We start from the raw sequence: 57,671 nt of genomic DNA on the forward strand, positions 1-57,671 counted from the left end.
ATCAAAGAGTTACAGCGTCCTTTGTGCGTCCTAAAGGACGCACGGCGCTATAGTGCATGGCCCCCAAAAATGCGCAGCGGTTTTGGGATAACGACATGCATAAGGAGGAAGGTTCGGAACTGAACGCCCGACAGAAATAGACCGGGCGTCGGGCCCGGTCGAGTGTTCCGTGTACTCCGTGATGGGAATGGATTCTTGACCTTGTTGCGTTGTCGCTGGGAAAGGAGACAACGCCTCCCGAAATACCGTTCAGAATTAGTGTGTCGAGGAACGGAGTCTTTCGATTTCGTCCTTGATGCGCAGCTTCCGCCGCTTGAGTTCGCTAATCAACTCGTCCTCGCAGGACGGTGAGTTGAGAGCAGCGTGGAGCTCCTGTTCCAGGGCGCCATGTTTTTTCTCAAGCGTTGCAAGATGAGCCTCAATGGTCATTTGGCAGTCCCTTCCTTTTGCTTGCATCCGGCAGGTAAATGCCGGATGTTCCATGGTGGTAACCTTACTACTCTGCCACGCCATTTTTCATTTGTCGAAGGCGAAATGATGACGTCGGATAACTTCCCGTTACCGCCCAAGATGTGGTAGAGCGGCGCATGAAAATTCCGGATCGCAGTTCGAATGCGATCGGGCTTATGGGGATCGTTTTGCATGCCGGACCAGGACCAGGCCGAACTCAGACTGACCATCGCGCGCCTGAGGCAGGAACATGAAGACTACGACGTCGCCATCAACGCCATGATCGAGACCGGCTGCGACGCCTTGCGCATTCAGCGCATGAAGAAGAAGAAGCTGGCCATCAAGGACAAGATCAGCAAGATCGAAGACCAGATCATCCCCGATATCATCGCCTGAAACGGATCAAGACAGACGTGACAGACACGACCACCCCGCCCGTCGCCATCATCATGGGAAGCCAGTCGGACTGGGAGACGATGAAGAACGCCGCCGACACGCTCGAAGCGCTCGACATCGCCTACGAGGCCCGCATCGTTTCGGCTCACCGCACGCCGGACCGGCTGGTGAGCTTCGCCAAGGGCGCACGTGACGAGGGCTTCAAGGTGATCATCGCCGGCGCCGGCGGCGCCGCGCACCTGCCGGGCATGTGCGCATCGATGACACCGCTGCCGGTCTTCGGCGTGCCGGTGCAGTCGAAGGCGCTTTCCGGTCAGGACAGCCTGCTTTCGATCGTGCAGATGCCGGCCGGCATTCCCGTCGGCACGCTGGCGATCGGAAAGGCGGGGGCTATTAATGCGGCGCTGCTCGCCGCCGCCGTCCTCGCCCTTGGCGACGACGATCTCGCCGACCGCCTCGACGACTGGCGCGAACAGCAGACCGTCTCGGTAGCCGAGTACCCGGTGGACCAGGCATGAAGACCATCGGCATTATTGGCGGCGGCCAGCTCGGCCGCATGCTGGCGATGGCGGCTGCCCGCCTGAATTACCGCACCGTCATTCTCGAACCGCAGCCGGACTGTCCCGCCGCCCAGGTCGCCAATGCCCAGATCGTTGCGCCTTACGACGACGCGCACGGGCTTGACGAACTCGCCGCGGTCTCCGATCTCATCACCTATGAGTTCGAAAACGTACCGGTCTCAGCAGCCATAAGATTGGCGGCCTCGCGCCCGGTTTTCCCCCCGCCGAAGGCGCTGGAAGTGGCGCAGGACCGGCTCGTGGAAAAGCGGTTCATCAATGACTGCGGCATTGCCACTGCGCGCTTCCACGCCGTCGACAGCCAGGTGGATCTTGAACTGGCACTCGCCGACTTCGGCGGCGCAGGCGTGCTCAAGACCCGGCAGCTCGGCTATGACGGCAAGGGCCAGCGCGTGTTCCGCTCGACTGCGGACGACCCCGCCGGCGCCTTCGCGGCCCTCGGCCAGGTCCCCCTCATCCTGGAAAGCTTCGTACCGTTCGAGCGCGAGATCTCGATCATCGCTGCGCGCAGCCCTGACGGCACGAGCGCCTGTTTCGATCCGGCAGAGAACGTGCATCGGAACGGCATCCTCCACACCTCGACCGTGCCAGCGTCCGTGGGCTCCGCGACGGCAGACGCCGCACGGGCAGCGGCAACTGCCATACTCGACGCGCTCGGCTATGTCGGCGTGATCGGAGTCGAGTTCTTCGTGCTGGCCGATGGCAGCGTCGTCGCCAACGAGATCGCGCCGCGCGTCCACAATTCCGGCCACTGGACGGAAGCGGCCTGCGTCGTCTCGCAGTTCGAGCAGCATATCCGCGCCATTGCCGGCCTGCCGCTGGGCGACCCCTCACGCCATTCGGACTGCGTGATGCAGAATCTTATCGGCGACGATATTGCCGAGGTCCCTGGCTTGCTTGCCGAACGCAACGTGCTCGTTCATCTCTACGGCAAGGCGGAGGCGCGCGTCGGCCGCAAGATGGGCCATTTCACCCGCCTGCGCTGAGAGAACGCCCACAGATTTGCACTGTGCGGAAGGAAAACCCCAGTCGTGCGGTTGACACAATAGGGGCGACACGGTATGTGCCTGCCTACTTGGAGCGCGCTGAATGGCGCGCTTTTGATTGTTAGAGATTACCGGGCGAATTTTCGTTCCCCGAAACCTGCGGATCAGGAAAATGAAGATCAAGAATTCGCTCAAGTCGCTGAAGGCCCGTCACCGCGAAAACCGTCTGGTTCGTCGCAAAGGCCGCGTCTACATCATCAACAAGCAGAACCCGCGCTTCAAGGCACGTCAGGGCTGACGTACCCGGGGCAGCGATCGGGTTGCCCTGCCGGATTGGCGGTTCGCTCCTGGTGATCCCCCATATTTGATTTGATCTTGTTCCATGGCGGGCTACGATGTCCGCCATGCGTATTTTTGTGACCTTGATTCTGGCATCGCTTGCCGTCCTCACCGTCTCAACCGGCAATCCGCTCCGGGCGGCGGAGCCAGCGCCGCAAACGGAAACGGCAACCCTCACCACACCGAAACAGCGTCTTGATTCCCTGTTCGCCGACCTGAAGAAGGAACGCGACGAGGCGAAGGCGCGGCAACTCGCCGACCGCATCCGGCTGGAATGGCAGGATTCCGGCAGCGCCACCGTGAACCTCCTGATGCAATGGGCCGACAAGGCAATCGCCGACGACAAGAAACCCGTTGCGCTCGACATCCTCGATCAGGTGATCGCGCTTGCTCCTAACTACGTGGAAGGCTGGAACCGCCGCGCCACCTTGCACTATCAAATGGGCAACTACCGCAAGTCAATGTCCGACATAAATCGCGTGCTCGCGATCGAACCACGGCATTTCGGCGCCATTGCAGGCATGGCCACCATGCTCGGTGCCGCCGGCAAGGACGAGCTGGCCATGCGCGCCTGGGAACAGTTCCTCGATATCTATCCATCGGATAGAAAGGCGCAGGAGCAGCTTGGCGAGCTGGCGGAGAAGCTGGCGGGCAGCCGGACCTGAGCTGGTGCGACAGGGGCAGCTTCGCCGAAGCGACGCCGACGGCGGAAGCCTGCCAGGATTGCTTCCGGAGGCACATGCGGTAGAGCCTGCACCCTTCTCAAGCGCAAATTGGGGAAGACCAGTCCGATCATGCTCGCGGCGTTGCTGCTTCTCGCCATCCTAACGATCGCCAGCATCGGCTACAGTGTCTGGCAGGCACGACGCATATCCGCCCGCTTCCCCAACCTGGGCGACCTTGTCGATGTCGGCGGCTTCCGTATGAACTGCGTCCAGGTCTCCGCGCCCGGAAGCCCCGATCTGCCGCCGATCGTCTTCATCCACGGTGCCGGCGGGAACCTGCTCGATCAGATGCATGCCTTCAGGCCGGCGCTCGAAGGCCGGGCGGAGCTGCTTTTCGTCGACCGGCCGGGCCACGGTTACTCGGAGCGCGGCGGATCCTTCAATGGCTGGCCAGACGGCCAGGCAGAGGCGATCGCCAGACTGATGGAAAGGCGCGGCATCGATCGCGCCATCGTCGTCGGCCACTCCTTCGGCGCTGCAATTGCCGCAAGCTTTGCGCTCCATCACCCGGAACGAACCGCGGGTGTCGTGCTTCTCGCACCGGCGACGCATCCCTGGCCCGGCGGAATCGACTGGTACTTCACCTTGGCGAAGCTGCCTTGCCTCGGCTGGCTCTTCGCCCATACGGTCGCCACCCCGCTCGGCCTCCGGCGCATCGACAGCGCGACACGCTCGATCTTCTCTCCCAATGAGCGCCCGCTGGATTACATCGGCAAGACCGCTCCGCATCTGGTGCTGCGGCCGGCAACCTTTCTCAACAATGCGATCGACGTTGCCAACCTGCACGCCTATGTGACGCGTGTCTCTCCGCGCTATGCCGAGATCGCGGCACCGACGGTCATCATCACCGGCGACAGCGACGCCATTGTCCTAGCCGATATCCATGCGCGCGGCCTTGCGCGCGACATTGTCGGATCGGAGCTGTTGTGGATCGCCAATCTCGGCCACAAACCGGATTACGTGGTGACCGAAGTCGTCGTTGCCGCGATCGAGAAACTGGCGGGCAAACCGTGCGACCTCCAGGAGGCCGCACGGCGGGCCGGAGCCCGCCTCGCGGTCAAGGACGCTTCAATGCCGGAGAAGTCCTATACGCCGGTAAGCCCATCCGAGCCGATATAGGCGATGCGCAGCATATTGGTGGCACCCGGCGTTCCGAGCGGGACACCGGCGGAGATGATGATGCGGTCGCCCGGCTTTCCAAAACCCTCCGCCGCGACGATGCGGCAGGCGCGGTTGACCATGTCATCGAGATCTTTCGCATCCTCGGTGACCACGCAGTGCAGGCCCCAGACGACCGAAAGGCGTCTTGCGGTCTCGACGATCGGCGAAAGCGCGATGACCGGCACCTGCGGCCGCTCACGTGCAGCGCGCAGGCCCGTTGCGCCGGACGACGTGTAGGTGACGATCGCCGCGAGCTTCAGCGTCTCGGCGATCTGGTGAGCGGCGAGAGAAATAGCGTCGGCGCCGGTCGCCTCGGGCGGCGTGCGCTGCGCATAGATAATGCCCGGATAATGCGGATCGCGCTCGACGTTGCTCGCGATCGAGGCCATGGTCGAAACCGCCTCGACCGGATACTCGCCGGAGGCGGATTCGGCCGAAAGCATTACGGCGTCGGCGCCTTCGAACACAGCCGTGGCCACGTCGGACACTTCCGCGCGCGTCGGAACCGGCGAGGAAATCATCGACTCCAGCATCTGGGTGGCGACGACCACCGGCTTGCCGGCACGCCGACAGGCACGCGTCAGTTGCTTCTGCAGGCCAGGGACGGATTCAAGCGGCATCTCGACGCCGAGATCGCCGCGCGCCACCATCAGCGCGTCCGAAAGCTCGATGATCTCGTCGATGCGCTCGATCGCCTGTGGCTTTTCGATCTTCGACATCAGGCCGACACGGCCGCGGGCAACCTTGCGGACCTCGGCAAGATCTTCCGGCCGCTGGATGAAGGAGAGCGCCACCCAGTCGACCTGCCCTGTCGCCAGAACGGCGTCGAGGTCGACGCGGTCCTTCTCGGTCAGCGCGCCGACGCCAAGCAGCGTGTCGGGCAGGCTCACGCCCTTGCGGTCCGATATCCTCGTGCCGGAGACAACGGTCGTGACGATGCTCTTGCCGTCCGTCTTCTCGGCCCTGAGGTGCAGCTTGCCATCGTCGATCAGCAGGCGATCGCCGGGCTTCACCGCCTCGAGGATTTCCGGATGGGGAAGGTAGACGCGGGTGTTGTCGCCGGGGGTCTCCTTGTTGTCGAGCGTGAAAGTCTGCCCGATTTTGAGCTCGACCTTGCCCTCGGCAAACTTGCCGACGCGCAGCTTGGGACCCTGCAGATCGGCCAGAATGCCGATCGGTCGGCCGCAACGGGCTTCGACACTACGGATCTTCTCGATCAGCGAGCGCATGACGTCATGGCTCGCATGGCTCATGTTGATACGGAACAGATCGGCTCCCGCCTCATGCAGCCTCTGGATCATCTGCTCGTCGGACGACGCCGGTCCGAGCGTGGCGAGGATTTTGACTTTTCTGTTCCGCTTCATCAATTCTGGCTTTCCTGCGTGCCGGGCGTGTCGGAAAGCTGAACCATCCAGCTGCCCTGCCGCCCCGTGTCGTATTCCTTGAATCCCATGCGCTGGAAACCGCGCGCGAAGCAGTCCTGCACGCCGGTGATCTTGAATTCGTTCTCGGCGACGCACATGTTGACCTCGCCGGTCCAGCGGCCGCCACGAGCCGCATCTTCCGCGTAGAGATAATAATATCTGGATTGAAGTTCGCCCTCGATCAGCGTCGCGCAGGTCGTTGCCGGCACCTGCCACCAGCCTTCCGTCACCCAGCCCTCCTTGGCGCGGTAGCCGATGGCCACACCTACCAGGGTTTGCGTGCCATTGCAGACACGAAAGTCGGCACGCGCCTCGTCAGCGAAGAGAAACGAACCAGAGATTGCCGTTAAAAACAGGAGGGTAGCCCAGAACGTTCCCAGGCCCGGTTTCGCTTTGGAAAAAGGATATCTAGACACGGCTTCCAACGGAACTCCGTTTTGATTTGCGTGGCACTTTCTTGCGATGCCCAGCCCCGAAAGTCAACGCAACACTAATCGATTACAATTGGCATTCTGGTGACAAAAGGCACAAGAGTTTCGCCTTTTTCTTGCGAATGGCCGTTGCGCGTGCGATCACGGACCGGCGTTGGCAGATCAAGCAGGAGCGGCATGCAGCACTATTCCCCTTACGAGATCATTGAAGGCAATTCAGCGAATGGTCTCGTTCTTTTGGCCGACCACGCCATGAATCGTCTGCCGCCGGAATACGGCAAGCTTGGCCTTCCCGACAGTGCCTTCACCCGGCACATCGCCTATGACATCGGCGTCGAGCCGCTCACGCGGGAACTGGCCTCGGCACTCAATGCGCCGGCCGTGCTCGGTTGCTTCTCGCGGCTGTTGATCGATCCGAACCGCGGCGAGGACGATCCGACGCTGATCATGAAGATCTCCGACGGCGCGATCATCCCGGGCAATCACCCGATTACCGACGAGGAATGGGAGAACAGGCTCAACCGCTTCCATCGCCCCTATCACCGCGCCGTTTCCCAAACGATCGCGCAAGCTGCGGCGGCAGGCGGCAAGGCGCCGCTGGTCATCTCGCTTCATTCCTTCACGCCGTCGTGGAAGGGTATCGCCCGGCCGTGGCATGCCGCGGTGCTCTGGGATAACGATCCGCGTGCTGTGTTTCCGTTGATCGAACGGCTCGAAGCGGCGGGCGATATCGTCGTCGGTAACAACGAGCCCTATGACGGGGCACTGCGCGGCGACACCATGTATCGCCATTGCATGGCGCCGGGTATCGCCCATGCGCTGATCGAGATCCGCCAGGACCTGATCGCCGACACGGCCGGCGTCGCTGCCTGGGCCCGGCGCCTCGCCCCCCTCCTTGCGGAACTCAACGGCCTGCCGACGCTGCATGACTATCAGCGCCACCCCTCGCGGACGGGTGCTTACGACGACTAACCCTGCATGTTTCCTTGGACCGCACCTATTTAAGAACAAGACCCGGCAGCAATTCAAAGTGCTGCAGCATCCTTTGCGCCTCTCATCCGGCGCGGGCGCTGCAGGAGGAGACCATCATGACAGAACTCAGCCAGGACCAGCAGACCGCCCTCGAAGCCGCGGCCTTCCGGCGGCTCGTTGCGCATCTGCGCGAACGCAGCGACGTCCAGAATATCGACCTGATGAACCTTGCCGGCTTCTGCCGCAATTGTCTTTCCAACTGGTATCGCGAGGCTGCCGAGGCCTCCGGCATAGAGATGAGCAAGGAGGAATCGCGCGAGATCATCTACGGCATGCCGTATGACGAATGGCGTGCGCGGCACCAGTCGGACGCATCCGCCGAGCAGAAGGCCGCCTTCGAGCGCAACCGCCCGAAAGAATAGCAATCCTCGCGATGCCGCTCGCGCGGGAAACGCGATGGCAATGTAAGGTCGCATCGCCCTTTTTCGGGGATCCTGCTCCGGGAAATAGCGCCGTTGTTGCGCAATCGCCCTTGACCTCGGCGGCTGTTCGCGGCAGGTCACAGCACCCACGAAATTCAATTCCCCATAAAAGGAGAAGACCATGTCGGATGCTCACGGCGTCGCACGCGACCAGCTTCGTGCTTTCATCGAACGGATCGAACGGCTGGAAGAGGAAAAGAAGACTATCGCGGACGATATCAAGGATGTCTACGGCGAGGCCAAGGCAATGGGCTTCGATACCAAGATCCTGCGCAAGGTCATTTCCATCCGCAAGCAGGATCATGACGAGCGCATGGAACAGGAAGCAATCCTCGACACCTACCTGCAGGCGCTGGGCATGGTTCCGGCAGCCGAAGACGCCGCATAAGCTCCTCTGACGGATCCCCAACGAAAAACCCGCCGACGCGTCGGCGGGTTTTTCCGTTTTCTCGAGTATAGTGGCGATCAGTTGGTGCTGAACTTCTTTACTTCCATGAAGTTCACTGCGTTGCCACTGAAGCGTGCCGTATCGACAGTGCGTACACCACTCGTGAAGCCGGCAGCATAGACCGTCGTCGGCGCGGCACGAAGCGTCTTGCTGACAAAGCGCGGCGCCTTGACCGGCTTCGAAAGAGTGGCGACGCGACCGGTCGAGAGCGCCCATTCCGAAATGATCTTCTGCGTGAGCTTCGGCTCGGTGCGGACAGACGAGCGGCTGGCCGCCTCGGCATCCTGCTTCTTCGGCCGGCTGCCCTTTGCCGATACCTCGCCCTCAGTGTCGAAGGCGCTGTCGAAGATCAATTCCTTCGAGCTCGTGTCCGACCGGGGCGCATAGGCTGCCATTTCGATCGGCTGAGCGGCTGGTTCAGGTTCCGTCGTCGGCGCCGCAAGCGCCACACGCGTCTCCGCCTGGGCAGCCGTGTCACGCGGCGCCTCGGCGGAGGCGACGACCGGACGATCCGCGAAAGCCGGGATGGCAACCTCTGCCTCGGCAACGGCCGCAAGCGCAGCCTCTCCGGCTGGGCGCATCGCCGGGACCGGCACGAAACCGAGCGCCTGAGCATCCCCTGTTGCGGCATCAGTGGACGCCACCAGCGTTCCGTTGGCAATCATCTCGTTCATATCACGGCGGTCGAGCATCTGCGGAACCGGCACCTTCAACGTGCTGAGATCCGCAAATTCCGATGGCACGGCCGGCGTCTGCTGCATGGCCGCGGCCAACGCCTCCTGGGCGTTGTTTTGCGCAGGCGCGACGAGTGCGACCGCGACGCCGCCATTGGCCGGCGCATCCTTGAAGGCCGGGCGAACGGTCGGAACCGGTGCGTTGATGTTCTGCTGTTCCTCCGAGGTCTGGCCGGCGACCGAGCCTGCGACACCCGGAAGCGCTTCCTGCCCAGCCGGAGCAGATGCGGTCTGAGCCGTGGCCGGAGCCTCGCCCTCGCCGTCGTCAGCCGCGCCGGCCGCGATTGCTTCTGGTTCTTCATCCTCGTCGCCGCCACCGCCGAAGAGCATGGCGAAGAGATTGCCGCTACGCTTGCCACTGGCAGCGTCGCCCGGTCCCTTGGCGCCGCCGCCGGCAACCTCGATAGCCGTCGCGCCGACGCGCCGCTTGTAATCTGCGACCGCCTGCTGATAGCCCGGCAACGGCTTGCCGTCAGACGGCACGTGCATGGTCTTGCCGTCCGGGAAGAGACGAGCGAGCTCGTTGCGGGTCATGCGCGGCCAGGCGCGCACGCCGCCGACGTCCATATGGACGAAGGGAGAGCCGGAGGTCGGATAATAGCCGACGCCACCCACCTGGAACTTCATGCCGATTTCGCGGAGTGTCTTGAGCTTCACGTCGGGCAGGTAGAAGTCCATCGCCTTGCCGAGCATGTGCTGGCTCTTCTTGGCGACACCCTTGGAGCGGGACCGAAGCATGCTGTTGGTGGCCGGAGAGCGATAAGCGGAAACGACGTGAATATAGTCGCGCGAACCGCTCCTTTGGTAGACCTCCCAGACGAGATCAAGAAGCCGCGGATCCATCCTGGTTGGCTCGTTGCGCCGCCAGTCGCGCAGGAAACGGTTTATCTCCTGCAATCCCCTCGAATCGTAGCGGCCGTTGCGCTTGAAGGTGATCTGCGCCTTTTCCTTGGTATGAATGAAATAAAGCTTCAAGGTCCGGGTCTGGCCGGCCGCTTCGACGGGAGGTGCCATGCCGGGTGTGACGAGGGACGATGCCAATGCGATCGAGGCAAGAACTTGTGGTCCCTTGCGGGCAATCGCCGAGCAGACTCTGCGCGCCAAGAAGCCGAGTGGCTTCTTCAAACCGAACAAATTTGGCATTCAATCCCCGCCTGCCGGACAACCGTGCTTCGCTGTCTCACTTGACTGTCAAATAAGGTGACAGCATGGCAATTATGCCACAGTAGTCACCGCCCCTTATAATATAGTGAACAGTTGACTAACAAGGTCTAAACGGCGGTGACGCAATTGTGCGGGCAATGAGTTGGGAATGCGTCGAAATTATGCGGCCTCACGCAGCGGATCGTCGGGGTCGATGCCGTAATCCTTGAGTTTTCGATAGAGCGTCGAGCGTCCGATACCGAGTTTTCGCGCGACTTGGCTCATCTGCCCACGGTAGAACTTCAAGGCAAAACGAATCAGTTCCTCCTCGACCTCGGCCAGCTTGCGTACATCGCCACCCTCATCGACGCTGGCGATGGCGTTCTCCAGGCGGTTGTCCGTTGCAGCCTCCCGGGAGGCCGGTTGCTCCGCAACCTTCAAATCGGCACGCGCGCCGGAAGCGTATTCGCCAACCATCGGAGCACGTTCCGGCCCGGCCTCGCCCCAGGAGAAGCCGGAACGGTCCGCGACGACGTAGCCGGGGATCTGGGTCGCGATCTGCGGAAAATCCTTGACCGTGAGCTCGTTGCCCTCCGCAAGCACCACCGCGCGGAAAATGGCGTTCTCGAGCTGGCGGATATTGCCCGGCCAATCGTAGGCCGTCAGCAGCGCCATTGCACCGTTCGACACGGTCAGCGGCTGGTTGAGCCTCTGCTCGGCGGCAAAGCGCTCGACGAAGGCGCGCACCAGCACCGGAATGTCTTCCTTGCGCCGGCGCAGGGCCGGAATGGTGATCGGGAAGACATTGAGGCGATAATAAAGATCTTCCCGGAACCGCCCTTCGCGCACCTCGTTGATGAGGTCCTTGTTGGTGGCCGAGATCAGCCGGACGTTGACCTTCTGCGGATGACGTGCGCCGACAGTCTCTATCTCGCCCTGCTGAACGGCGCGCAGGAGCTTGACCTGAACGTCAAGCGGTAGATCGCCGATCTCGTCGAGGAAGAGCGTCCCCCCATCCGCGTCGACGAATTTGCCGGTGTGCTTTTCGGTTGCGCCGGTGAAGGCGCCCTTCTCGTGGCCGAACAGGATGCTTTCGACGAGATTGTGCGGTATCGCGCCGCAATTGACGGTGACGAACGGCTTGCCGGCCCGGTCGCTCGCCGATTGGATCGCGCGCGCCACCATCTCCTTGCCGACGCCGGATTCGCCTTCAAGCACGATCGGAATATTGGACTGCGCGGCACGGCGGGCAAGATCGATGACCCGGATCATCGCCGGGCTCGCCGAAACGATGTCGGCAAACCCGACCGCGCCCCCGCGCGACCGGCGCGACGTCTTCACCTTGCCATCGCGGTGCGCCATTTTCAGCGCATTGCCGATCGCGACCGCGAGCCGCTCCGGCGACACCGGCTTGACGAGGAAGTCGAAGGCACCGGCCTGCATCGCATGGACGACCGTTTCGATGCCGCCTTGCCCGGTCTGGACGATCACGGGCGTATCGACGCCGCGTTCGGCAAGCGCTTCGAGGAAGCCATGGCCGTTCATCTCGGGCATCAGGAGGTCGAGCAGGATGACATCGATGATACCGCCCTTGCGCACCAGCAGTTCGAGGCCACTGCGCCCGTTGTCGGCGAGATGCGCGACGTGGCCCAGCCGTTCGATCATGTTCGTCAGCAACCGACGCTGGACCGGATCATCATCGATGACAAGAATATGTGATGTCACGAAAGCCTCCTGCTTAGGACACGCGGTACTCTTTGGCCAACCTCATGTGCCAAATCATGCCAGCTATTCGTGCCATAAAGGGCTGAACATCATGTTTTGAGAAAAGCTTGCATTTTATCCATCGGCGGCGATAGCAATGGGGCCCATATCGCCTGCTGCTTCCGCCACGAACACGGGAAATCCGAAGATGCCTCGATCCGCTCGAAACCCCGCCTTTTCTGCTGCTCAATCCGCGCTTCGTGCGACGGCCGGTCAGGCGCATGGTGCTGCCGCCGACCTCGGCGACCTGCCGTCCTGGCGGCTGGAAGATCTTTACGCCTCCGCCACGTCGGAGGCATTCCGCGCCGACATGGCGAAGGCGGAAGCCGACGCGATCGCCTTCGAAAACAAATGGAAAGGCAAGCTGACGGAGGCCGCCGGCAAAACCGGCGACGAGGGGATCGGCGCGGCGGTGAAGGAGTTCGAGGCGCTCGAGGAGTTGATGGGACGGATCGCCTCCTTTGCGGGCCTCACCTATTTCTCCGACACGTCCAATCCGGCGAACGGCAAGCTTTACGGCGACGTCCAGTCGAAGCTCACCGACATGTCGGCACATCTCCTGTTCTTCTCGCTGGAGCTCAATCGCATCGATGACGGTATCATCGATGCGGCGCTGACAAAGGACAGCCTCGCGGCACACTACAAGCCCTGGATCCTCGACCTGCGCAAGGACAAGCCCTTTCAGCTTGAAGACAAGCTGGAGCAGCTTTTCCTCGAAAAGTCGATGACCGGCGCGGCAGCCTTCAACAGGCTGTTCGACGAAACAGTCGCGGCACTCACCTTCAACGTTGATGGCGAGGCACTGCCGCTCGAGGTTACGTTGAATCTCCTGCAGGACCCCTCAGCGGAAACGCGCAGGAAAGCGGCAATGGCGCTCGCCGAAACCTTCAAGGCGAACATCCGCACCTTCACGCTGGTTACCAATACGCTTGCCAAGGACAAGGAAATCTCCGACCGCTGGCGCGGCTTCGCGGATATCGCCGACAGCCGCCATCTCGCCAATCGTGTCGAACGCGAGGTGGTGGACGCGCTGGCCGCCGCGGTGAAGGCAGCCTATCCGCGCCTCTCGCATCGCTACTACGCCATGAAGGCGAAATGGCTCGGCATGGAGCAGATGGACTTCTGGGATCGCAACGCTCCGCTCCCTGAGACGCCCAACGCCGTCATTCCCTGGGACGAGGCAAAGGACACGGTGCTCTCGGCCTATCACGCCTTCGCTCCGGAAATGGCGACGATCGCCCGCCGCTTCTTCGATGACCGCTGGATCGACGCACCCGTCAGGCGCGGCAAGGCGCCTGGCGCCTTCGCCCATCCGACGGTTCCCTCCGTCCATCCCTACGTGCTCGTCAACTATATGGGCAAGCCGCGGGACGTGATGACGCTCGCCCACGAGCTCGGCCACGGCGTGCATCAGGTGCTCGCCGGCGCTCAGGGTGCGCTGATGGCTTCGACGCCGCTGACGCTTGCCGAAACCGCCTCCGTCTTCGGCGAGATGCTGACCTTCCGCGCGCTCCTCGACCGGACCAAGGACAAGCGCGAGCGCAAGGCGATGCTCGCGCAGAAGGTGGAGGATATGATCAACACGGTCGTGCGTCAGATCGCCTTCTACGAATTCGAGCGCAAGGTCCACACTGCCCGCAAGGACGGCGAACTGACCGCCGACGACCTCGGCGACATGTGGCTTTCGGTTCAGACGGAAAGTCTCGGTCCCGCGATCCGGATTTCCGAAGGCTACGAGACCTATTGGGCCTATATCCCGCACTTCATCCACTCGCCCTTCTATGTCTATGCCTACGCCTTCGGCGATTGCCTCGTGAACTCGCTCTACGCCGTCTACCAAAAGGCCGAAAAGGGCTTCCAGGAGAAGTATTTCGAGCTCCTGAAGGCCGGTGGAACCAAGCATCATTCCGAACTGCTGGCGCCCTTCGGCCTCAATGCCACCGATCCGTCGTTCTGGGCGCAGGGACTGTCGATGATTGAGGGGCTGATCGACGAGTTGGAGGCGCTTGATAAGGCAGCCTGAGCCGGCGGGCGTATGCCCCAGCGGCTGATGTTGAACGGACGACGACCAGCTTGATGATCGAGAATGCGCCCTATGTCCTTTTCCGGGACGACAGCGAGAACCGGACGACGGTTTTCGCGGAGCCCTTGCGCGTCGTCACGGCGCGCACGCGAGCGGAATTCCGGCGCGGCCTCGCGGAAATCGAGAGCGCTCATCGGGCCGGAAAGTGGCTCGCCGGCTACATGGCCTATGAGGCCGGCCACCTCTTCGAAGAGAAGCTCACCCTCTTTGCCGAGGAGAACCGGGAAACGCCGCTGATGTCCTTCGGCATCTTCGACGCGCCGGCGGAGGATCATCCACTCGGCGAACCGCAGCGACGAACGGAAAACGAGCCCTTCCTCCTGGAGCCTCGCGCCGGCTGGGACTTTCCCGCCTACCGCGCGCGGTTCGAACGCCTGCACCAGCACCTGCGCCAGGGAGACTGCTATCAGGCAAACCTGACGATGCCGATCCATGCACGCTGGTCAGGCGACCCGCGCGCAGCCTTCTGGTCGCTAATCGAGCGCCAGCCGGTGAAATACGGGGCGCTGGTAGCGCTTGACGGCCCGGTTCTTCTCTCGCGCTCACCGGAACTGTTCTTTTACGTCGACGCCGACGGCTGGATCGAAACGCATCCGATGAAGGGCACGGCGCCGCGCGGCGCGACGGCCGAAGAGGACGCGGCGATTGTCGCCGCGATGCGGGCAGACGAAAAGACCCAGGCCGAAAACCGGATGATCGTCGACCTCTTGCGCAACGACATCTCCCGCGTGACCACGGTCGGAACGTTGGACGTCCCAAAACTCTTCGATATCGAAACCTATCCGACCGTTCATCAGATGGTGAGCCACGTCAGGGCCAAGCTCCGGCCCGACACCGGCATTGCCGACATTTTTGCTGCTCTCTTTCCGTGCGGTTCCATCACCGGTGCCCCCAAGATCCGGGCGATGGAAATCCTGCATGAGCTGGAAAGCGGGCCGCGCGACGCCTATTGCGGCGCCATCGGCTTCATCGCCCCGAACGGGGTCATGCGGTTCAACGTGGCGATCCGGACAATTTCTTTGTTTTCGGATGGCCTAGCAGTTTTCAATGTCGGCGGCGGCATCGTCTTCGATTCAAGGGCCGAGGCCGAATATGACGAATGCCTGTTGAAGGCGCGATTCGCCGTCGGCGACGCCGAGATCGTCCGATGACGGATTTTTCGCTGATCGAGACGCTGCGCTTCGAGCCGGAGACCGGCTTCGTCCGGCTGCCGCTGCATCTCGCGCGGTTGACGCGCTCGGCGCGGCGGCTTGGCTTTGCCGGCGCAGATGCTGCGGACGCCCATCTGAACGAAGCCGTGCGCGGTGCGGCAGGTCCGCTGCGGGTCCGCCTGACGCTTGACCGCCAGGGTACCATCGCCGTCACCACCGCTCCCTTTACCCCCATTCCCGACGATACCGTCTGGCGCGCGCGGATTGCTGCCGCAAGGCTCGATTCCGGCAACCGGCTGCTTCGGTTCAAGACGACACGGCGCGAAATCTTCGAGGCTGCGCGCAGCGAGTTCTCGCCGGCGGAGGCCGACGAGATCATCCTGCTCAATGAGAAGGGCGAGGTTTGCGAAGGCACGATAACCTCCGTCTTCCTCGATGACGGAAGCGGCATCCTCAAAACGCCGCCGATCGCCTGCGGCCTGCTTGCCGGGGTGCTGCGCACCGAACTCATCTGCCAGCGCCGCGCGCGCGTTTCTCGTCTCTCGCCTGCCGATCTTGAAGGTGGGAACCTCTATCTCGGCAATTCGCTACGAGGTCTGGTCCGGGCGACACTCGGGGTCTGAGCCTGCGAGCGTATAACGCTTCACGCGGTCGCGCCCCTCGCGCTTGGCAAGATAGAGGGCCTCGTCCGCGCGGGCATAGATGTCGTTGACGGTGTCGCCGTCGCGGTATTCCGCAAGCCCCACCGAGCAGGTGTAGTAGAACTCCGGGATGTTCGAAAGCGGGCGGGCAGTGCGCACCTTGTCCAGCACCCGGTCGAGGATGAGATGGCTCTCGCTGACCGTCGTGTCGGGCAGGATCAGCATGAACTCCTCGCCGCCGATCCGGCCGAAACAATCTGAACGGCGTACGATCCCCTGCATCTGGCGAGCGAAATCCAGCAGCACTTCGTCGCCGCGCTGGTGGCCATAGCGATCGTTGATCGCCTTGAAATAGTCGATGTCGATGATCGCCACGCAACCCCACATGTCCGGATTGCCGGTGCAGTTCACGATGAAGTCGTTAAGTCTGTCCATCGTGTAGCGCCGGTTCGGCACGCTGGTGAGCTCGTCCACCTGCGACGCACGCACCGCAAAATCGCGGTCCTGCCGTAGCTCGCGTTCCTCGGCGCGAATCGAGGTGATATCGACGGCGATGCAGAGCATGCAGCCGGTGGCATCGACCGTCTCGGTCATCCACAGCCAGCGGCCATCATGAAGGTCGGTTTCGAGCGCACGAAACGGTACCTTTCCCCGCCGATGGACCGTGGCCGCGATCCAGGCCTCGATGTCGTCCGTCTTCACCACCGTTCCCTTGCCGCAGGCATAGTTGCGCCGCATCAGATCGGACCAGGTCGGAAAGTCGTCGGGTGCGAGATTGTAGGCGGCGCGAAAGGCATCATTGGCAAAACACAAACGGTCATGCTGATCATAAAGCGCGATCAATACGGGTGATCGAGCCTGCAATGCCATCAAGGTCTGGAGATGGTCGCCAGTCACGGTCAATCTCAATCCCTCCGGGCAGACGTATTACAGCACCGCGCGTCCGATCGGACGCGCAAAGATCGCTGTAGCACTTTGATTTGCTGCATGATTTTGTCCTTAAATCGATTCCGATTTAAGCAATCATGCAGTAGGAAATGCAATTACAACAAGAATATTCAAGTGCAAGAGCTATAACACGAATCGCTTGTGGCCGAATGCCCGCCATGCCAATGGAAGGAAAATATGGTTAAGCGGCGAAGTCTTCCGGTTCCTCTGCATGAAACACACCCCCTACGACGGTTCGTCAAAACCCTTCACGATCGGCCTCGTCCAGCTCGATCCCGACCGGTGGATTGAACCGGACGATGCGCTTGAATTCTATCTCGACGAAAAGGCGCGACTGCTCGCCTCCATGCGCGAGGGCATTTTCATCGCCGAGCCGGGGACGGAGCCTGCGCAGGACGAACTCCTGAACGTGCTCACCGAATACCTGCCCAACCGATATCCGGCACTCTACCGGCGCGAGGGCGATGCCATGGTCGTCGGTGGCCGCCGGGTGGTGCTTGCCGGCGATGCCGCTCTCGTCACCGCCGGCTCTCTGGTCCAGGACGACCTTGCGATCATGGAGCGCAAGGATGGTGATTGGCGACTTGCCGCGGGTTATGTCGCCTTTCCGTCCTCCTGGTCGCTCGCGGAGAAATTCGGCAAGGCGATGCACGCGATTCATGCGCCTGTTCCCGGCTTCGGCGAAGGCACGCGCAATGCCGAACTCATCACCCGCATGTTCGACAATCTTTCGCCCGGACGTTTCGTCGAACGCTTCAACTGGGCGATCAACGTCGATGGCGCGCTGCATCTGCCGAAGTCGAAATCCGAAGGAGTCGATGCCAAGGCGGTGTCGCTTTCCGAAGACGACACCTTCATCCGGATCGAGCGCCAGACGCTTCGCAAACTGCCGGAGACCGGCACGATCGTCTTCACGATCCGCATCTATTCCGACCCGCTCGCCGCCCTCAGACGCCGACCGGATGCGGCAGCGCTTGCCCGGTCCTTTGTTGCCCAACTGCGCGAATTGACGCTGCCGCAGGCAGCCTACAAGGGTCTTGTGAGCAAGCGGGAGGCCCTGATCGCGGCGTTGCTGGCGATTGCCGGTTAAGTAAAGTCGCACGGCGCGGTTGACGCGACCGCCCTTTATTGTGACAGGAAACTATGCTCTAGAGCATCCGCTTTCAGCGATTTCCCCTGAAAGCGGGCAAGAAGCTCTCGAACTGCAGTGCTTCAGCGCCTCGGCGCCTTCATCGGACGCGCGGGCGCTTTTGGCTTGAACAGAGAGTCAAACGCCCGTTTTCCGCGCATTTCAACCAACCTCACAGGGATGTATCCTCAGGAGAAGACCAAAATGGCAGATACCAATTATCCGGTTTATGGCGAGATTACCGGCCCGATCGTCATGATCGGCTTCGGTTCGATCGGCCACGGCACCTTGCCGCTGATCGAACGCCACTTCAAATACGACAAGAACCGGTTGATTGTGGTCGAACCGCGCGAAGACGCCAAGGACACGGAGATTTTCGAGCGCCACGGCGTGCGTCACGTCAAGGCTTACGTGACCAAGGACAACTACAAGGAACTCTTGAAGCCGCTGCTGACCGAGGGCGGCGGACAGGGCTTCTGCGTCAACCTCTCCGTCGACACGTCCTCGCTCGATCTCATGAAGCTCTGCCGCAAGCTCGATGTCCTCTACATCGACACGGTCGTGGAGCCCTGGCTCGGCTTCTACTTCAACCCCGAAATGGACAACGCCGCACGCACCAACTATGCGCTGCGCGAGACGGTTCGTAAGGAAAAGCAGAAGAATCCGGGCGGCACCACGGCGGTTTCGACCTGCGGCGCCAACCCGGGCATGGTCTCCTGGTTCGTCAAGAAGGCGCTCCTCAACCTCGCCGACGACCTCGGCCTGAAATATGAGGAGCCGCATCAGGACGACCGCGAAGGCTGGGCGAAGCTGATGAAGAAGGCGGGCGTCAAGGGCATCCATATCGCCGAGCGCGACACGCAGCGCAGCAAGAATCCCAAGCCGCTCGACGTCTTCTGGAACACCTGGTCGGTCGAAGGCTTCATTTCCGAAGGCCTGCAGCCGGCGGAACTCGGCTGGGGCACGCACGAAAACTGGATGCCGAAGAACGCCAGGAAGCACAAGAAGGGCTGCCAGGCGGCGATCTATCTGGAGCAGCCGGGCGCAAACACGCGCGTGCGCACCTGGTGCCCGACGCCCGGCCCGCAGTACGGCTTCCTCGTCACCCACAACGAGTCGATCTCGATTGCCGACTTCTTCACCGTTCGTGACAAGGACGGCGAAGTCACCTACCGCCCGACCTGCCACTATGCCTACCATCCCAACAACGACGCCGTGCTCTCGCTGCACGAGATGTTCGGCAATGGCGGCAACGCGCAGCCGGTGCACCACGTTCTCGACGAGAACGAACTCGTTGATGGCATCGATGAACTCGGCGTCCTGCTCTACGGTCACGACAAGAACGCCTATTGGTACGGTTCGCGCCTGTCGCTGGAAGAAACCCGACGCATCGCGCCCTATCAGAATGCCACCGGCCTGCAGGTGACGAGCGCCGTTCTGGCCGGCATGGTCTGGGCCCTCGAGAACCCGAAGGTCGGCATCGTCGAAGCCGACGAGATGGACTACAAGCGCTGCCTGGAAGTGCAGCTTCCCTATCTCGGCCCGGTCGAAGGCCACTACACCGACTGGACGCCGCTTGAGGGTCGTCCGGGCCTGTTCCCGGAAGACCTCGACACCAAGGATCCGTGGCAGTTCCGGAACATCCTGTTCCGCTAAGACTCGCGGCATATAAGCTGCAGAATCCGGCCCGGAGCAGCACCGCTTCGGGCCTTTTCATTTGAGTGACAAGGTTGCACGAGAGGCGCGAAACCAACCGTCCCGGAAGAGGGAACAGCGCTCTAAGATCTTAGAATCGATCAGGTTTACGACCTGGTGCGAGGGCTACCAAAATCGCCGGGATTTCGGTGACGGTCTTGCTTTCAACTCATGATCGCGGCATGGTTTCGCGCACCGAACGAAACCGCCAAAGCAAGACGCGGGAGAAAACGCCAATGAAGCCTTTCGCCATTCCGACCCTTCTGGCCGCCGCGGCAACGCTGGCATCATGCCAGTCGTCGCCACGGGAATTGGGCGGGCCACCGCCGCGCCAGGCGGCCGGCGTCGAGGGCGCCTGGGTCGATCCGAACGGCATCGTTTCCACTTTCGCCGGCGGGACGTTCTCGACACGCACCACCGACACCAACCAGCTGCTTGCTTCCGGCAACTACGTGAATGTCAGCCCGACGCTCGTCGAAATCAGCATGACGTCGCTGGTGCGCAACACCCAGTCGAAGGTCAACTGCGCGCTCGTTACGCAGACACAGCTGAACTGCACCACCGATTCCGGCGCCCAATTCTCTCTTACGCGCCGCGGCTGAAGCGGATGAGCGAGGCGACAAACACCCCTGCCGACATCCTGGCGATATGACGAGGGCCCGCTCAAACGCGGGCCTTTTGTGATGTCGGAGAATGAAAACCTTCGTTCCATTTCGAGAGGACGATGCTGAAATCCTACACAGGAAGCTGCCATTGCGGTGCGGTTCGCTTCGAAGCCGATCTGGACATCAGTGCCGGCACCGGAAAGTGCAATTGCTCGATTTGCACCAAGATGCGCCTGTGGTCTGTTCGCGTGAGGCCGGAAGCCTTTCGTCTCATCGAAGGCGAGAGCGAACTGACGGATTTCCAGGGGAAGAACAAGGTCGCCCATCACCTCTTCTGCAAGCATTGCGGCATGCACCCTTTTGAGCGCATCGGTCTCCCGAACATGACGGGCGCTCCGTACCTCAACATCAATGTCGCATGTCTCGACGGCGTCGACGTCGACGAGCTGATGGCGGCACCGGTCACCTATTACGATGGCCGCAACGACAATTGGGGAGAGGCGCCCGCCGAAGTCCGGCATCTGTAGACCGGGGCGATCGGCTTCATAACCCCTGGATCCGCTCACTCGGCAGCCGGCTTAACCCTAGTTGGAATCCGGCGAAGGAAGGTCGGCTTTAGCGCTTGAAGTCGGCGGCAACTGATGAAAACATCCGGCACGCCACCTCGGTCAGGGGATCGAGCATTTCCGCGCGGTTTGCAATTGATCGGAAATCGACAGGCAGAACGGGAGAGCCTCATGATCAGACATATACGGACCGGCCTCATGACCGCGTCTATTCTCGCCCTTTCTTCGGGCGCCGCCTTCGCCGATTATGAATTGAACATCCTGCACATCAACGATCTTCACTCCCGCATCGAGTCGATCAACAAGTTCGAGTCGACCTGCTCGGCGGAAGAAGAAGGCAAGAACGAGTGCTTTGGTGGCGTCGCCCGCCTGAAGACGCTGATCGACCAGAAACGCCAGGAGCTGACGGGCAAGAACCTGCTTCTTCTCAATGCCGGCGACAATTTCCAGGGCTCGCTCTTCTTCACCACCTACAAGGGCGCGGCAGAAGCGGAATTCCTGAACCTGATGAAGTTCGATGCGATGACCGTCGGCAACCACGAATTCGACGAAAGCGAAGACGGGCTCGCGAGCTTCCTCGACAAGGTCACCTTCCCGGTCGTAACCGCCAACGTGCTGCCGAGCTACAAGTCGAAGATCGGCGACCGGATCAAGCCGTCGATCGTGCTCGATGTCGGCGGACAGAAGATCGGCATCGTCGGCGCGGTCGCCAACGACACGCCCGAGCTTTCTTCTCCCGGGCCGGACATCCTGATCGGTGAAGATGTCGCGACGATTACGAGTGCGGTGGAGGAACTCAAGAAGCAGGGCGTCAACAAGATCATCGCGCTGACCCATGTCGGCTATCCGCGCGACCTCGCCGCCATCGCCAAGATCCCGGACATCGACGTTGTCGTCGGCGGCCACTCCCACAGCCTGCTGTCGAACACCGATGAGAAGGCGGAAGGCCCATATCCGACCATGGTCGAAAATCCCGGCGGCTACAAGGTGCCGGTGGTGCAAGCCGGGTCCTATAGCAAATATCTCGGCGACCTCGTCGTGACCTTCGATGACAGCGGCGTCGTGAAGGCCGCCAAGGGCGATCCGATCCTCATCGACTCCTCGGTGAAGCCCGACGAAGCCGTGCTTGCCCGTATCAAGGAACTCGCCAAGCCGATCGAAGAGCTGCGCACCAAGGTTATCGCCAAGACCGAGGCGCCGATCGACGGTTCGCGCGAGAATTGCCGCGCCAAGGAATGCGAAATGGGCACACTGGTGGCCGACGCCATGCTCGACCGCGCCAAGGGCCAGGGTGTCACGATCGCCATCACCAACGGCGGCGGACTGCGCGCCTCGATCGACGCGGGCGACGTGACCATGGGCGAAGCCATCACCGTGCTTCCCTTCCAGAATACGCTTGCGACCTTCCAGTTGAAGGGCGCGGACATTCGCGCTGCGCTGGAGAACGGCTTGAGCCAGGTCGAAGAGGGCGGCGGACGCTTCCCACAGGTGGCCGGCATGAAATTTTCCTTCGACCGCTCCAAGCCGGCCGGCAGCCGGCTCGTGTCTGTCGAGGTGAAGGAGGGCGAAACCTTCGTTCCGCTCGACCCCGAAAAGACCTATTCGCTCGTCAGCAACAATTTCATGCGCGGCGGCGGCGACGGTTATGCCGTCTTCAAGACCAAAGGCGAGAACGCCTACGACTATGGTCCGGGACTGGAGACCGTGCTCGCTGACTATCTCGCGGCACACCAGCCGTTCAAGCCTCATACAGATGGCCGCATCACCGAAGTCGCCGCGGCGGCAGGTGCACCGGCCAGCGGCACGGCGGCGCCGTCCACCGAGACGAAACCGGCAGAGAGCACAGCCGCCGCACCGGCGCAGCCTTCAACGGGGGCCGCAGCCGGCGGGCCGCAGAAGCATGTCATCGCCAGGGGTGACACGCTTTGGGATCTTGCCGAGTCCTACTATGGCGACGGCGTGCTTTGGCACAGGATCTCCGAAGCCAACGGCGACCCCGCTCCGCGCCGGCTCGAAATTGGCCGCGAGCTCGCAATTCCGGCCAAGTAAGACAATTTGCCCCTGACAGATCGGCCGGCGCGGTCTTCCCTGCGCCGGCTTTTCTTTTTAGAAGGGTTTGAAAATGAAGGCGCCGGCAACCAAGAGGCGCCCATGAGGACCGAGATGACCCACGCCGAACCGAGCACCGACCAAGCTGCCCTGAAATCCGGGAAGATCGGCGTGCTGCTTGTCAATCTCGGAACCCCGGACGGTACCGACTACACCTCCATGCGCCGCTACCTCAAGGAGTTCCTGAGTGACAGGCGCGTCATCGAATGGTCGCGTCTCTATTGGTATCCGATCCTCTACGGCATCGTGCTCAACACCCGCCCCGGCAAGGTCGGCAAAGCCTACGAGGTGATCTGGAACAAGGAACGCAACGAAAGCTGGTTGCGCACCTACACCCGCAACCAGGCCGAACTGATGGCGAAGGCCTTTGCCAATCGGCCGGAGGTCGTGGTCGACTGGGCGATGCGCTACGGCCAGCCGTCGATCGCTGCGCGCATGGAGGCGCTGCAGCAGCAAGGTTGCGATCGCGTCCTCGTTTTCCCACTTTATCCGCAATATGCCGCAGCCACGACCGCGACGGTCAACGACAAGGCCTTCGAGGCGCTTTTGAAGATGCGCTGGCAGCCGGCGCTGCGCACCGTTCCGGCCTATCCCGGCGACCCGGTCTATATCGATGCGCTCGCCGCCTCGATCAGCAAGCATCTCGCAACGCTCGACTGGGAGCCGGAAGTCGTGCTCGCCTCCTTCCACGGCATTCCGAAGAGCTATTCCGACCAGGGCGATCCCTATTATCTCCAGTGTCAGGAGACAGCACGGCTGCTGCGCGCGAAGCTCGGCTGGCCGGAGGCTAAGCTGCAGGTTACCTTCCAGTCCCGCTTCGGCCCGGAGGAGTGGTTGCAGCCCTATACCGACAAGACGATCGAGAAGCTGGCGAAGGACGGCGTCAAGCGCCTTGCCGTCATCAACCCCGGCTTCGTCTCCGACTGTCTGGAGACGCTGGAGGAAATCGCCGGCCAAGCCGCCGAAAGCTTCCACCACAACGGCGGCGAGAAATTTGCGCATATTCCCTGCCTGAACGACAGCGCCGAAGGCATGGCAGTGCTCAATCACGTGGTCCGCCGCGAGCTTGAGGGCTGGCTCTGATAGACCCGTCTCTGCACACCGCTTGAATTCTCCCGGCGAATCGCCACGTCATATCCTAGGGGCACTCCAAACGTTGGAGTTGCGAAGAGGGAGATATGTCGGTGGGCGGCATGGATATCGCAGTCATTGCATTCGTCGTTCTCGTCATCCTGGTGCTCTTTGCCGGGATCAAGACGGTGCCGCAGGGCTATCAATACACTGTCGAACGCTTCGGGCGCTACACGAAGACCATGGAGCCGGGGCTGAACCTGATCATTCCCTTCATCGATCGCATCGGGGCGAAGATGAACGTGATGGAGCAGGTTCTCGACGTGCCGACCCAGGAGGTCATCACCAAGGACAATGCCAGCGTGTCGGCCGATGCGGTCGCCTTTTATCAGGTGCTGAACCCTGCCCAGGCCGCCTATCAGGTGGCCCATCTCGAGAATGCCCTCCTCAACCTGACGATGACCAACATCCGCTCGGTGATGGGCTCGATGGACCTCGACGAGTTGCTTTCCAATCGCGACACGATCAACGACCGCCTGCTCCGCGTCGTCGACGAGGCCGCCAGTCCTTGGGGAATCAAGATCACCCGCGTCGAGATCAAGGACATCGCGCCGCCGACGGACCTGGTCGAGGCAATGGCCCGGCAGATGAAGGCGGAACGCGAAAAGCGCGCGCAGGTGCTGGAGGCGGAAGGCGCCCGCAACGCGCAGATCCTGCGCGCCGAGGGCGCCAAGCAATCGGCGATCCTTGAGGCCGAGGGTCAGCGCGAAGCTGCCTATCGCGAGGCGGAGGCGCGCGAGCGCCTGGCGGAGGCAGAAGCCAAGGCAACCCGCATGGTATCCGAAGCGATTGCCGCCGGCGACGTGCAGGCGATCAACTATTTCGTCGCGCAAAAGTACACCGAGGCGCTCGCTTCCATCGGCACGGCAAACAATCAGAAGATCGTGCTGATGCCGATGGAGGCCTCCTCGCTGATAGGCTCGCTCGGTGGCATCGGCGCCATCGCCAGGGAGATCTTCGGCGATGCCCAGCCTAGCGCGCCTCGCCCGCGCCAGTCGACGCCGCGCACGGGTCCGGCCGCCAATTCCACCGAACCGACCTCTTGAGGGCGCCCCATGATCGCACGCATCGTCCTCGAACTCGGACCCTGGAGCTGGTGGGTGCTCGGTCTCGTCCTGCTGGCGGCGGAATTGGTGTTGCCAGGCGTCTTTCTCGTCTGGATCGGGTTCGCAGCGCTCGCTACCGGCAGCCTGTCCCTCCTCCTCTGGGATGCCGCATTCTGGGTCTGGGAGATCCAGGTCGTCGTCTTCGCGCTGCATTCGGTGTTCGCGGTGCTCATCGGGCGGCGCTTCGTCTCCTCCTCGGTCGGGAGCGACGAGCCGCTGCTCAACAAGCGGGGCGAAAGCCTCGTCGGCCGCACGGCGGTTTTGGAGCAGCCGATCGCCGAGGGCCGAGGGCGCGTCCGCTTGGACGACACGACCTGGTCGGTCGAAGGGCCGGATCTGCCGATCGGCACGCGCGTGCGCATCGTGGCAAGCAGCGGCCGCCATCTCACCGTCGAGCGCGCCTGAGCGCATCGCCAAAATGGTCCGGAAACCCGATTTTCCTTTTGGAAACGATTGGTTAACCACGCGCCTTTACGGTTGCGAAACGATTGCAATCACGGTTTCGCGGACAGACGGCGCATGGAGCCCATAATTTCACGCTCGATCACGGCGGGCGCCTTGCGTCCGAGGATGCGGGCGTGGCTTCTGGCGGGCTGCGCTCTCTTCGCCGGCACGTCCGCCGGCGCGCAAAGCCTCGACAATCCACCGATTGCCGGCACCGCAGCAGGCATCACCGGCGCAACGGGCAATACCGCTGCGATCACGGATCCGGAAACGACCGGCGCCGTTGCCGCCAGCGATCTTCCTCCGGCGCTCGACGAGGACTTTAACCGCCTGAACCGGCGTGAGGAGACGATCGATGGCCTCCGCACGCGCATCGACCCCTACGAGGGCCAGGCACCGGGCATCCGTATCGGTACCTTCGTCCTGAAGCCCGCTCTCAGCGAAACCTTCAATCATGAGCGCCAGAAGACGGGGAGCCAGAGCGAGAGCCGCAGCTTCATCGAGACCGGTCTCAAGGGATCGCTGACCTCCGACTGGTCCCGCCATCAGTTGAGCGTCACTGGCGAAGGCGTCCTGCAGAACAACACGTCCGGCGAGGGCGAGGAAGAACCGCGCGCGGATGTCGACGCCGAACTGCGCCTCGACCTCAGTGACCAGACGACCGCCCGGCTGACGACGGGCTACAGCTTCGAGCGGGAAGACGCCAACGATCCCAACGCCATTGCCAATGCCGAAACCCAATCCGGCGTCAACATCTATCGTCTGGGCGCAGCAGTCGAGCGCGATTACGGCCTCATTCGCGGATCACTCGGCGTCGATTTCGAGCGCCGGACCTATGGCGATGTCGAGCTCGACAATGGTACAAGCCTTTCCGTCGAGGACCGCAACCGCAATATCGGCATCCTGGACGCGCGCATCGGCTACGAGCTGTCTCCTGCCCTCATCCCCTTCCTTGAAGCCTCAGTTGGCAAATCGAACTACGATCTGCGCGAGGACACGCTCGGCTTCGAACGGTCCTATCAAAGCTATGCGGGACGTGCCGGGCTTGAGGTCGACCTGGGCGAAAAGCTAAACGGCGAACTCGCACTCGGCTATGGAACCTATCGTTTCGACGACGACCGTCTGGGCGATCTTCGCGGCCTTTCGGCGGACGGGCGGGTCAACTGGTCGCCGCAGCGCGGTACGGATGTCCTGCTCGGTCTCGCAACCTACCTCGACCCTTCGACGACGCCGGGCGACGCAGGTTCGATCAACTACGAGCTGACGAGCATCGTCACCCGACAACTGCGTTCGACGCTGGTTGCCCGCCTGTCGAACAGCCTGACGCTGCGCAACTTCCCCTCGGATGCCACATCCTCCGACGAAGCCACCTGGCGAACCGGCGCCGGCCTGACCTGGGACGTGACTCGCTATCTCGCACTCACCGGCGACGTCAGTTACGAACGCACGAACCGGGACCGCGGCGAGTCAACCGATACCGCCCGCATCGGCGTCGGACTGACGCTGAGGCGCTAATGCCTGTCGCCCAAAGTGTGCAGCGGCTTCGGGCGACGACATGCGTAAAAGCAATGACTTAAAGCGCGTCGCGCATGAGTACGATCGAACGCGACGCGCTTGGGAGCGGGATGAGGAAAAGTGTGTGCGGTTTTCCGCACGGCACCGCGCAGTCGCAATAAATTGGCCGCGCCTTTCGACGCGGCCTGGATTCGCCGTCCGTAGAGATCACTTCAGGCTTTGCAGCAATGCCTTCAGCGGTCCTTCGACGGTGGGCCGAATGTCGCCGCGCTCGAGCGCGAAGGCAACGTTCGCGAGGATGAATCCGTCCTTCGCCCCGCAGTCATAGGTGTCGCCGCGGAAGTGATAGGCGGCGAAAGGCTGGGCGCCGGAAAGCTTCACCATGCCATCGGTCAGCTGGATCTCGTTGCCGGCGCCGCGCTCCTGCCGTTCCAGAATCGGGAAGATCTCCGGCTGCAGGATGTAGCGGCCGTTGATGAAGAAGTTCGAAGGTGCGGTACCTGGCGCGGGCTTCTCGACCATCTTGGTGATCTTGAAGCCTTCGCCGATCTTGTCGCCGACGCCGACGATGCCGTATTTGTGGGCCTGGTCGGGCGCACATTCCTCAACGGCGACCACATTGCCGCCGCTCTGCTCATAGAGCTCGACCATGCCCTTGAGGCAGCCCTTCTCACCCTTCATGATCATGTCGGGCAAAAGCAGCGCGAAGGGTTCGTTGCCGACGAGATCGCGCGCGCACCAGACCGCATGGCCGAGGCCGAGCGGCGCCTGCTGGCGTGTGAAACTGGTGGTGCCCGCCTTCGGCAATATGGCCTCCAGAAGCTCGATTTCCGCCTTCTTGTTGCGTTCGCGGAGTGTCTGGTCGAGTTCGACTTGAATGTCGAAATAGTCCTCGATCACCGCCTTGCTGCGGCCGGTCACGAAGATCAGATGCTCAATGCCCGCTTCCAGCGCCTCGTCGACGACATATTGGATGACCGGCTTGTCCACCACCGTCAGCATCTCCTTCGGCACGGCCTTGGTTGCCGGCAGGAAACGCGTGCCAAGTCCCGCCACAGGGAACACGGCTTTGCGGACTTTACGCTTGTCGGTCATGGACACCTCCTTGCAGTGTTTCTCAACTCTAGCCCGAAAAAGACAAATTGGACTGGATTTAGTCGCCGATCGCTATTTTTTTGCAAAAGACGGCGACGTGCCTTATTCATGGTAAAGACTTTGTTGACTTCGTTTCTGTAGGCTTCTCCCCTGATCCGATGCGATTTCCGCTGTTCGGAGTGAAGAAGAAACCGCAAGCTGCCCCTTCGCGGCCTGCTGCGGGCGACATTGCAAACCCGGAGTATTCCGTCCGGCATGAACGCCGGCTGAACGCTCGCTGAGAAACGGAACCGATAGCTGATGATCACAACCCGCAGGACGTTCTTTAGCCATATCGCCGCCGCCCTCATCGTTACCGCCGCCACGTTTGGCTCAGCACCTGCACATGCAGACACCGGCTTCCAGACCTGGATCAACAATTTCTACGCGACCGCCGCCAAGAGCGGCATCACCCAGGCGACCTACCGCAAGGCCTTCGCCGGCGTGAAGACGCCTGATCCCGTAGTGCTCGAAAAGGCGAACTTCCAGCCTGAGTTCAAGCACAAGATCTGGGAATATATCGACTCGCGTGTCAATCCGTACACGAAGCGCGTCGGCCAGGAAATGGCCGCCGAGCATGCCCGCACGCTCAACGCGCTTGAACGACACTTCGGCGTCGACAGGAACGTTCTGCTCGCAATCTGGTCGATGGAAACGAACTATGGCGCCGTCCTCCAGAAGGATGACCGGCTGCACTATGTGCCGCGCGCACTGGCGACGCTCGCCTATGCCGATCAGAAGCGGTCCAAATATGCCAAGGCGCAATTGATCGCGGCCTTGAAGATCCTCCAGAGCGGTGACATCACCCCGCGCGAACTGACCGGGTCCTGGGCGGGCGCCATGGGACACACGCAGTTCATTCCGACGAGCTACCTGCTTTATGCGGTCGATGCGGACGGAAACGGGCACCGCGACATCTGGAATTCGGTCCCGGACGCATTGGCCACAGCCGCCAACCTCCTGAGGAAGAACGGATGGCAGCCCGGCGAGACCTGGGGATACGAAGTCGTGCCGCCGGCGAATGCAGCGAAATATTCCGGCCAGACGAAGACGCTCGGCCAATGGGCGGCGCTCGGCTTCCTCCGGCCGAACGGCAAGGGTTTTCGCAGCCCGAACACGCGCGCCGAACTCAAGCTTCCAGGTGGCAGCGGCGGTCCCGGCTTCCTGATGACGCGCAACTTCTTCGTCATCAAGCGCTACAACGCGTCCGATTCCTATGCGCTCGGCGTCGGGTTGCTGGCAGACCAGATCGCCGGCTATGCGGGCATGCAGCAGCGCTGGCCGCGCCCGGACGGATCGCTCGATATCAGCGAAAAGTTCGAACTGCAGAACCGCCTGAAGGAGCTCGGCTACTACGACGGTGAAGTCGACGGCAATTTCGGCTCGGGCTCCAAGGCCGCGATCCAGGCCTTCCAGACCCAGAACGGCCTGACGCCGGACGGCGAACCGACGCAGCACCTCCTGCGCGCCCTGCGCAACTGACCGCACCTCGCGGAATTTTACCCCGCTCACGGCGATTTCCGATCATTCGGTCCCAAATCACCGTGATTTGGCGTATGGTGGAGGTGTGCGTGCGCCACGCGTCTCATTGACGCAAAGGTTGCCGAGTACTTTGAATTGCTGCGTTCGACGGTGAAAGCGATCATGTTGCCAATCAAAAACGCACCGATGAGACGGTTCCTGCGTCCGTTTCGTCTAGCGCCGATCTTCATGGGTGCGGCAGCGATGCTTTTTGCCGGTCTTTTTGCCACGGTGGCGGAAGCGCAGGAGCCGATGCCGCGCCGGAATGTCCTGCAGAGGCTCTTCGGCGTCTTCATCCCCCAAAGACGCTATTACCAGGAGCAATACGACTTTCCCCGTCAGCCGCAGCCACGACGCGTGCTCAAGCGCCGTCAGCAGCCGACAGAGCCGCAGCGCGCGCGCCCTGGCCGCGCCAAGCCTCGGCTCGCCGACGCGCCGCCGCCAGCACCGGTCATCGCAAAATCGCCGGATGCAAAGAAGGTCCTGGTCGTCGGCGACTTCGTTGCCGGAAGCCTCGGCGACGGCCTCAAGACTGCGTTCGAAACGACGCCGGGGGTTGTGATCGAGACGCGCGCCAACGGTTCCTCTGGCCTTGTCCGCAACGACTATTTCGACTGGCCGAAGATGCTACCGGACTATGCCGCGGAGGTGCAACCATCCGTTATCGTCGTCAGCCTCGGCGCAAACGACCGCCAGATGATGCGGATTGGCGACTCGAAGGAGCAGTTCCGCACTGATCTCTGGACAGAGGAATACCGTAAGCGGGTGAACGCGCTCGCGACTCTGGCGCGCAAGGACGGATTGCCGGTTCTCTGGGTCGGCATGCCGCCGTTCCAGTCGAGCGCCATGACCGCCGACATGGTGACGTTCAATGGCCTCTTCCGCGAAGAGGTGGAGAAGGCCGGCGGCCAGTTTATCGATATCTGGGATGGTTTCGTCGACGAGGGCGGCAAATTCGTCCTGACCGGCTCCGACATCAACGGTCAGCAGGTCCGCCTGCGCGGCTCGGACGGCATCAATCTCACCAAGGCCGGCAAGCGCAAGCTCGCCTTCTATGTGGAGAAGGATATCCGCAAACTGCTCGGCGAGGCGGCCGCCACGACCGACGTGCCGGGTGCCGAGGAACTGAAGGACCTGGTCGTCACGGCTCCGCTTGCCAACGAGGATATCGTCAAGACGCAGCCGATCAGCCTGACCGATCCGGCACTTGACGGCGCGACCGCCTTGCTCGGGGGCGATGCGCCCTTGAAGAGCACCGGCAAGAGCCCGCGCGACCTGCTTATCGAGAAGGGCGAGGTCGTCGCCGCACCGCCCGGACGCGTCGATGATTTCCGGCTCGCAAAGCCGGAGACGGTGGTAAGCGGCCGGTGAGCGCCGCGAAAGTCCTGCCCAGATTTGCCCCTCATCCGGCCTGCCGGCCACCTTCTCCCGCAAGCGGGGCGAAGGGACTCGCGGCGATGCTCTGCCCAAAGTCCCCTCTCCCGGCACGCGGGGAGAGGGTTAGGGTGAGGGGCAATCCAGGAAGATGAACGCCTACCGCGGCAGGATGCTCGACCCCATCAGCGCTTCGTCAATGGCCCGGGCCGCCTGTCGGCCTTCGCGAATCGCCCAGACGACGAGCGACTGGCCGCGGCGAACGTCGCCGGCGGTCCAGAGCTTGTCGACCGACGTCTTGTAGTCCCGCTCGTTGGCGACGACATTGGTCGAGCCGCGCCGGTCGGTGTTGAGCGTCAGCTTGTCGCCGAGATCCTTGAGCACGCTGTTCACGAAAGGACCGCGGAAACCGATGGCGATGAAGGCGAGGTCGGCCTTGATGATGAACTCGGTTCCGGCGATCGGCTTGCGGCGCTCGTCCACCTGACAGCACTTGACGCCGGTCAGCACACCGTCCTCGTCACCGATGAACTCCAGCGTGGCGACTTGGAACTCGCGAACGGCACCCTCCGCTTGGCTCGAGGAGGTGCGCATCTTCGTCGCCCAGAACGGCCAGACGGCGAGCTTGTCTTCCTTTTCCGGCGGTTGCGGACGAATGTCGAGCTGCGTCACCTTGACCGCACCCTGGCGGAAGGCCGTGCCGACGCAGTCGGACGCGGTATCGCCACCGCCGACGACGACGACATGCTTGCCGCCGGCGAGGATCGGGTCGGATGGCCAGCCGACGCTGTCGACGTTTTCGCGGCCGACGCGGCGGTTCTGCTGCACCAGATACGGCATTGCATCGTGCACGCCGGCAAATTCCACGCCCGGAATTCCGGCGTCGCGCGGGGTCTCGGAGCCGCCGCAATAAAGAACAGCGTCACAGTCGTCGAGAAGCTTCTGCACCGGCAGGTCGACACCGATATTGATGCCGCAATGGAAGGTCACGCCCTCGCCCCGCATCTGCTCGACGCGGCGATCGATGAAGTTTTTCTCCATCTTGAAATCCGGAATGCCATAGCGCAGCAGCCCGCCGGGCTTCGATTCGCGCTCGTAGACATGGACTTCGTGGCCGGCGCGGGCAAGCTGCTGGGCAGCCGCCATGCCGGCCGGGCCCGAGCCGATGATCGCGACCTTCTTGCCGGTCTTGGTCACGGCCGGCTGGGGCACGATGTATCCCATTTCGTAGGCCTTGTCGGCGATCGCCTGCTCGACCGTCTTGATCGCGACCGGCACATCCTCAAGGTTCAGCGTGCAGGCTTCCTCGCACGGTGCCGGGCAGACACGGCCGGTGAATTCCGGGAAGTTGTTGGTCGAGTGCAGGTTGCGGATCGCCTCGTCCCAGTTGCCGTTGTAGACGAGGTCGTTCCAATCCGGGATCTGGTTGTGCACCGGGCAGCCGGTCGGGCCATGGCAATAGGGGATGCCGCAGTCCATGCAGCGCGCGGCCTGCTTCTGCACCTCCTGATCGGACATTGGAATGGTGAATTCACGGAAATGGCGGATGCGGTCCGACGCCGGCTGGTACTTCGCCACCTGCCGATCGATCTCGAGAAATCCAGTTACCTTACCCATCGTATCATCCTGAAAGCTTCGCGTCTGAACAGGCGCTCTTGCCGAGCGCGCGTGAGGGGCCCCCGAATCAGTCTCTGATGAACCGGGAGCCTGTTTCACCGGGGCCTCCTATTCGGCCGCCTCTGCCATTTTCATGCGTTCCATGTCCTCGAGCGCACGGCGGTATTCGACCGGCATGACCTTGCGGAACTTCGGCCGGTAATCCGTCCACTGATCCAGGATCTCCTTGGCACGGGGCGAGCCCGTGTAGTGCAGATGGTTGGAGATCAACTGGTAGAGCCGCTCCTCGTCATGACGCGTCATGTCGCCGGAAACGTCGACCATGCCCTTGTGCATGAGGTCGCCGCCGTGGTGGTGCAGCTTCTCCAGCATGTCGTCTTCCTCCGGCACCGGCTGCAGCTCGACCATCGCCATGTTGCAGCGGCGGGCGAAATCGCCCTCCTCGTCGAGAACATAGGCGACGCCGCCGGACATGCCGGCCGCGAAGTTGCGGCCCGTTCCGCCGATGACGACGACCACGCCGCCGGTCATGTATTCGCAGCCGTGATCGCCGACACCCTCGACGACCGCGATCGCACCGGAGTTACGCACTGCGAAGCGCTCGCCGGCGACGCCATTGAAGTAACATTCGCCCGAGATTGCTCCGTAAAGCACGGTGTTGCCGACGATGATCGACCGATGTGGCTCGATCCGGGAGGCTTCCGGCGGCCGGACGATGATGCGCCCGCCCGAGAGCCCCTTGCCGACATAGTCGTTGCCGTCGCCCACGAGGTCGAAGGTGATGCCGCGCGCGAGGAACGCGCCGAAGGATTGGCCCGCCGTGCCCTTGAGCGTCACGTTGATGGTATCGTCCTTCAACCCCTTGTGGCCCCAGCGCTTGGCGAGCGCACCGGAAAGCATCGCGCCAGCCGAACGGTCGACGTTCTTGATTTCCGCCTCGAAGGCGACGGGCTCCTTGGTTTCCAGCGCGGTCTTCGCCTTTTCGATCAGCCTGCGATCGAGAATGTCGTCGATCGGATGCTTCTGGCGCTCGGTCCAATAGGTCGCTTCCTTGGGAGCCTCCACCTTGTGGAAGATCTTCGAGAAGTCGAGGCCCTTGGCCTTCCAGTGCTCGATCATCCGGTCGCGCTCAAGCAGTTCGGAGGCGCCGATGATCTCATCGAGCTTTCTCACGCCAAGCGAAGCAAGGATCTCGCGCACTTCCTCGGCCACGAAGAAGAAGTAGTTGATGACGTGTTCCGGCGTGCCCTTGAAGCGCTTGCGGAGCACCGGATCCTGGGTGGCGACACCGACGGGACAGGTGTTCAGGTGGCACTTGCGCATCATGATGCAGCCGGCGGCGATCAGCGGTGCGGTCGCGAAACCGAACTCGTCCGCACCGAGCAGCGCGCCGATGATGACGTCGCGGCCGGTCTTGAGCCCGCCATCGACCTGCAGCGCGACGCGCGAGCGCAGACCGTTGAGCACGAGCGTCTGCTGGGTTTCGGCAAGGCCGATTTCCCACGGGCTGCCTGCATGCTTCAGCGAGGTCAGCGGCGAGGCGCCGGTACCTCCGTCGAAGCCGGCAATGGTGATGTGATCGGCGCGTGCCTTGGCGACACCGGCCGCAACCGTGCCGACGCCCACTTCCGACACCAGCTTGACGGAAACATCCGCCTCCGGGTTGACGTTCTTCAGATCGTAGATCAGCTGCGCCAGATCCTCGATCGAATAGATGTCATGGTGTGGCGGCGGCGAGATGAGGCCGACGCCCGGGGTCGAATGCCTCGTCTTGGCGACCGTCGCGTCGACCTTGTGGCCGGGAAGCTGGCCGCCCTCGCCCGGCTTTGCACCCTGGGCCACCTTGATCTGCAGCACGTCGGCGTTGACCAGATATTCGGTGGTGACGCCGAAGCGGCCGGACGCGATCTGCTTGATCGCGGAGCGCTGCGGGTTCATCGAACCATCCGGCAGCGGCATGTAGCGGTCACTCTCCTCGCCGCCCTCGCCGGTGTTCGACTTGCCGCCGATGCGGTTCATCGCGATCGCGAGCGTCGTGTGCGCCTCGCGGCTGATCGAGCCGAAGGACATCGCCCCGGTCGAGAAACGCTTGACGATATCCGCCGCCGGCTCGACCTCGTCCACCGGAATCGGCTTGCGGCCGACGGCCTCGGCGCTCTTGATCGTGAAGAGGCCGCGGATCGTATTCATGCGCAGCGACGACGCATTCACCATGTCGGCAAATTCGCGATAGCGGTCCTGAGCATTGCCGCGCACCGCGTGCTGCAGCGAGGCGATGGCGTCCGGCGTCCAGGCATGGCTCTCGCCACGCATGCGGTAGGCGTATTCGCCGCCGATATCGAGCGTGTTGGCGAGCACCGGATCGGCGCCGAAGGCCGCCTTGTGGCGGGCGACCGTTTCGGCGGCAATCTCTTCGAGACCGATACCTTCGATCGTCGTCGCCGTGCCGAAGAAATACTGGTCGACGAGCTTCGACGACAGGCCGACGGCGTCGAAGATCTGCGCGCCGCAATAGGACTGGTAGGTCGAAATCCCCATCTTCGACATGACCTTGAGGATGCCTTTGCCAACCGCCTTGATGTAGCGGTAGACAACCTCGTTGGCGTCGACTTCCTTCGGGAACTCGCCGCGCTTGTGCATGTCGACCAGCGTGTCGAAAGCGAGATACGGGTTGATTGCCTCGGCGCCGTAGCCGGCGAGCAGGCAGAAGTGATGTATCTCGCGCGGCTCGCCCGATTCAAGCACGATGCCGACCGAGGTGCGCAGGCCCTTGCGGATCAGGTGATGGTGCACGGCCGCGGTCGCCAGCAGCGCCGGGATCGCGACGCGATCCGGGCCGACCTGACGGTCGGAGAGCACGATGATGTTGTAGCCGCCCTTGACCGCCGCTTCCGCCCGCTCGCAGAGGCGATCGAGCATTTCCGGCATCCCTTCTGCACCGCGCGAAATGTCATAGGTGAAGTCGAGCGTCTTGGTGTCGAACCGGTCCTCCGTGTGACCGATCGAACGGATCTTTTCGAGATCGCCATTGGTGAGGATCGGCTGGCGAACCTCGAGCCGCTTGGCATGCGCCATGCCCTCGTGGTCGAGGATGTTCGGGCGCGGACCGATGAACGAGACGAGGCTCATCACCAGCTCCTCGCGGATCGGGTCGATCGGCGGGTTGGTGACCTGCGCGAAGTTCTGCTTGAAATAGGTGTAAAGCAGCTTGGGCTTGCTCGACATGGCCGAGATCGGCGTGTCGGTGCCCATCGAGCCGATCGCTTCCTGCCCGGTCGTCGCCATCGGCGACATCAGGATCTTGGTGTCTTCCAGCGAATAACCGAAGGCCTGCTGACGGTCGATCAGCGAGACGTCGCGGCGAAGCGCCCGCGGCTCGACCGGCTTCAGTTCCTCCAGGATCAACTGCGTGTCGTCGAGCCACTTGCGGTAGGGATGCTTGTTGGCGAGCGACGACTTCACCTCATCGTCGGAGATGATGCGGCCCTCTTCCATGTCGATCAGCAGCATCTTGCCCGGCTGCAACCGCCACTTCTTGACGATCTTGTCCTCGGCGACCGGCAGCACGCCGGCCTCCGACGCCATGATGACGCGGTCGTCGCTGGTGACGATGTAACGCGCCGGACGCAGGCCGTTGCGGTCGAGCGTCGCGCCGATCTGGCGGCCATCGGTGAAGGCGACCGCGGCCGGCCCGTCCCACGGCTCCATCAATGCCGCATGGTACTCGTAGAACGCCTTGCGCTCCGCCGACATCAGCTGGTTGCCGGCCCAAGCTTCGGGGATCAGCATCATCACCGCATGCGCGAGCGAATAGCCGCCCCTGATCAGGAACTCGAGCGCGTTGTCGAAACAGGCAGTGTCCGACTGGCCCTCATAGGAAATCGGCCAGAGCTTGGAGATGTCGTCGCCGAAAAGCGGTGAAGAGACCGAAGCCTGTCGCGCCGCCATCCAGTTGACGTTTCCGCGCAGCGTGTTGATCTCGCCGTTGTGCGCGACCATGCGGTAGGGATGCGCGAGCTTCCACGACGGGAAGGTGTTGGTCGAGAAGCGCTGGTGCACCAGCGCCACCGCCGACTGGAAGCGCTCGTCGGAAAGATCCTTGTAATAGGCGCCGACCTGGTAGGCGAGGAACATGCCCTTGTAGACCACGGTCGAAGTCGACAGCGATACGACATAGAAGCCGAGGTCGCCGCCGTCTGCCTCCGCATAGATGCGGTTGGAAATCACCTTGCGGAGCGTGAACAGCCGGCGCTCGAATTCGGCGTTTGTCGCGGCCTCGCGGCCGGCACCGATGAAGACCTGCACGTGGTGCGGTTCGGTAGCCGCGATGTCCGGCGCCTTGGAAAGCGACGAATTGTCGACCGGCACGTCGCGGAAGCCGAGCAGGTGCTGGCCTTCCTCGGCAACGACCTCGCTGATCACGTCCTTGAAATGGGCGATCAGCTTTTCGTCGCGCGGCATGAAGAGATAGCCGACGGCATATTCGCCCGCCTTCGGCAGGGTGACGCCCTGCTTCGCCATTTCCTCGCGGAAAAAGCGATCGGGAATCTGAACGAGGATACCCGCGCCATCGCCCATCAGCGGATCGGCACCAACGGCGCCGCGATGCGTCAGGTTTTCGAGCATGAAAAGGCCGTCGCGCACGATCTGATGCGACTTCTCACCCTTCATGTGAGCGACGAAGCCGACGCCGCAGGCGTCGTGCTCGTTTCGCGGGTCGTAGAGCCCCTGTTTTCGCGGTAATCCGGACGGGAAAGCGGGCGTTTTCGCAACCGTCGCACCATTGCGTGCGAGGTGGAGCCCTGATTGCTTTGATGGCGAATGATCCGTCATCGTCTTCCCTCCTATTGGACCCGGAAATTCCGGGCATACCGCCGCCCGCGCACTCCTCGCCGCGCTTTTCGCGCTGCGGCAAAGCCGGGCATTATCGTCGCATGATCCTGATCAGGTCGCAAATAAAGCGCGGCTGCACCAGGCACGAATGTCCCGCGACCATCCTGATGGCAGGCGTCAACACCGGATGAAACCCGGCGCAAACCCCTTGCGCTACACGCCAAAAGCCGCATTTTGCGGGCCTTCCGGCGATTGTTCCGGTCCCCAGACCGAAATAGGACAGCAAACCTGTCCTATTTCATGCGCTCTATGCCAGAAAGCGCCCCCATTCGCAAGGGGCATATCAGCAAATAATGGAAGAGAGTTTGCCGAAGATTGCCGGAAATTTCGCGCTTTTAAAATTAAATTACAATCGCTCGGCGGTTTCTTCACTTTGGTTTCAAACTGGTCTTGTGTTGGCATGCCTGTCAGACAGCCGCATTGATCGTCCGTGGAAGTCGGCTATGGTCTCGCCGGAGCGGCCGAAGGGTGGCCGAAAACAGGGTGACTTCAGATGATCTTTTCCTCCGACAACTGGGCAGGCGCCCATCCGGCAATCGCCGAAAGCCTGGTGGCTCATGCAGGCGGCTATGCTTCTGCCTATGGCACAAGCGAACTCGACCGGAAGGTGGAAAGAAAATTCTCGGAAATCTTCGAAAGGGACGTGGCGGTATTTTTCGTCGGCACCGGCACCGCCGCGAACGCGCTGGCGCTGTCCAGCGTCAACCGGGCTGGCGGCGTGGTCTTTTGCCATCGAGACGCGCATGTCAACGTCGATGAGTGCGGTGCACCGGAATTCTTCTCTCACGGGGCCAGGCTCTGCCCGGTCGACGGCATTGGCGGCAAGATGGACGCGCCGGGGCTGGAGGCCGAGATCCGTCGCTTTCCCCCGGAATTCATCCATGGCGGCCGGCCGATGGCAGTGACCATCACCCAGGCGACGGAAAGCGGCACAGTCTATTCGCCGGCAGAAATCGATGCGATTGCCGCCGTCGCGAAATCGCACAAGCTTCCGCTGCACATGGACGGTGCGCGCTTCGCCAACGCGCTGGTCAGCCTCGGGACGACGCCGGCGGAAATGACCTGGAAACGCGGTATCGACCTATTGTCGTTCGGCGGCACCAAGAACGGCTGCTGGTGTGCCGAAGCGCTCGTCCTGTTCGACCCTTCGAAGGCGCACGAAATGCATTTCCTGCGTAAGCGCGCCGCCCAACTCTTTTCGAAATCCCGCTTCATCGCCGCGCAGTTCGACGTCTATCTCTCAGGCGATCTGTGGCTCAATCTCGCCCGTCATGCGAACGCGATGGCGGAGCGCCTTGCCGACGGCATTTCCGCCTCGGCGAAAAGCCGGCTCGCCTGGTCGCCGGACGCCAACGAGGTTTTCGTGATCCTCAAGCAGGACGTGGCGTCGAAGCTGCAGCAACATGGTGCGGTCTTCTACGACTGGCATGTTCCGGATCACCTGGCGGACAGTGTGGCCGCTGACGAAGGGCTCTACCGGCTCGTCACCAGCTTCGCGACACGATCGGAAGACGTCGACCGCTTCGTCGAAGCCTGCTGATGGGCAAAAGACGAATACGAAGAAGGCGGCGCCATTCGGACGCCGCCTTCTTGAATTCCAGTCCTTAGATCAGATTAGAGGGTCTGGGCCTCAATCTGCTTCGGCTGCGAGGCAACCGAGGTGATCTCGATGCGACGCGGCTTGGCTGCCTCCGGGATCTCGCGCACGAGATCGACGTGGAGCAGGCCGTTCTTCAGCGAAGCGGACTTGATCTCGACATGGTCGGCGAGTTGGAAGCGGCGCTCGAATGCGCGCTTGGCAATGCCGCGATGGAGAAACTGGCTTTCCTCGCCCTTGTCTTCGCTCTTTTCGCCCTTGATCGTCAGCGTGTGTTCACGCGCTTCGACCGAAAGCTCGCTCTCGTCGAAACCGGCAACGGCCATGGTGATGCGATAGGCGTTTTCGCCCGTGCGCTCGATGTTATAGGGCGGATAGGTCTGCGACTGATCGGGCTGTCCAAGGCTGTCAAGCATGGTGAACAGGCGATCAAAGCCGACTGTGGAACGATAAAGGGGGGAGAAATCAAAGTGACGCATGGTGTCCTCCTTAAGAGCAACGGTTTGCGATGTCTGGTCTGCCACCCCATCAGGCGGCGGCGCGACCGGTGAACGGACCCGTGATCGGCGTCCGTGATGAAAACATGGGAACGCTCGTGCGCCAGTTCAAGGGAATTTCTGCGCCGATTCTTCGGGATTGGCGCTTGGTGAACAGAACATGAATGACTGGTTCGGTCCCCATTCAGCCGCCGTGGATTAAAACAAGGACACTGGGAAAAATTCCTGGCGCTGAAGTACATGTCCCTTCTGCTTCAGCGGCCGGAAACGGTGATCGTCCGGATTTCACCCACCGTTTCCGGCCCTTTTTTTCTTTGACGCGCTTGAGGCCACCGCCTATCCCTCAGAAGACGCGGGTGTTTGGCGGAACGCTTTCATTGTTCCCCTGTCCACGCCAAGGATTTCAACGCGCTTTAGATCTCGGGCCGTCGCTCTTCATGACCACGATCCTCTATTCGATACCGGACAACCCGATACCGGGCAAATATGCGGCAGGCTTCTTCGATGGGGTCGGCAACCGCAAGATTCGCTATGCGGTTTTCAAGACGGAAGTCTCGGTTGCCCGCGGCACCATCGTGCTGCTGCCGGGCCGCAACGAGGCGATCGAGAAGTATTTCGAGACAATCGCTGATCTCATCGCCGCCGGTTTCTGGGTCGCCACCTTCGACTGGCGCGGCCAGGGCGGCTCCGAGCGCTTGCTGCGCCACCCCGGTCGCGGCCATGTCGCTCATTTCACCGACTACGAGCGCGATCTCATGATCTTCCTCGAGGAGATCGTCCTGCCCGACACCCGCCTGCCCTTCTCCATCGTCGCCCACTCTATGGGCGCGCTGGTGGCGCTGTCGCTGGCGCCGATGCTCGCGAGCCGGATCGACCGCATGGTGCTGCTTGCGCCCTTTGTCGGCCTCGGCGGCCAGGCCATCGACCAAAAAGGCATTTTTGCGATCGCGACGATAATGGACTGGCTCGGCTTGGGAAGGCTGCCGCTCCATGGCGACAAGGGCAACCTTCCCTTCGCGAATAACGTCCTGACGGCCGACGCGCGCCGCTTTGCGCGCAACCAGGCGCTGACCGATGCCTACCCGCAATTGCGGGTGGGACCACCAACCGCCCGATGGCTGCACGAGACCTTCCAGGCAATGCGGCGCGTCCTGCGCCGCGCGCATCTGACGCAGGTCAGCGTGCCGACCATCATCCTGGCGCCGACAGCCGACCGCCTCGTGCCGCATCTTGCCGTGGAATTCCTGGCGCGCAATTTCCGCGCCGGGCACATGATCCCGATCGACGGCGCGCGTCACGAGCTTTTCCAGGAAGCCGACCGTTATCGTGCCCAGGCGATGGCTGCAATTTTCGCGTTCCTGCCCGGATTCGAGAACGCCGGCCAGGCGCCCCACCAATTCGAGGAAAGCTTAGTTCCCACTGCATGATTCCTTAGATCGGAATCGATTCGAGGACAAAATCATGCAGCAATTTAAAGTGCTACAGCGAACTCAGCGCGTCCCGTCGGACGCGCTGAGTTGCAGTATTTTCAGCGCCTGCGCGTGGATCTCGCGGCTGCCGGCGGCGATGATCTCGCCGCCCATTTCCGCCGCGCCGCCCTGCCAATTGGTGACAATGCCGCCAGCCTGTTCGATCAGCGGAATGAGACCGCCGACGTCGTAGGGCTTCAATCCGCATTCGATCACAAGGTCGACGTGGCCGGATGCGAGAAGCGCGAAGGCGTAGCAGTCGCAACCATAGCGGAAGAGCCGCACCTTGGCCTGCAATGCCTCGAAGCGCTCCTTGAGATCGCCGGTATAGAGATGCGGCGAGGTGGTGAACAGCACCGCTTCCGAGAGCGCGTCGCAGGCACGCGTGGAAAGCACCTTCTCGCCATCGGGACCGCGATAGGTCGCCTTCTCGCCGTCGGCAAAATAGCGTTCGCCGGTAAACGGCTGGTCCATCAGCCCCATCACGGCCTTGCCGTTGCGGTAGAGACCGATCAGCGTTCCCCAGACGGGAAGCCCGGAAATGAAGGCGCGCGTCCCGTCGATCGGATCGATCACCCAGACATGTTCGCGGTCGAGACCGACATTGCCGTGCTCCTCGCCCAAAATGCCGTGCTGTGGAAACGTATCTTCGATCAACGCGCGGATTGCCGCCTCGGCCGACCTGTCCGCCTCCGTGACGGGGTCGAACCCGCCTTCCAGTTTGTTGACGACGCTGGCGCCGGTCCGGAAAAGCGGCATTGTCTCCGCTTTGGCAGCGTCGGCGAGGCGGTCGAAAAAGGTGCGGTCCGGCAACATGTCGCTCTCTCGAAGAAAGTATGGGGAAGGGGAACCCTGATTAGACGAATTTGATCGAAAGGCAAGAATGCCGGAATTCGCGCAAATGGAAGCCGGGAGCGGAGGCTCGAAACGTTCCGCATCGCACCGTCGGTTTCAGGAAATTCCCGCTGCGCCTGCGAAAGTTTTCACCCTCAAAACTTGACATTTGTGCAGCGCAACAATAGAGTGTTTAAGCAGTCACCCATGGCTGCAAATACCCTCCTTGGGTGTTTCCTCCCTAGACTTGACCGCGCCGCTGGCGCGGTTCTTTTTGAGAGCGCCGGGCCGCGCTATTCCGCCGCGAGCGGCAGATAGGCGCCATATTCCTCGACATGTTGCGCAAGTGCGGCGATAAACGTCGTGAGGTCGGCCGTCAGCGCGGCAAATCCGGGCTTTTTGACGAGGGTCACCTCGTCGACATAGAGGCTCCGGTTGATTTCGATCTGGAGCGCGTGCAATCCGCGTGTCGGCCGGCCGTAATGCTCGGTGATGAAGCCGCCGGCATAGGGCTTGTTGCGGGCGACCACGTAACCAAGCTGTTCGAGCAGGCCGACAGCGGTGCGTGACAACTCCGCCGCCGCACTGGTGCCATACCGGTCGCCGACGATGAAGTCCGGCCGACGGCTGCTGCCGGGAAGATGGACGTTGCCCGGCATCGAATGGCAATCGATCAGGACCGACATCCCGAACTGCACATGGGTGCGGGCGATCAGCTTCCTGAGCGTCGCGTGATAGGGCTTGTAGATCGTCTCGATGCGTCCCAGCGCTTCCTCGACCGGAAACCGGCCACGATAGATCTCCATATTCTCGGCGACAAGGCGCGGCACGGTTCCAAGACCGCCGGCGACCCGCATGGAGCTTATGTTGGCATGCGGCGGCAACTGCCCTTCGAACATGCGCGGATCGAGTTCGTAGGGTTCACGGTTGACATCGAGAAAGGCGCGCGGGAAATGGGCGCGAAGCAGCGGCGCGCCCAGAAAGGTCGCGTTCTGAAACAGCTCATCGACGAAGTGATCTTCCGAACGGCGGATCGAATGCGCATCGAGCCGCGATTGATCAAGAAAGGACTGCGGATAGAACTGGCCGCTATGCGGGGAATTGAACACAAAGGGGATCCGCTGACTTGCGGGTTCCAGGACCTCGAAAAACTCCCGCTCGACTGCTTCCCCCATCGCAACCCTTTTTACCATGTCCGGATCTTGCTGTTCGGATCATGTTGCCAGTTGGTCGCCTCTGTGTCCATAGTGACGTCTCGCTGGTACCTGGGCATTGTTATGCCCTGTTCACCAGATATTTACCATGTTGCGGTCTGCTGAGCTGCCGCACTCCACAAGCATCGAAAAGAAGTAGCCACGGCCGAATACATGACTGCGAAAATCCTCCTTGCCGAAGACGATAACGATATGCGCCGCTTCCTCGTGAAGGCGCTGGAAAAGGCTGGCTATAAGGTCCTGTCCTATGACAATGGCGCCAGCGCCTATGACCGGCTTCGCGAAGAACCCTTTTCGCTTCTCTTGACCGACATCGTCATGCCGGAGATGGACGGCATCGAACTCGCCCGCCGCGCGACCGAACTCGACCCGGACCTCAAGGTGATGTTCATCACCGGCTTTGCCGCGGTGGCGCTGAACCCCGATTCGAAGGCGCCGAAGGATGCCAAGGTCCTTTCCAAGCCCTTCCACCTGCGCGACCTCGTCAACGAGGTCAACAAGATGCTGGCCGCCTGACGGCGCCTTGCTACTGCATGATCCTTAAATCGGAATCGATTTAAGGACAAAATCATGCAGCAAATCAGCAATTCAAAGTGCTGCAGCGACCTTTGCGCGTCCGATTGGACGCGCGGCGCTGGAGGACGGCCCTGTTGAAATTGTTGGCCCCGCCAACTCCGCGCGGGTGCACATTGCTTCGAGGCTGCGGCCGATCCGTGCTGATCGGCCGCAGCCTTTGTCATTTCAATAATTTATCGGAAGATTCCGCTCGGCCGAGGCATCCGGCGAAGGTGTTTCGCTGAGAAATGCGGTCAGTGAACATCTCCGAAATTTCTGTCAAAAAACCTTCGAAAAGCCTATTGACGCGGACGAGGGTTTTGTGGTCTATGCGCCGCATCGGATGGGCGTGTAGCTCAGCGGGAGAGCACTACGTTGACATCGTAGGGGTCACAAGTTCGATCCTTGTCACGCCCACCATCCAAGTTTCTGATGTTGAAGGCCTTTCGAGAAATCGAGAGGCCTTTTTACTTGGTGCCCCTTACAGCGCCGTGCGTCCTTTAGGACGCACAAAGGACGCTGTAACTCTCTGATTCCACGCATCGTGCTTTCCGAAAATCGGGTCCGACCTTCGGGCCGATGCGGTAGGTTCACTGAACCTCCTACAAAGGCATTGGCGATGAGCCGAGCCGCTTTCCGCCAGGCAGATGTGGAACGGTTTTATCCGCGCCGCACCCTTGTCGGCACGATCTTGTCGGCCTTCTCCTCAGAGGACGTTGCGACGCCTGCACTGGTAGGGACGGGAAGAGAATTGAGACGACTGACGATGCATGTCACGCTCTCGTCATCATCGCTGGTTATACAGGTCGCATCTCGCCATTGACCACGGATGTACTGGCAATGGCTCTAGGAAGGTCGGGTATGCCCCGGCCTTTTTTGTTTGCGAGCCTTTCCTCCGTCCTTACAGCGCCGCTCGTCGAACCAGACGCGCAAAGGTCGCTGTATTTTGAGTTTCTGCAGGCAGTAGCGGGCCAGATCTCTCCTCCATAATTCTCACTCGAGACGGTAATCCTGCGCCGGATCCATCGCAAGGCACCGCCGACCCGTCTGACCGCTCGCAGATTGAAAGCGAGCCATACTTAGAAGGCAGGCGGCCGCCCTTTGCCAACCAATTGGGCATTTCGGATTTTGCTTTATTTTTGAGCAGATATGAATTATACGACAGTTATGCGATGCGGTCCCTCCCAAGCGCATCGCCGGGTTCGCGTACCGATATAGCCTGTCGCTGATGCATCGGCGCCAGGCTTTCTTTTTCGGCCACCGATGCGCGGATTCGCAAAAACGCCACAGACCAGCAGATCTCCGTTTTGCTTCACTTTCGACCGGCGCTAGCGCATCGGCCCGAAAATCGGACCCGATTTTCGGAAAGCACGATGCGTGGAATCAAAGAGTTACAGTGTCCCTTGCGCGTCCCAAAGGACGCACGGCGCTGTAGCGGCGATTGTCCATCTCCTCCGCCGGCCTTGGGCGTTGAACCAACCAGCCCGTTCCAAGCGATCAGGTCCATTCCAAAACGTTTCGGCTTGACTCCCAAAACGTTTTGGAGAATTCTCTCCGATAGGGAGTGAAAGCATTGGCCAATCTGAAACAGCTCGCGCAATCGCTTGGACTGTCGATCACGACGGTTTCCCGTGCGCTGGACGGCTATTCCGATGTCTCTGCCGCCACCCGCGAGCGGGTGCGCGAGGCCGCGGAGAAGGCAGGATACCGGCCGAATGCATCTGCCCGCAGGCTCCGCAAGCAACGTGCCGAATTGGTCGCCGTCACACTGCCGAGTGACCCCGGCCATATCGGCCCGCCGCACTTTCTCGACATGCTTTCCGGCTGTGCCGAACATCTGGCGAGCGCAGGCCTGAACCTCGTCATCGCACCCGTTCCGCGCGGCGAGAGCGAAGTAGAAATCTGCCGCCGCTTTGTCGATGGCCGGCGTGTCGACGCCATGCTCCTGGTGCGCACCAAGCGGCGCGACGAGCGCGTCGAGTTCCTGCAGTCGCGCGGCATCCCCTTCGTCACCAATGGCCGCACCGAAAGCCTTGAGCCGCACCCCTATATCGATGGCGACGGCTTTGCCGGGTTCCTTGCCGCGACCCGGCGTTTCCAGGCCACCGGCCACCGCCGCATCGGCCATATCGCCGGCCCGCAGGAATATTACTTCGCGCATGTGCGCCGCATGGGCTGGCAGGCGGCCATGGACGATGCAGGCCTCGAATCCGACCTCTGCGCCGAGGGCGCGCCGACCGAACAGGGGGGCTACCTCGCGGCCCTTGAGCTGCTCCGCCGTCCTTCGAGGCCGACCGCGCTCGTCTGCGCCACCGACGAAATGGCGATCGGCGCGCTCAGGGCATTGCGCGAGATCGACGGCGGCGATCACATCAGCGTCGTTGGACACGACGATCTGCCGATCGGTGCCTATACGAGCCCGTCGCTTTCGACCATGCGCATGACCGGCGAGAACCTTGGGGCGAGCTTCGCCTCACTGCTGCTTCGTGCCATCGCGGGCGAACCGGCGGCTGAGCTCCAGGAGCTTCACGCGATCGAATTCGTCGACCGCGACAGCCACCGACGCCCGCGCGGGTGACGGCATAATCGATTCGATCACGGCCGAGAACAATGAAGGAGGAGAAGATGAAACGCCTGATGTCATTCGGAATTGTGGCTTCCACCGTGCTGGCTTTTGCCTCACCGGTGCTCGCCCAGACGGTTTTTGTATCCACGCAGCTTCGTCCGATCGAAGAAGCGACCGTCGTTCGCGAGGAACTGCTGCAGGATGTCGGCGACGTCGACTACGTCGTCGAAGAGCCGCCGCAGTTCGCGGTGCGCATGGAGGCGGAGCGCCAGGCCGGCACCCGCACGGTCAGCCTCGTCGGTGCGCTGCACGGCGAGCTTTCGCCGCTCGCCGACAGGGATTCCCTTGAGCCGCTCGACGATCTGGCCAAGACGCTCGCGGCCGGCGGCATGCCGCAATCGCTGCTCGATCTCGGCAAGCTCGGCAAATCGACCCAGCAATACATCCCGTGGATGCAGGCGACCTATGTCATGGCCGCCAAGAAGGAAGCCCTGCAGTACCTGCCTTCCGGTGCCGACGTGAATGCCCTCACCTATGACCAGCTCATAGAGTGGGGCAAGAAGATGCAGGAAGCGACCGGCCAGCCGCAGATTGGCTTCCCCGCCGGTCCGAAAGGCCTGATGGCACGCTACTTCCAGGGCTATTTCTACCCGTCCTTCACAGGCGGCGTCGTGCGCACCTTCCAGAGTGCCGACGCGGCGGCTGGCTGGGAAAAGCTGAAGGCGCTTTGGGCCTATGTGAACCCGAATTCGACCAACTACGACTTCATGCAGGAGCCGCTGGCTGCTGGCGAGGTCATGGTCGCCTGGGATCATGTCGCGCGCCTGAAGAACGCCATCTCCGCAGCTCCGGACGATTACGTGGTCTTCCCCGCACCGGCCGGCCCGAAGGGCCGCGGCTACATGCCGGTCGTCGCCGGTCTCGCGATCCCGAAGGGCGCACCGGACAAGGATGGTGCCACGAAGATCATCGAGCATCTGACAACGCCGGACGTCCAGCTCCTTACCGCATCGCGGGTCGGTTTCTTCCCGACGCTCAACGTAAAACTGCCTGAAGACCTGGATCCGGGTGTCGCGCTGCTCGCCGGCGCGGTGACGGCCACGCAGGCTTCAAAGGACGCGCTGATCTCGCTTCTGCCGGTCGGCCTCGGCGACAAGGGCGGCGAATTCAACAAGGTCTACATGGACAGCTTCCAGCGCATCGTGCTGCAGAACGAGCCGATCGCCGACGTGCTCAAGACGCAGGGCGAGACCATGGCCAAACTGATGACCGACACCAAGGCGCCCTGCTGGGCACCGGACGCCAAGAGCGACGGCCCCTGCCCGGTCGAATAATCCTCGCGAGGATGCCCGGGCGGATTGTTCGGGCATCCTCATCGAAGTCTTCCGAGGCGGGAACCGATGACCAAGAACCGATCCTGGATCCCCTATCTGCTGATCCTGCCGTCCGTCGCCTTCCTGGCGCTGCTCTTTATCGTACCGCTGCTGCAGACGATCTGGCTGGCGTTCTCGGACAATGGCGTGCCGTCGCCGGCAAATGCCCAGCGCATGATGGCCGACATCAATTTCACTCGCTCGGTCAAGAATACCTTCCTGCTGACCATCGCGGTCGTGCCGGTCCAGCTCGCCATAGCGCTTGTCATGGGCACGATGGTCGCCAAGGTCGGCCGCGGCCGGGAGACCATTCTCTGGGTCTGGACGATCCCGCTCGGTATCTCGGATCTCGCCGCCGGTCTCGTCTGGCTGTCGATCCTGCAGAACAGCGGCTATTTCAATTCGCTGCTGCTCGGCCTCGGCGTCCTCGAGCGGCAGGCGAGCTGGCTCTCCTACCAGACGCCCGTGGCCCTCTTCTTCGCCATCGCGGTCGCCGAGATCTGGCGCGGCACGGCGATTGTCATGGTCATCATCGTGGCCGGCCTCAATCAGGTGCCGAAGGAATTCAGGGAGGCTGCCGAAATCTTCGGCGCCGGGCCCTGGACGCGCTTCTGGCGCATCACCCTGCCGCTTATCCGGCCGGCGCTGCAATCGGCGCTCATCCTGCGCACGGTACTCGCCTTCGAGGTCTTCGCGGTCGTCTATGCGCTCGGCGGACGCAATTTCCCGGTCCTCGTCGGCGAGGCCTACACTTGGCAGAACCAGAACCAGAACTACGGCGTCGCCGCGGCCTATGCCGTGCTGATCATGATCATCTCGCTTGCTGCCACGCTCATCTATTTGAAAGCCATCAAGGTTGATCCGGAGCGCCTGCCATGAGTGCGCAAACCACGAGCAAAGCGGGCCCCGCAGGCTTCGTGTCCTCCCGCCGCTGGCTTCTCTGGAGCGGTATCGCAGCGCTCTGTGCCTGGGTCCTAGTGCCGATTTATCTCGTGGCCCTCGGCGCGCTCGGCGGCCGGCAAGGCGTTTATCAATGGCCGAAGACTGGTCTGCCGACCGGCGTCTCGCTAGACCCCTTCATCCTGTTCCTGAAGACCGAGGGCGTGCTGCAGTCCTTCCTGAATTCGCTGGGAGCGGCGGGAATCACCGTCGCGCTTTCGATCCTGCTCGGCGCACCGGCCGGCTACGCGCTCGCCCGCTACAATTTCCATGGCAAGGACAGTTACCGCCTGCTGGTGCTGCTCACCCGCGCTTTCCCGCTAGCGATCCTGGCGCTGCCCCTCACCGTTTCGTTCATCAAGCTCGGCCTCTACGACACGATCATCGGCGTCGGCCTGATCCACACGGTGCTCGCCCTGCCGTTTGCCGCACTCGTGACGCAGGGCATCTTCATGGGCGTGCCGAGGGAGCTTGAGGAGGCCGCCTGGGTGTTCGGCTGCACCCGCGTCCAGGCTTTCTTCAAGATCGTTGCGCCGCTGGCACTGCCCGGCATCGTCGCAACGGCAGTCTTCGCTTTCGTCATTTCGTGGAACGAGGTGTTCGCGGCCTCGGTGCTGACGGTCCGCAACCGCACGCTGACGGCCTATCTGCTAACGGTCCTTTCCGAAAGCCCGATGCATTACCGCTTCGCCGGCGGCCTGATGCTCATCCTTCCGTCGGTTGTCTTCATTTTCGCGGTGAGGCGTTACCTCTTCGCGATCTGGGGCATTTCCTCCAAGTAACGGGACCATACCCATGGCCAACATTGTCATTGACCGCATCCGCAAGAGTTTCGGGACCTTCGAGGCCCTGAAGGAGGTCTCGCTGACGATCAACGACGGCGAATTCGTCTCGCTGCTCGGTCCTTCCGGCTGCGGCAAGACCACGCTGCTGCGCATCATCGCCGGATTGGAAACCTCGACGTCCGGCGACGTCCTGATCGGCGGCAAGTCCGTGATCGCTCTGCCGCCCAAGGAGCGTGGTCTTGCGATGGTTTTCCAGAACTACGCCGTCTTTCCACATATGACGGTCTACGAAAACGTCGCCTTCGGGCTACGAATGCAGAAGGCCGATGATGCGCGGGTGAAGGCACAGGTCGAGAAGGCGGCGGGCCTGCTCCACATTGAGCAGTATCTCGACCGCTATCCAAACAAGCTTTCGGGCGGTCAGCGCCAGCGCGTCGCTGTCGCTCGCGCGCTGGCAGTCGAGCCGAAGGTTCTGCTGATGGACGAGCCGCTTTCCAATCTCGACGCGCTACTGCGCCTCGAAATGCGCACCGAGCTCAAAACTGTGCTGCAGTCGGCGGGCACCACGACGATCTATGTCACCCACGACCAGACGGAGGCCATGGGCCTCTCCGACCGCATCGCCGTCATGCACAACGGTGTGGTCGAACAGGTCGGCACGCCGGTCGACGTCTACAACTATCCGGCGACGCGCTTCGTCGGCGGCTTCATCGGCAACCCGCCGATGAACTTCATCAAGGTGCCGGTCACGAACGGCCAAGTGGCCGCCGGCAGCGAACCGCTCACAGTGCCCAAGGAAACCGGCAATGAGGTAATTCTCGGCCTGCGCGGCGAGGCAGTGCAACTGGCGCCCCTGGCGCTCGGGCTGGAGATGAAGGTCCGCGTCGCCGAGCCGATGGGGTCGCATTTGCTGCTGACCGGCTCGATCCACGACCAGCCGGTGCGCGTCATCCTGCCATCTTCGGAAACCGTCAGGAGCGGCGACGTCATCGGCCTCAAGCTCGATCCGAACCGCATCACCTGGCTTTCGCCCGAAAGCGGCAAATCCTTTCCGGCCGCAACGGCCCGATAATTTTGGAGTACCCGGCATGAACATGCATATCGACCAGGCCAAGCGGATTCTCGTCGCCAACGATCGCGGCGGCTACACCGTGCCGACCGACCGGCTTTACCCCTTCCAGTGGAACTGGGATTCCGCTTTCGTCGCCATGGGTTTCGCGCTCTATGACACCGACCGGGCCTACCGCGAGTTGGAGCGCCTGGTGGAGGGCCAATGGGCCGACGGCATGATTCCGCACATCGTCTTCCACCAGCCGAGCGATACCTACTTCCCCGGTCCGAACGTCTGGCGCACGAAACACAAGATCCCGACGTCCGGCATCACCCAGCCGCCGGTCTTCGCCATTGCGCTGCGCAAGCTCCACGAGGCTGCAGGCAGGCAAGCGGAAGCCCGCACCCTGCCGCTCTACGAGGCGGCGCTGAAATGGCACCGTTGGTGGTACAAGGCCCGCGATCCCGAAGGCACCGGCCTCGTGGCGCTTCTTCATCCCTGGGAAAGCGGAAGCGACAACTCCCCGGCCTGGGACATCGCGCTCGCCCGCGTGCCGACCACCACTGATACGCCCGTGGTTCGCAAGGATACCGGCCATGTGAATGCTGACATGCGGCCGCGCGACGATGACTACAAGCGTTTCATCCATCTCGTCGACGCCTATGCCGCCTGCGGCTGGGATCCGGCAAGGCAATGGGAGAAAGCGCCGTTCAAGATCGCCGAAATCCAGACGACCGCGATCCTGCTGAAGGCCGGCGAGGACCTTGCATATCTCGCCGGCTTGTTCGGCAGGACGGAAGAGGCGGCCGAGATTGCCGCCTTCAACGACCGCACCCGGAGGGCAATCCTCGCCCAATGGCGGCCGAAGCTGTCGCGCTTCGTTTCCCGCGACCTGATCTCCGGCGACGACGTGGAAGCCGCCACACAGGCGGGTTTCATCCCTCTCCTATCGCTCGATCTGGACACCGTGATTGCAGGCGCGCTGGTGACCGAAATGAGAGCATGGTCGAAGGGCCTCAAGGTTGCATTCCCGACCACGAAGCCAGGCATCGCAGGATGGGAACCGAAGCGTTACTGGCGCGGCCCGGCCTGGGCCATCATCAACTGGCTGCTGATCGACGGACTGAAGCGCAACGGTCATCAGGATGCGGCGGAAGAGCTCAGGAAATCGACGATTACGGCGATCGAGACAGAAGGTTTCGCTGAATATTTCGACCCGGTGACCGGTGAGGGCTGCGGCGGCCTTGGTTTCTCATGGACGGCCGCCGCCTATATGTGGCTGACCAAAGCCCGCCTTCCTTGAAAGGCTACAGCGCCGTGCGTCCTTTAGGACGCACAAAGGACGCTGTGACTCTTTGATTCCACGCATCGTGCTTTCCGAAAATCGGGTCCGATTTTCGGGCCGATGCGCTAAGACCGCCTTCCGTCAAGAATCCACCGTTTCAGAAAAAGGTGGATTCTTTGACCGGCTCCGATGAGCCGTCAGTGCGCCACCTGCGATGCCGCCGACATCACTTCTTCCGGCGCCGGAGCCCGGAACATATTGCGGCCGTCAGGCGTCACCTCGGTGAAGCACCAGCGCACCACGCCGTCCCGGTCGAGCAGGAACTGTCCGACCATCTGGCCCATGCCCGTGGCGATCATCCGGTTGTCTTCGTCCGTTATCTCGTATTCGTCCTTCTTGTCGAGATATTCCGACGCGGCGAACGGATCCATTGGCTCCGGCAATTCTTCGGGCATGTCGATGCGCATCGACATCGCGCTCTGCATACCGACCTTGCGCGGCCAATCATCCTCGTTTTCGGTGAATTCCAGGTTGGGCAGACCGAAGGCACGGTGCGAAATCCGCTCCGGATCGGCTGCTGCAAGAAGGTTCGGCAGGGGATGGTAGCGGAAGTAGAGCCGTGCCCGCTCGATTGGCGTATTCACAACCGTCAGGCTTTCGACGCCTTTTTCGTTCAACGCACCCTTGAGCTGCGCCATGGCGGCGATGTGCCGGCGGCAAAACGGGCAATGGAGGCCCCGAAACAGGCCCACCAAAACCGGCTTGTGACCGCGAAAATCATCAATGGCGATCTTGCCTTCCTGCGTGATCGCGTCGAGTACGACATTCGGCGCGCGATCGCCCGGCTGCAATGGCCCCGTGCTGCGATATTCGACCATGATGCACTCCTCCCACTAATCATCCAGCGCCAGACATCTTCGCAGAAATCGAAGCCCGATGTCTTAGTGCAACTCCGGCAATGTGTACGGTTTACCGCCCGGAATTGCGTTATTCCAACGAGTTGGATCCCTTCACTGTTTCCATGAAACGATCAAACGATCTAGTCGAGAAATGGCAGTATCATCAATGCTTCAGGATCAAGATCGTGACGTGCGCAGATGTCTCGAGCCAAGGTAAAATAGCGCTCGGCCGCCTCCAGATCTCCCGCATCAAGGCAGAGCGCTGCAAGACCATCATAGCACGGAAACAGCACCTGTGCCTCGTTCGTTTCGGCGGCGAGATCTATCGCCTCGCCATAGAACCGTCGCGCCTCGTGCGGGCGGTCGTGGCACTGGTAAATCTGCCCGAGCACAAGCAACGAAACCGGCAGGTGCTCGCGCTGGTCGAGGGCGCGGTCGATTTCGATCGCCTTCTCGGCGGCTGGCACGCCGTCGTCGGCGCAGCGGTCGGTGAAGGTGCAGTAGGCCACGGCCAGGTTGGCGAGCAGCCGCGCCTGAAAGCCGAGATCGCCGATGCGCCGCGCCATATCCAGCCCGCGTCGGCAGACCTCGACCGCAAGCTTCGGATCGACGATGGTGTAGAGCACACCGAGATTCGTGTATCCGCGGCAGGCCGCCTGCATCAGGGTAGCCGCCTCGGCAACGGCAACGCTCTCCTCCACCGCAGCGATCGCTTCGCGCGTCTGGCCACGCCGCGCCAGCGCCACGCCCCTGGTGTTCAACGCCTCGGCCGTCACCAAGGCCGCCTCGCGCCGCGCCTCGTCACTGGCGTCTCGCGCCAAATCCCTGACCCGGCTCAACGCGTCGTCGGCCCATTCCGACGCGGCAAGATAGTCGCCCATGCGAAAAGCAAGATGTCCGCGCTCCTGCAGAAGGGAGGCGCTCTCCACGGGCGCATCCGCGCTTGCGAGAAGGGCCGCCGCATCGCTGAAATTCGCTTGTGCCTGTTCGCGATTGCCGGCCTCCCAGAGAAGATGGCCGAGCTTGCGGAGGATCCGGGCGGAGGCAACCGGGTCGGTCGAGACCCGCTCGCAGCCGAGCAGCGCGTGATAATGCTCCTCCGCCGCGGCACGCTCACCGGTCGGCACCAGGAGATCCGCGATGCGCTCGCGGGCGACGAACCATTCCGGCCTTTGTTCGCCCAAGGCCGCAAGGGCTGCCATGGCCTGCCGGTAGTAGCGGATGGCATCCTCGTTGGCACAAAGCTGGCGCGCTCGATCGCCGGCCGCCATGAGGTAGCGCGCGCCCCTGATCCTGTCTGCCGACTGGCTGAAATGGTGGCCGAGCAGCGCCAGTTCCTCGAACCGCTGCGGGTTCTCGCCATAGCGACGCTCGAGCGCCTCGGCGATGGTCGCGTGAATTTCCGTGCGGCGCTTCACGAGCAGGTTGTTATAGACCGCCTCGTGTAGCAGCGACTGCGTGAAACGGTAGGACTGCAACGATCGCTCGCTCCCCGCCTCCTCTATGATTTCCGTGTCGCAAAGCAATTCCAGGCCCCGGTCTACCTCGGCCGGCGCCACGGAGATGCTCCTGAGCAGGTTCGCGTCGAAGCTCGGGCCGATCACCGCGGCGCAATGAACCAGCCGGCGAACCTCCTGCGGCAACCGGTCGATTCTTGCGAGCAGCATCGCCTCGATGCCGATGGGGATATCGACCGTCGCTTCACCGCCGGCCACGCGCCAATGGGAACCGTCGCGCGTGAGCGTCTCCAGATCGATCAGGCTGCGGACGATCTCCTCGACGAACAGCGGGTTGCCGCCAGCCCGCCGCAGGATCCGTTCACACAATTTGTTGGGCAGACCGCCTTCTCCGAAGAAGGCCGACAGGAGGTGCTGGCCATCGGCAGCGGATAATGGACCAAGGCGCAAGGCGGTGATGCTGGTGCGGCCGGGCGCCAGCCGGTCGGGACCGGCATCCGGCCGCTGCGTCGTCAAGAGCATCAACGGCCGGCGATCGAGCCTGTCCAGCACGAAGCGCAGCGCCTCGAGCGAAGCCGAATCCGCCCAGTGCAGGTCCTCTATGACGAGGAGAAGCGGCGCCTGGTCGAGACGGCGCTCCATGATCGTCCGGATGGCGGAGAACAGCTGCCGCCGAACCTGTTCGGGCGCAACGTGCTGCAGCATCCCATCGCGATCGTCGATGCCGAGAATATGAAAGAAGAGCGGCATGAGCTGTTCGATCTCGTCCGGCGGAAAGCCTATTTCGGCAAGGCCCAGGGACAGGCCCTCCTCTGTCTCCTGCGGCGTGTCGGCCGGGGATATGCCGTAGGCACTGCGCAGGACCCGGGCGAGTGTTCCGTAGGAGGGTTCGCCGAGTGGGGAACACGCGGCCCGCCGCACGGCGACGTGTGCAAACTCGGGCTCCTCGCCAAGGCCGGCAAGAAAGTCGTTGACGAGACGTGTCTTACCGATCCCGGCTTCACCGGTCAGGCGCACCAATTGCGCCGTACCGCTGGAGGCCAACGCAAGACAGTCGCGCAAGCGCCCGATTTCCTTGTCGCGCCCGATCAGCGGCGCGCTCAGGCCGAGCGCGTCGAGCCCCCGTGCCGCGCGCGGCACGTCGAGTACCCCGCTCATGCGGTGAACCTGCACGCTGCCGGCCTTGCCGCGCAAGGTGACCGCCCCAAGCGTCTCATAGGCAAAAGCATGCCGCGTGAGGCGGTGCGTCACCGGCCCCACAAGTATCTCATCAGGCCCCGCCATCGACTGCAGCCGCTGCGCGGTGTTCACCGTGTCTCCGGTGACGGAATAGGATTTGCTGTCGCCTGCACCGAAGGCGCCGGTGACAACGGGGCCGGTATTGACACCGATATGGAGGTTCAGCGGCAGACCGATCCGCACGCGCCAGCGTTCGCCCACGTGCGCCGCCCGGCGCACCATTTCCATCGCCGCACGAAGCGCTCGTTCCGGGTCGTCCTCATGCGCCACTGGCGCACCGAAGAGGGCGAGCAACGCGTCGCCGATGAACTTGTCGACGAAGCCGCCGAAGGCTTCCACGGCCTCCGTCAACTCCTCGAAGAGTTCGTTCTGCAGCGTCTGCAGGATCTCAGGATCGACCTGCTCGCCCAGGGTGGTGAAGCTGCAGAGATCGGCAAAGACGATCGTAACCGTGCGGCGGTCGGCACCACTGTCCGCGCTCGAACGTGGCGGAGAGACGGCCTGCGGTGCCGGGCCGGGAGTCCGGGGGCGTTGCGCCGGCACGGAGGGAGCCGACGCACCGAGCTGCGTGCCGCATCGCGGGCAAAAGGCAAAGTGCGGCGGACAGGAATAGCCGCACCCCGGACACAGGTTCTGCTGTTTCGCACCGCACTTCGGGCAAAACGCAAAGCCGCTTTGTATTTCGTAACCGCATTCGTGACAGTTCATCTCGGACGAACCCTCAAGAAGTCCGACACGTCCGGGAAAGGGCCTGTCGGGTATGAATGCCCAATGACAATGGACTTGTTGTCTTGGCTTGGCAAGCAAACGCAGGATGGCCGCGGCAACGCGCGCCAGCGACACGCTAAGGTGACGCGGCGACCCACCGCCAACTGCTCAGTCGGCGGAAATAATCTGACGCAAAAGATGACGCGCGCGCAATTTTGCGCTAGTACCCTGCACCGGCGCTCCCGTATCGCCATATCCGCATAATGACATTCGTCCGTGAAGGAACACGTTCATGCCTGCCTATCGCTCCCGCACCACCACACACGGCCGCAACATGGCCGGCGCCCGCGGCCTCTGGCGCGCAACGGGCATGAAGGACAGCGACTTCGGCAAGCCGATTATCGCGGTGGTGAACTCGTTCACGCAGTTCGTGCCGGGTCACGTGCATTTGAAGGATCTGGGCCAGCTCGTCGCGCGCGAGATCGAGGCGGCCGGCGGTGTTGCCAAGGAATTCAACACGATCGCCGTCGACGACGGCATCGCCATGGGCCATGACGGCATGCTCTATTCGCTGCCCTCGCGCGAAATCATCGCCGACAGCGTCGAATATATGGTCAACGCGCACTGCGCCGACGCCATGGTCTGCATTTCCAACTGCGACAAGATCACCCCCGGCATGTTGATGGCGGCCCTTCGCCTCAACATCCCGGCCGTCTTCGTCTCCGGTGGCCCGATGGAAGCCGGCAAGGTCGTTCTGCACGGCAAGAAACACGCGCTCGACCTCGTCGATGCAATGGTCGCTGCCGCCGACGACAATATTTCCGACGAAGACGTCAAGGTCATCGAACGTTCCGCCTGCCCGACCTGCGGCTCCTGCTCGGGCATGTTCACCGCGAACTCGATGAACTGTCTGACCGAGGCGCTCGGCCTGTCGCTTCCCGGCAACGGCTCGACGCTGGCGACCCATGCTGACCGCAAGCGCCTCTTCGTCGAGGCGGGTCACCTGGTGGTCGACCTCGCCCGCCGCTACTACGAACAAGAAGACGAACGCGTCCTCCCGCGCACGATTGCTTCCAAGCAGGCCTTCGAGAATGCCATGGCGCTCGATATCGCCATGGGCGGCTCGACCAACACCGTGCTGCACATCCTCGCCGCCGCCTATGAGGGCGAGGTCGATTTCACCATGGACGATATCGACCGGCTGTCGCGCAACGTCCCGTGCCTCTCGAAGGTCGCCCCCGCGAAGGCCGACGTGCATATGGAAGACGTGCACCGGGCCGGCGGCATCATGTCGATCCTCGGCGAACTCGACAAGGGCGGCCTCATCAATCGCGACTGCACGACCGTGCATAGCGACACAATCGGCGACGCCATCGACCGTTGGGACATCACCCGTACCTCGAGCGAAACGGTCCGCAATTTCTTCCGTGCCGCCCCCGGCGGCATCCCGACCCAGGTCGCCTTCAGCCAGGACGCTCGCTGGGAGGAGCTCGACACGGACCGCGAGA

At 62.3% G+C, this 57,671-nt stretch carries 46 protein-coding genes, 1 tRNA gene and 1 pseudogene (1 of these 48 running past the window's edge); 34 read left to right on the plus strand and 14 right to left on the minus strand.

Annotated features, from left to right (window positions below; all coding sequences use genetic code 11):
• Positions 1 to 255 precede the first annotated feature (255 nt).
• Complete coding sequence (locus tag GHK62_RS11960; protein ID WP_136508173.1) at positions 256 to 429, minus strand: YdcH family protein; 174 nt, start codon at positions 427 to 429, stop codon at positions 256 to 258.
• Between the two features lie 213 nt (positions 430 to 642).
• Here GHK62_RS11960 and GHK62_RS11965 point away from each other — a divergent pair, with 213 nt between their 5' ends.
• The 6 genes from GHK62_RS11965 (at position 643) to GHK62_RS11990 (ending at position 4,593) form a co-directional block, all read left to right on the plus strand.
• Positions 643 to 846 carry a YdcH family protein gene (locus GHK62_RS11965; RefSeq protein ID WP_012709331.1) on the plus strand — a complete coding sequence of 68 codons (204 nt, stop codon included), beginning with the start codon at positions 643 to 645 and terminating at the stop codon, positions 844 to 846.
• Between the two features lie 53 nt (positions 847 to 899).
• A complete protein-coding gene (gene purE, locus GHK62_RS11970; protein WP_153439459.1) occupies positions 900 to 1,364 on the plus strand; it encodes a 5-(carboxyamino)imidazole ribonucleotide mutase in 465 nt (154 codons plus the stop codon).
• Positions 1,361 to 2,410 (plus strand): 5-(carboxyamino)imidazole ribonucleotide synthase, encoded by a 1,050-nt coding sequence (locus tag GHK62_RS11975; RefSeq protein ID WP_153439341.1) that lies wholly within the window; start codon positions 1,361 to 1,363, stop codon positions 2,408 to 2,410. The genes purE and GHK62_RS11975 overlap by 4 nt, the downstream gene beginning before the upstream one ends.
• 172 nt (positions 2,411 to 2,582) lie before the next feature.
• Positions 2,583 to 2,708, plus strand: coding sequence for a type B 50S ribosomal protein L36 (gene ykgO, locus GHK62_RS11980; RefSeq protein ID WP_119256688.1), 126 nt, complete (start codon positions 2,583 to 2,585; stop codon positions 2,706 to 2,708).
• A 97-nt stretch (positions 2,709 to 2,805) separates the two neighbouring features.
• A complete protein-coding gene (locus tag GHK62_RS11985) occupies positions 2,806 to 3,414 on the plus strand; it encodes a hypothetical protein (protein ID WP_153439343.1) in 609 nt (202 codons plus the stop codon).
• 129 nt (positions 3,415 to 3,543) lie between these two features.
• Positions 3,544 to 4,593, plus strand: a complete 1,050-nt coding sequence (locus GHK62_RS11990) for an alpha/beta fold hydrolase (protein WP_153439345.1) — start codon at positions 3,544 to 3,546, stop codon at positions 4,591 to 4,593.
• Here the strand turns inward: GHK62_RS11990 and pyk are convergent.
• Together pyk and GHK62_RS12000 are read right to left on the minus strand one after the other, a co-directional pair.
• Positions 4,560 to 5,999, minus strand: a complete 1,440-nt coding sequence (gene pyk / locus GHK62_RS11995; protein WP_153439347.1) for a pyruvate kinase — start codon at positions 5,997 to 5,999, stop codon at positions 4,560 to 4,562. The two genes, GHK62_RS11990 and pyk, sit on opposite strands and share 34 nt — an antisense overlap.
• Positions 5,999 to 6,388 (minus strand): annotated as a pseudogene (locus GHK62_RS12000) (DUF1036 domain-containing protein); the annotation flags it as partial. The pseudogene GHK62_RS12000 and the gene pyk, both read right to left, overlap by 1 nt.
• Positions 6,389 to 6,667: 279 nt before the next feature.
• On the opposite strand from GHK62_RS12000, the gene GHK62_RS12005 reads away from it, so the two are divergent.
• The 3 genes from GHK62_RS12005 to GHK62_RS12015 all read left to right on the plus strand — a co-directional run bounded on the left by GHK62_RS12005 (position 6,668) and on the right by GHK62_RS12015 (position 8,332).
• Complete coding sequence (locus GHK62_RS12005) at positions 6,668 to 7,462, plus strand: N-formylglutamate amidohydrolase (RefSeq protein WP_153439349.1); 795 nt, start codon at positions 6,668 to 6,670, stop codon at positions 7,460 to 7,462.
• Between the two features lie 116 nt (positions 7,463 to 7,578).
• Entirely contained in the window at positions 7,579 to 7,884 is a 306-nt protein-coding gene (locus tag GHK62_RS12010; protein ID WP_153439351.1) for a DUF1244 domain-containing protein, read from the plus strand.
• A 181-nt stretch (positions 7,885 to 8,065) separates the two neighbouring features.
• Positions 8,066 to 8,332, plus strand: a complete 267-nt coding sequence (locus tag GHK62_RS12015; protein ID WP_136508132.1) for a DUF2312 domain-containing protein — start codon at positions 8,066 to 8,068, stop codon at positions 8,330 to 8,332.
• Positions 8,333 to 8,409: 77 nt separating this feature from the next.
• Here GHK62_RS12015 and GHK62_RS12020 read toward each other — a convergent pair whose 3' ends face one another.
• Together GHK62_RS12020 and GHK62_RS12025 are read right to left on the minus strand one after the other, a co-directional pair.
• Entirely contained in the window at positions 8,410 to 10,269 is a 1,860-nt protein-coding gene (locus GHK62_RS12020) for a peptidoglycan L,D-endopeptidase MepK (RefSeq protein WP_153439353.1), read from the minus strand.
• Positions 10,270 to 10,449: 180 nt separating this feature from the next.
• On the minus strand, positions 10,450 to 11,994 hold the full coding sequence (locus tag GHK62_RS12025; protein ID WP_184108577.1) for a sigma-54-dependent transcriptional regulator: 1,545 nt from the start codon (positions 11,992 to 11,994) through the stop codon (positions 10,450 to 10,452).
• Positions 11,995 to 12,181: 187 nt separating this feature from the next.
• On the opposite strand from GHK62_RS12025, the gene GHK62_RS12030 reads away from it, so the two are divergent.
• The 3 genes from GHK62_RS12030 to GHK62_RS12040 are packed head-to-tail and all read left to right on the plus strand — an operon-like array spanning position 12,182 to position 15,890.
• Positions 12,182 to 14,056, plus strand: a complete 1,875-nt coding sequence (locus tag GHK62_RS12030; RefSeq protein WP_153439355.1) for a M3 family oligoendopeptidase — start codon at positions 12,182 to 12,184, stop codon at positions 14,054 to 14,056.
• A gap of 53 nt (positions 14,057 to 14,109) precedes the next feature.
• Entirely contained in the window at positions 14,110 to 15,267 is a 1,158-nt protein-coding gene (locus tag GHK62_RS12035; RefSeq protein WP_153439357.1) for an aminodeoxychorismate synthase component I, read from the plus strand.
• Positions 15,264 to 15,890, plus strand: a complete 627-nt coding sequence (locus tag GHK62_RS12040; protein WP_153439360.1) for an aminotransferase class IV family protein — start codon at positions 15,264 to 15,266, stop codon at positions 15,888 to 15,890. Before GHK62_RS12035 ends, GHK62_RS12040 begins: the two co-directional genes overlap by 4 nt.
• Here the strand turns inward: GHK62_RS12040 and GHK62_RS12045 are convergent.
• The gene (locus tag GHK62_RS12045) at positions 15,855 to 16,805 is read right to left on the minus strand and encodes a GGDEF domain-containing protein (RefSeq protein ID WP_184108592.1); all 951 of its coding nucleotides are present in this window, start codon (positions 16,803 to 16,805) and stop codon (positions 15,855 to 15,857) included. The two genes, GHK62_RS12040 and GHK62_RS12045, sit on opposite strands and share 36 nt — an antisense overlap.
• 262 nt (positions 16,806 to 17,067) lie before the next feature.
• On the opposite strand from GHK62_RS12045, the gene GHK62_RS12055 reads away from it, so the two are divergent.
• The 9 genes from GHK62_RS12055 to GHK62_RS12095 all read left to right on the plus strand — a co-directional run bounded on the left by GHK62_RS12055 (position 17,068) and on the right by GHK62_RS12095 (position 27,156).
• Positions 17,068 to 17,946 carry a heme-dependent oxidative N-demethylase family protein gene (locus GHK62_RS12055; protein WP_153439363.1) on the plus strand — a complete coding sequence of 293 codons (879 nt, stop codon included), beginning with the start codon at positions 17,068 to 17,070 and terminating at the stop codon, positions 17,944 to 17,946.
• Positions 17,947 to 18,189: 243 nt separating this feature from the next.
• Complete coding sequence (locus tag GHK62_RS12060) at positions 18,190 to 19,641, plus strand: homospermidine synthase (RefSeq protein WP_153439365.1); 1,452 nt, start codon at positions 18,190 to 18,192, stop codon at positions 19,639 to 19,641.
• Positions 19,642 to 19,916: 275 nt separating this feature from the next.
• Positions 19,917 to 20,282 (plus strand): outer membrane lipoprotein Omp10, encoded by a 366-nt coding sequence (gene omp10, locus GHK62_RS12065; RefSeq protein ID WP_153439367.1) that lies wholly within the window; start codon positions 19,917 to 19,919, stop codon positions 20,280 to 20,282.
• 122 nt (positions 20,283 to 20,404) lie between these two features.
• Positions 20,405 to 20,812 carry a GFA family protein gene (locus GHK62_RS12070; RefSeq protein ID WP_153439369.1) on the plus strand — a complete coding sequence of 136 codons (408 nt, stop codon included), beginning with the start codon at positions 20,405 to 20,407 and terminating at the stop codon, positions 20,810 to 20,812.
• Between the two features lie 210 nt (positions 20,813 to 21,022).
• Positions 21,023 to 22,900 (plus strand): 5'-nucleotidase C-terminal domain-containing protein, encoded by a 1,878-nt coding sequence (locus GHK62_RS12075; RefSeq protein ID WP_153439371.1) that lies wholly within the window; start codon positions 21,023 to 21,025, stop codon positions 22,898 to 22,900.
• 114 nt (positions 22,901 to 23,014) lie between these two features.
• Positions 23,015 to 24,043, plus strand: coding sequence for a ferrochelatase (gene hemH / locus GHK62_RS12080; protein WP_153439464.1), 1,029 nt, complete (start codon positions 23,015 to 23,017; stop codon positions 24,041 to 24,043).
• A 101-nt stretch (positions 24,044 to 24,144) separates the two neighbouring features.
• The gene (locus GHK62_RS12085) at positions 24,145 to 25,137 is read left to right on the plus strand and encodes an SPFH domain-containing protein (RefSeq protein ID WP_184108593.1); all 993 of its coding nucleotides are present in this window, start codon (positions 24,145 to 24,147) and stop codon (positions 25,135 to 25,137) included.
• 9 nt (positions 25,138 to 25,146) lie between these two features.
• Complete coding sequence (locus GHK62_RS12090; protein WP_153439375.1) at positions 25,147 to 25,602, plus strand: NfeD family protein; 456 nt, start codon at positions 25,147 to 25,149, stop codon at positions 25,600 to 25,602.
• 114 nt (positions 25,603 to 25,716) lie between these two features.
• Entirely contained in the window at positions 25,717 to 27,156 is a 1,440-nt protein-coding gene (locus GHK62_RS12095) for an outer membrane beta-barrel protein (protein ID WP_153439377.1), read from the plus strand.
• A 207-nt stretch (positions 27,157 to 27,363) separates the two neighbouring features.
• On the opposite strand, the gene galU is transcribed toward GHK62_RS12095, so the two are convergent.
• Complete coding sequence (galU, locus tag GHK62_RS12100) at positions 27,364 to 28,251, minus strand: UTP--glucose-1-phosphate uridylyltransferase GalU (protein ID WP_153439379.1); 888 nt, start codon at positions 28,249 to 28,251, stop codon at positions 27,364 to 27,366.
• Positions 28,252 to 28,551: 300 nt separating this feature from the next.
• Between galU and GHK62_RS12105 the strand changes: the two genes are divergently transcribed.
• Both GHK62_RS12105 and GHK62_RS12110 read left to right on the plus strand, forming a co-directional pair.
• Positions 28,552 to 29,772, plus strand: coding sequence for a lytic murein transglycosylase (locus GHK62_RS12105; RefSeq protein ID WP_153439381.1), 1,221 nt, complete (start codon positions 28,552 to 28,554; stop codon positions 29,770 to 29,772).
• Positions 29,773 to 29,934: 162 nt separating this feature from the next.
• The gene (locus GHK62_RS12110) at positions 29,935 to 31,182 is read left to right on the plus strand and encodes an SGNH/GDSL hydrolase family protein (RefSeq protein ID WP_153439383.1); all 1,248 of its coding nucleotides are present in this window, start codon (positions 29,935 to 29,937) and stop codon (positions 31,180 to 31,182) included.
• A gap of 162 nt (positions 31,183 to 31,344) precedes the next feature.
• On the opposite strand, the gene GHK62_RS12115 is transcribed toward GHK62_RS12110, so the two are convergent.
• Together GHK62_RS12115 and gltB are read right to left on the minus strand one after the other, a co-directional pair.
• Positions 31,345 to 32,802, minus strand: a complete 1,458-nt coding sequence (locus tag GHK62_RS12115; protein ID WP_153439385.1) for a glutamate synthase subunit beta — start codon at positions 32,800 to 32,802, stop codon at positions 31,345 to 31,347.
• Positions 32,803 to 32,910: 108 nt separating this feature from the next.
• On the minus strand, positions 32,911 to 37,635 hold the full coding sequence (gene gltB / locus GHK62_RS12120; RefSeq protein WP_153439386.1) for a glutamate synthase large subunit: 4,725 nt from the start codon (positions 37,633 to 37,635) through the stop codon (positions 32,911 to 32,913).
• Positions 37,636 to 38,188: 553 nt separating this feature from the next.
• Between gltB and GHK62_RS12125 the strand changes: the two genes are divergently transcribed.
• Positions 38,189 to 39,235 carry a threonine aldolase family protein gene (locus GHK62_RS12125; RefSeq protein WP_153439388.1) on the plus strand — a complete coding sequence of 349 codons (1,047 nt, stop codon included), beginning with the start codon at positions 38,189 to 38,191 and terminating at the stop codon, positions 39,233 to 39,235.
• Positions 39,236 to 39,309: 74 nt separating this feature from the next.
• Here GHK62_RS12125 and GHK62_RS12130 read toward each other — a convergent pair whose 3' ends face one another.
• On the minus strand, positions 39,310 to 39,771 hold the full coding sequence (locus tag GHK62_RS12130) for an Hsp20 family protein (protein WP_153439389.1): 462 nt from the start codon (positions 39,769 to 39,771) through the stop codon (positions 39,310 to 39,312).
• Positions 39,772 to 40,226: 455 nt separating this feature from the next.
• Between GHK62_RS12130 and GHK62_RS12135 the strand changes: the two genes are divergently transcribed.
• Positions 40,227 to 41,216: an alpha/beta fold hydrolase gene (locus tag GHK62_RS12135; RefSeq protein ID WP_153439391.1), complete on the plus strand. Its 990-nt coding sequence runs from the start codon at positions 40,227 to 40,229 to the stop codon at positions 41,214 to 41,216.
• A gap of 63 nt (positions 41,217 to 41,279) precedes the next feature.
• Here the strand turns inward: GHK62_RS12135 and hisN are convergent, their stop codons facing one another.
• Positions 41,280 to 42,074 carry a histidinol-phosphatase gene (gene hisN, locus GHK62_RS12140; protein WP_153439393.1) on the minus strand — a complete coding sequence of 265 codons (795 nt, stop codon included), beginning with the start codon at positions 42,072 to 42,074 and terminating at the stop codon, positions 41,280 to 41,282.
• Between the two features lie 311 nt (positions 42,075 to 42,385).
• Positions 42,386 to 43,267, minus strand: coding sequence for an N-formylglutamate amidohydrolase (locus tag GHK62_RS12145; RefSeq protein ID WP_153439466.1), 882 nt, complete (start codon positions 43,265 to 43,267; stop codon positions 42,386 to 42,388).
• A 192-nt stretch (positions 43,268 to 43,459) separates the two neighbouring features.
• Here GHK62_RS12145 and cpdR1 point away from each other — a divergent pair, with 192 nt between their 5' ends.
• From cpdR1 to GHK62_RS12185, 8 genes are all read left to right on the plus strand, one after another.
• Positions 43,460 to 43,822, plus strand: a complete 363-nt coding sequence (gene cpdR1, locus GHK62_RS12150; RefSeq protein WP_003531148.1) for a response regulator CpdR1 — start codon at positions 43,460 to 43,462, stop codon at positions 43,820 to 43,822.
• A 384-nt stretch (positions 43,823 to 44,206) separates the two neighbouring features.
• Positions 44,207 to 44,281: transfer RNA gene (locus GHK62_RS12155), tRNA-Val, on the plus strand.
• Between the two features lie 1,153 nt (positions 44,282 to 45,434).
• The gene (locus GHK62_RS12160) at positions 45,435 to 46,439 is read left to right on the plus strand and encodes a LacI family DNA-binding transcriptional regulator (RefSeq protein ID WP_153439395.1); all 1,005 of its coding nucleotides are present in this window, start codon (positions 45,435 to 45,437) and stop codon (positions 46,437 to 46,439) included.
• 47 nt (positions 46,440 to 46,486) lie between these two features.
• Positions 46,487 to 47,761, plus strand: a complete 1,275-nt coding sequence (locus tag GHK62_RS12165) for an ABC transporter substrate-binding protein (protein WP_153439397.1) — start codon at positions 46,487 to 46,489, stop codon at positions 47,759 to 47,761.
• 66 nt (positions 47,762 to 47,827) lie between these two features.
• A complete protein-coding gene (locus tag GHK62_RS12170; protein ID WP_153439399.1) occupies positions 47,828 to 48,679 on the plus strand; it encodes a carbohydrate ABC transporter permease in 852 nt (283 codons plus the stop codon).
• Positions 48,676 to 49,521: a carbohydrate ABC transporter permease gene (locus GHK62_RS12175; RefSeq protein ID WP_153439400.1), complete on the plus strand. Its 846-nt coding sequence runs from the start codon at positions 48,676 to 48,678 to the stop codon at positions 49,519 to 49,521. The genes GHK62_RS12170 and GHK62_RS12175 overlap by 4 nt, the downstream gene beginning before the upstream one ends.
• 13 nt (positions 49,522 to 49,534) lie before the next feature.
• Positions 49,535 to 50,596, plus strand: a complete 1,062-nt coding sequence (locus tag GHK62_RS12180; RefSeq protein ID WP_153439402.1) for an ABC transporter ATP-binding protein — start codon at positions 49,535 to 49,537, stop codon at positions 50,594 to 50,596.
• Positions 50,597 to 50,612: 16 nt separating this feature from the next.
• Complete coding sequence (locus GHK62_RS12185; protein WP_153439405.1) at positions 50,613 to 51,878, plus strand: MGH1-like glycoside hydrolase domain-containing protein; 1,266 nt, start codon at positions 50,613 to 50,615, stop codon at positions 51,876 to 51,878.
• A 179-nt stretch (positions 51,879 to 52,057) separates the two neighbouring features.
• Here the strand turns inward: GHK62_RS12185 and GHK62_RS12190 are convergent, their stop codons facing one another.
• Both GHK62_RS12190 and GHK62_RS12195 read right to left on the minus strand, forming a co-directional pair.
• Complete coding sequence (locus GHK62_RS12190) at positions 52,058 to 52,738, minus strand: peroxiredoxin-like family protein (RefSeq protein ID WP_153439407.1); 681 nt, start codon at positions 52,736 to 52,738, stop codon at positions 52,058 to 52,060.
• 161 nt (positions 52,739 to 52,899) lie between these two features.
• Positions 52,900 to 56,163 (minus strand): adenylate/guanylate cyclase domain-containing protein, encoded by a 3,264-nt coding sequence (locus GHK62_RS12195; RefSeq protein WP_153439409.1) that lies wholly within the window; start codon positions 56,161 to 56,163, stop codon positions 52,900 to 52,902.
• Positions 56,164 to 56,455: 292 nt separating this feature from the next.
• On the opposite strand from GHK62_RS12195, the gene ilvD reads away from it, so the two are divergent.
• A protein-coding gene (gene ilvD / locus GHK62_RS12200) for a dihydroxy-acid dehydratase (protein WP_153439411.1) crosses the window boundary here: on the plus strand, positions 56,456 to 57,671 show its 5' portion. Its footprint extends 623 nt past the window's final position; the window shows 1,216 of its 1,839 coding nt (coding positions 1-1,216); its start codon is at positions 56,456 to 56,458; the stop codon falls past the right edge of the window.

Origin of the sequence: Sinorhizobium terangae (genome assembly GCF_009601505.1) — a bacterium.
GTDB lineage: Bacteria > Pseudomonadota > Alphaproteobacteria > Rhizobiales > Rhizobiaceae > Sinorhizobium > Sinorhizobium terangae.

Bases quoted from the DNA above. Each gene is read 5' to 3' on its own strand.
- GHK62_RS11960 (WP_136508173.1), bottom strand. From the start codon at position 429: ATGACCATTGAGGCTCATCTTGCAACGCTTGAGAAAAAACATGGCGCC.
- GHK62_RS11965 (WP_012709331.1), top strand. From the start codon at position 643: ATGCCGGACCAGGACCAGGCCGAACTCAGACTGACCATCGCGCGCCTG.
- purE (WP_153439459.1), top strand. From the start codon at position 900: ATGGGAAGCCAGTCGGACTGGGAGACGATGAAGAACGCCGCCGACACG.
- GHK62_RS11975 (WP_153439341.1), top strand. From the start codon at position 1,361: ATGAAGACCATCGGCATTATTGGCGGCGGCCAGCTCGGCCGCATGCTG.
- ykgO (WP_119256688.1), top strand. From the start codon at position 2,583: ATGAAGATCAAGAATTCGCTCAAGTCGCTGAAGGCCCGTCACCGCGAA.
- GHK62_RS11985 (WP_153439343.1), top strand. From the start codon at position 2,806: ATGTCCGCCATGCGTATTTTTGTGACCTTGATTCTGGCATCGCTTGCC.
- GHK62_RS11990 (WP_153439345.1), top strand. From the start codon at position 3,544: ATGCTCGCGGCGTTGCTGCTTCTCGCCATCCTAACGATCGCCAGCATC.
- pyk (WP_153439347.1), bottom strand. From the start codon at position 5,999: ATGAAGCGGAACAGAAAAGTCAAAATCCTCGCCACGCTCGGACCGGCG.
- GHK62_RS12005 (WP_153439349.1), top strand. From the start codon at position 6,668: ATGCAGCACTATTCCCCTTACGAGATCATTGAAGGCAATTCAGCGAAT.
- GHK62_RS12010 (WP_153439351.1), top strand. From the start codon at position 7,579: ATGACAGAACTCAGCCAGGACCAGCAGACCGCCCTCGAAGCCGCGGCC.
- GHK62_RS12015 (WP_136508132.1), top strand. From the start codon at position 8,066: ATGTCGGATGCTCACGGCGTCGCACGCGACCAGCTTCGTGCTTTCATC.
- GHK62_RS12020 (WP_153439353.1), bottom strand. From the start codon at position 10,269: ATGCCAAATTTGTTCGGTTTGAAGAAGCCACTCGGCTTCTTGGCGCGC.
- GHK62_RS12030 (WP_153439355.1), top strand. From the start codon at position 12,182: ATGCCTCGATCCGCTCGAAACCCCGCCTTTTCTGCTGCTCAATCCGCG.
- GHK62_RS12035 (WP_153439357.1), top strand. From the start codon at position 14,110: ATGATCGAGAATGCGCCCTATGTCCTTTTCCGGGACGACAGCGAGAAC.
- GHK62_RS12040 (WP_153439360.1), top strand. From the start codon at position 15,264: ATGACGGATTTTTCGCTGATCGAGACGCTGCGCTTCGAGCCGGAGACC.
- GHK62_RS12055 (WP_153439363.1), top strand. From the start codon at position 17,068: ATGAAACACACCCCCTACGACGGTTCGTCAAAACCCTTCACGATCGGC.
- GHK62_RS12060 (WP_153439365.1), top strand. From the start codon at position 18,190: ATGGCAGATACCAATTATCCGGTTTATGGCGAGATTACCGGCCCGATC.
- omp10 (WP_153439367.1), top strand. From the start codon at position 19,917: ATGAAGCCTTTCGCCATTCCGACCCTTCTGGCCGCCGCGGCAACGCTG.
- GHK62_RS12070 (WP_153439369.1), top strand. From the start codon at position 20,405: ATGCTGAAATCCTACACAGGAAGCTGCCATTGCGGTGCGGTTCGCTTC.
- GHK62_RS12075 (WP_153439371.1), top strand. From the start codon at position 21,023: ATGATCAGACATATACGGACCGGCCTCATGACCGCGTCTATTCTCGCC.
- hemH (WP_153439464.1), top strand. From the start codon at position 23,015: ATGACCCACGCCGAACCGAGCACCGACCAAGCTGCCCTGAAATCCGGG.
- GHK62_RS12090 (WP_153439375.1), top strand. From the start codon at position 25,147: ATGATCGCACGCATCGTCCTCGAACTCGGACCCTGGAGCTGGTGGGTG.
- GHK62_RS12095 (WP_153439377.1), top strand. From the start codon at position 25,717: ATGGAGCCCATAATTTCACGCTCGATCACGGCGGGCGCCTTGCGTCCG.
- galU (WP_153439379.1), bottom strand. From the start codon at position 28,251: ATGACCGACAAGCGTAAAGTCCGCAAAGCCGTGTTCCCTGTGGCGGGA.
- GHK62_RS12105 (WP_153439381.1), top strand. From the start codon at position 28,552: ATGATCACAACCCGCAGGACGTTCTTTAGCCATATCGCCGCCGCCCTC.
- GHK62_RS12110 (WP_153439383.1), top strand. From the start codon at position 29,935: ATGTTGCCAATCAAAAACGCACCGATGAGACGGTTCCTGCGTCCGTTT.
- GHK62_RS12115 (WP_153439385.1), bottom strand. From the start codon at position 32,802: ATGGGTAAGGTAACTGGATTTCTCGAGATCGATCGGCAGGTGGCGAAG.
- gltB (WP_153439386.1), bottom strand. From the start codon at position 37,635: ATGACGGATCATTCGCCATCAAAGCAATCAGGGCTCCACCTCGCACGC.
- GHK62_RS12125 (WP_153439388.1), top strand. From the start codon at position 38,189: ATGATCTTTTCCTCCGACAACTGGGCAGGCGCCCATCCGGCAATCGCC.
- GHK62_RS12130 (WP_153439389.1), bottom strand. From the start codon at position 39,771: ATGCGTCACTTTGATTTCTCCCCCCTTTATCGTTCCACAGTCGGCTTT.
- GHK62_RS12135 (WP_153439391.1), top strand. From the start codon at position 40,227: ATGACCACGATCCTCTATTCGATACCGGACAACCCGATACCGGGCAAA.
- hisN (WP_153439393.1), bottom strand. From the start codon at position 42,074: ATGTTGCCGGACCGCACCTTTTTCGACCGCCTCGCCGACGCTGCCAAA.
- GHK62_RS12145 (WP_153439466.1), bottom strand. From the start codon at position 43,267: ATGGGGGAAGCAGTCGAGCGGGAGTTTTTCGAGGTCCTGGAACCCGCA.
- cpdR1 (WP_003531148.1), top strand. From the start codon at position 43,460: ATGACTGCGAAAATCCTCCTTGCCGAAGACGATAACGATATGCGCCGC.
- GHK62_RS12165 (WP_153439397.1), top strand. From the start codon at position 46,487: ATGAAACGCCTGATGTCATTCGGAATTGTGGCTTCCACCGTGCTGGCT.
- GHK62_RS12170 (WP_153439399.1), top strand. From the start codon at position 47,828: ATGACCAAGAACCGATCCTGGATCCCCTATCTGCTGATCCTGCCGTCC.
- GHK62_RS12175 (WP_153439400.1), top strand. From the start codon at position 48,676: ATGAGTGCGCAAACCACGAGCAAAGCGGGCCCCGCAGGCTTCGTGTCC.
- GHK62_RS12180 (WP_153439402.1), top strand. From the start codon at position 49,535: ATGGCCAACATTGTCATTGACCGCATCCGCAAGAGTTTCGGGACCTTC.
- GHK62_RS12185 (WP_153439405.1), top strand. From the start codon at position 50,613: ATGAACATGCATATCGACCAGGCCAAGCGGATTCTCGTCGCCAACGAT.
- GHK62_RS12190 (WP_153439407.1), bottom strand. From the start codon at position 52,738: ATGGTCGAATATCGCAGCACGGGGCCATTGCAGCCGGGCGATCGCGCG.
- GHK62_RS12195 (WP_153439409.1), bottom strand. From the start codon at position 56,163: ATGAACTGTCACGAATGCGGTTACGAAATACAAAGCGGCTTTGCGTTT.